This is a genomic window from Streptomyces sp. NPDC046349 (genome assembly GCF_055587885.1).
Genome location: NZ_JBVJFK010000017.1, coordinates 1 through 55,309, shown reverse-complemented (window position 1 = coordinate 55,309; position 55,309 = coordinate 1). Strand labels below are relative to the sequence as shown.

The 55,309-nt window shown below is 72.1% G+C and carries 54 protein-coding genes, 2 pseudogenes and 1 riboswitch; of the genes and pseudogenes, 19 read left to right on the top strand and 37 right to left on the bottom strand.

The features are described from left to right. Positions 1–34 precede the first annotated feature (34 nt). From ACZ6JS_RS32295 to ACZ6JS_RS32285, 3 genes are all read right to left on the bottom strand, one after another. A complete protein-coding gene (locus ACZ6JS_RS32295) occupies positions 35–2,569 on the bottom strand; it encodes a glycoside hydrolase family 3 C-terminal domain-containing protein (RefSeq protein WP_469303257.1) in 2,535 nt (844 codons plus the stop codon). Positions 2,570–2,682: 113 nt separating this feature from the next. Then, a complete protein-coding gene (locus ACZ6JS_RS32290; protein ID WP_469303445.1) occupies positions 2,683–2,883 on the bottom strand; it encodes a type II toxin-antitoxin system VapB family antitoxin in 201 nt (66 codons plus the stop codon). Positions 2,884–2,976: 93 nt separating this feature from the next. Then, positions 2,977–3,429, bottom strand: a complete 453-nt coding sequence (locus ACZ6JS_RS32285; protein WP_173429180.1) for a DUF4442 domain-containing protein — start codon at positions 3,427–3,429, stop codon at positions 2,977–2,979. A gap of 96 nt (positions 3,430–3,525) precedes the next feature. Between ACZ6JS_RS32285 and ACZ6JS_RS32280 the strand changes: the two genes are divergently transcribed. Beyond that, entirely contained in the window at positions 3,526–4,563 is a 1,038-nt protein-coding gene (locus ACZ6JS_RS32280) for a DUF8017 domain-containing protein (protein WP_469303255.1), read from the top strand. Between the two features lie 76 nt (positions 4,564–4,639). Continuing rightward, positions 4,640–5,974: an MFS transporter gene (locus tag ACZ6JS_RS32275; protein WP_469303252.1), complete on the top strand. Its 1,335-nt coding sequence runs from the start codon at positions 4,640–4,642 to the stop codon at positions 5,972–5,974. On the opposite strand, the gene ACZ6JS_RS32270 is transcribed toward ACZ6JS_RS32275, so the two are convergent. From ACZ6JS_RS32270 to ACZ6JS_RS32255, 4 genes are all read right to left on the bottom strand, one after another. Continuing rightward, positions 5,961–6,752, bottom strand: coding sequence for a spermidine synthase (locus tag ACZ6JS_RS32270; RefSeq protein WP_469303443.1), 792 nt, complete (start codon positions 6,750–6,752; stop codon positions 5,961–5,963). The two genes, ACZ6JS_RS32275 and ACZ6JS_RS32270, sit on opposite strands and share 14 nt — an antisense overlap. Before the next feature lie 123 nt (positions 6,753–6,875). After that, positions 6,876–7,760 carry a patatin-like phospholipase family protein gene (locus tag ACZ6JS_RS32265; RefSeq protein WP_469303251.1) on the bottom strand — a complete coding sequence of 295 codons (885 nt, stop codon included), beginning with the start codon at positions 7,758–7,760 and terminating at the stop codon, positions 6,876–6,878. A gap of 67 nt (positions 7,761–7,827) precedes the next feature. Then, a complete protein-coding gene (tuf, locus tag ACZ6JS_RS32260) occupies positions 7,828–9,009 on the bottom strand; it encodes an elongation factor Tu (protein WP_469303249.1) in 1,182 nt (393 codons plus the stop codon). Between the two features lie 264 nt (positions 9,010–9,273). Further along, a complete protein-coding gene (locus ACZ6JS_RS32255) occupies positions 9,274–9,990 on the bottom strand; it encodes a DNA alkylation repair protein (RefSeq protein ID WP_469303248.1) in 717 nt (238 codons plus the stop codon). Between the two features lie 49 nt (positions 9,991–10,039). Between ACZ6JS_RS32255 and ACZ6JS_RS32250 the strand changes: the two genes are divergently transcribed. From ACZ6JS_RS32250 to lnt, 5 genes are all read left to right on the top strand, one after another. After that, positions 10,040–10,768: a TVP38/TMEM64 family protein gene (locus tag ACZ6JS_RS32250; RefSeq protein ID WP_469303246.1), complete on the top strand. Its 729-nt coding sequence runs from the start codon at positions 10,040–10,042 to the stop codon at positions 10,766–10,768. A gap of 48 nt (positions 10,769–10,816) precedes the next feature. Then, positions 10,817–11,695: an undecaprenyl-diphosphate phosphatase gene (locus ACZ6JS_RS32245; RefSeq protein ID WP_469303244.1), complete on the top strand. Its 879-nt coding sequence runs from the start codon at positions 10,817–10,819 to the stop codon at positions 11,693–11,695. Positions 11,696–11,807: 112 nt separating this feature from the next. Continuing rightward, positions 11,808–11,984, top strand: coding sequence for a hypothetical protein (locus ACZ6JS_RS32240; protein ID WP_106967693.1), 177 nt, complete (start codon positions 11,808–11,810; stop codon positions 11,982–11,984). A gap of 69 nt (positions 11,985–12,053) precedes the next feature. Beyond that, positions 12,054–12,521 (top strand): nuclear transport factor 2 family protein, encoded by a 468-nt coding sequence (locus ACZ6JS_RS32235; RefSeq protein WP_469303243.1) that lies wholly within the window; start codon positions 12,054–12,056, stop codon positions 12,519–12,521. An 80-nt stretch (positions 12,522–12,601) separates the two neighbouring features. After that, positions 12,602–14,176 (top strand): apolipoprotein N-acyltransferase, encoded by a 1,575-nt coding sequence (gene lnt / locus ACZ6JS_RS32230; RefSeq protein WP_469303240.1) that lies wholly within the window; start codon positions 12,602–12,604, stop codon positions 14,174–14,176. Here the strand turns inward: lnt and ACZ6JS_RS32225 are convergent. Beyond that, complete coding sequence (locus tag ACZ6JS_RS32225; RefSeq protein WP_469303442.1) at positions 14,112–15,026, bottom strand: Gfo/Idh/MocA family protein; 915 nt, start codon at positions 15,024–15,026, stop codon at positions 14,112–14,114. The genes lnt and ACZ6JS_RS32225 overlap by 65 nt on opposite strands. Before the next feature lie 83 nt (positions 15,027–15,109). Between ACZ6JS_RS32225 and ACZ6JS_RS32220 the strand changes: the two genes are divergently transcribed. Both ACZ6JS_RS32220 and ACZ6JS_RS32215 read left to right on the top strand, forming a co-directional pair. Then, entirely contained in the window at positions 15,110–15,634 is a 525-nt protein-coding gene (locus ACZ6JS_RS32220) for a DinB family protein (protein ID WP_469303238.1), read from the top strand. A gap of 119 nt (positions 15,635–15,753) precedes the next feature. Further along, a complete protein-coding gene (locus ACZ6JS_RS32215; RefSeq protein WP_469303236.1) occupies positions 15,754–16,293 on the top strand; it encodes a hypothetical protein in 540 nt (179 codons plus the stop codon). Positions 16,294–16,560: 267 nt separating this feature from the next. On the opposite strand, the gene ACZ6JS_RS32210 is transcribed toward ACZ6JS_RS32215, so the two are convergent. From ACZ6JS_RS32210 to ACZ6JS_RS32175, 8 genes and pseudogenes are all read right to left on the bottom strand, one after another. Further along, on the bottom strand, positions 16,561–17,097 hold the full coding sequence (locus tag ACZ6JS_RS32210) for a hypothetical protein (RefSeq protein WP_469303440.1): 537 nt from the start codon (positions 17,095–17,097) through the stop codon (positions 16,561–16,563). A gap of 95 nt (positions 17,098–17,192) precedes the next feature. Next, positions 17,193–17,861, bottom strand: coding sequence for a uracil-DNA glycosylase (locus tag ACZ6JS_RS32205; RefSeq protein WP_469303439.1), 669 nt, complete (start codon positions 17,859–17,861; stop codon positions 17,193–17,195). 111 nt (positions 17,862–17,972) lie between these two features. After that, positions 17,973–19,556: an ABC transporter substrate-binding protein gene (locus tag ACZ6JS_RS32200; protein ID WP_469303235.1), complete on the bottom strand. Its 1,584-nt coding sequence runs from the start codon at positions 19,554–19,556 to the stop codon at positions 17,973–17,975. Positions 19,557–19,708: 152 nt separating this feature from the next. Continuing rightward, positions 19,709–20,470 carry an SDR family oxidoreductase gene (locus ACZ6JS_RS32195; RefSeq protein ID WP_469303233.1) on the bottom strand — a complete coding sequence of 254 codons (762 nt, stop codon included), beginning with the start codon at positions 20,468–20,470 and terminating at the stop codon, positions 19,709–19,711. Positions 20,471–20,499: 29 nt separating this feature from the next. Beyond that, positions 20,500–21,261 (bottom strand): 3-oxoacyl-ACP reductase FabG, encoded by a 762-nt coding sequence (gene fabG, locus ACZ6JS_RS32190; protein ID WP_364851945.1) that lies wholly within the window; start codon positions 21,259–21,261, stop codon positions 20,500–20,502. A 133-nt stretch (positions 21,262–21,394) separates the two neighbouring features. Further along, positions 21,395–21,778 carry a DUF3037 domain-containing protein gene (locus ACZ6JS_RS32185; protein ID WP_030658325.1) on the bottom strand — a complete coding sequence of 128 codons (384 nt, stop codon included), beginning with the start codon at positions 21,776–21,778 and terminating at the stop codon, positions 21,395–21,397. Beyond that, a complete protein-coding gene (locus ACZ6JS_RS32180) occupies positions 21,775–22,623 on the bottom strand; it encodes a HipA family kinase (RefSeq protein ID WP_469303232.1) in 849 nt (282 codons plus the stop codon). The genes ACZ6JS_RS32185 and ACZ6JS_RS32180 overlap by 4 nt, the downstream gene beginning before the upstream one ends. 104 nt (positions 22,624–22,727) lie before the next feature. Next, a pseudogene (locus tag ACZ6JS_RS32175) lies at positions 22,728–23,597 on the bottom strand (MFS transporter); the annotation flags it as partial. Between the two features lie 651 nt (positions 23,598–24,248). Here ACZ6JS_RS32175 and ACZ6JS_RS32170 point away from each other — a divergent pair. Both ACZ6JS_RS32170 and ACZ6JS_RS32165 read left to right on the top strand, forming a co-directional pair. Continuing rightward, the gene (locus ACZ6JS_RS32170) at positions 24,249–24,587 is read left to right on the top strand and encodes a carboxymuconolactone decarboxylase family protein (RefSeq protein ID WP_469303230.1); all 339 of its coding nucleotides are present in this window, start codon (positions 24,249–24,251) and stop codon (positions 24,585–24,587) included. Between the two features lie 202 nt (positions 24,588–24,789). After that, positions 24,790–26,220 (top strand): DUF2252 domain-containing protein, encoded by a 1,431-nt coding sequence (locus ACZ6JS_RS32165; protein ID WP_469303227.1) that lies wholly within the window; start codon positions 24,790–24,792, stop codon positions 26,218–26,220. Positions 26,221–26,275: 55 nt separating this feature from the next. Here the strand turns inward: ACZ6JS_RS32165 and ACZ6JS_RS32160 are convergent, their stop codons facing one another. Both ACZ6JS_RS32160 and ACZ6JS_RS32155 read right to left on the bottom strand, forming a co-directional pair. Beyond that, positions 26,276–26,704 (bottom strand): subtilase-type protease inhibitor, encoded by a 429-nt coding sequence (locus ACZ6JS_RS32160; protein WP_469303225.1) that lies wholly within the window; start codon positions 26,702–26,704, stop codon positions 26,276–26,278. Between the two features lie 327 nt (positions 26,705–27,031). Further along, the gene (locus ACZ6JS_RS32155; RefSeq protein WP_469303223.1) at positions 27,032–27,646 is read right to left on the bottom strand and encodes a cysteine hydrolase family protein; all 615 of its coding nucleotides are present in this window, start codon (positions 27,644–27,646) and stop codon (positions 27,032–27,034) included. Between the two features lie 76 nt (positions 27,647–27,722). Here ACZ6JS_RS32155 and ACZ6JS_RS32150 point away from each other — a divergent pair, with 76 nt between their 5' ends. Beyond that, positions 27,723–28,181 carry a pyridoxamine 5'-phosphate oxidase family protein gene (locus tag ACZ6JS_RS32150; RefSeq protein WP_469303221.1) on the top strand — a complete coding sequence of 153 codons (459 nt, stop codon included), beginning with the start codon at positions 27,723–27,725 and terminating at the stop codon, positions 28,179–28,181. A 23-nt stretch (positions 28,182–28,204) separates the two neighbouring features. Here ACZ6JS_RS32150 and ACZ6JS_RS32145 read toward each other — a convergent pair whose 3' ends face one another. Beyond that, a complete protein-coding gene (locus ACZ6JS_RS32145) occupies positions 28,205–29,113 on the bottom strand; it encodes a LysR substrate-binding domain-containing protein (protein ID WP_469303219.1) in 909 nt (302 codons plus the stop codon). A gap of 74 nt (positions 29,114–29,187) precedes the next feature. Here ACZ6JS_RS32145 and ACZ6JS_RS32140 point away from each other — a divergent pair, with 74 nt between their 5' ends. Next, entirely contained in the window at positions 29,188–30,162 is a 975-nt protein-coding gene (locus tag ACZ6JS_RS32140; protein WP_469303217.1) for a DMT family transporter, read from the top strand. A 196-nt stretch (positions 30,163–30,358) separates the two neighbouring features. On the opposite strand, the gene ACZ6JS_RS32135 is transcribed toward ACZ6JS_RS32140, so the two are convergent. Then, positions 30,359–31,693 (bottom strand): aminotransferase class I/II-fold pyridoxal phosphate-dependent enzyme, encoded by a 1,335-nt coding sequence (locus ACZ6JS_RS32135; RefSeq protein WP_469303215.1) that lies wholly within the window; start codon positions 31,691–31,693, stop codon positions 30,359–30,361. A 37-nt stretch (positions 31,694–31,730) separates the two neighbouring features. Here ACZ6JS_RS32135 and ACZ6JS_RS32130 point away from each other — a divergent pair, with 37 nt between their 5' ends. Continuing rightward, positions 31,731–32,429 carry a pyridoxamine 5'-phosphate oxidase family protein gene (locus ACZ6JS_RS32130; RefSeq protein ID WP_469303214.1) on the top strand — a complete coding sequence of 233 codons (699 nt, stop codon included), beginning with the start codon at positions 31,731–31,733 and terminating at the stop codon, positions 32,427–32,429. On the opposite strand, the gene ACZ6JS_RS32125 is transcribed toward ACZ6JS_RS32130, so the two are convergent. Further along, complete coding sequence (locus ACZ6JS_RS32125) at positions 32,411–33,427, bottom strand: DMT family transporter (protein ID WP_469303212.1); 1,017 nt, start codon at positions 33,425–33,427, stop codon at positions 32,411–32,413. The two genes, ACZ6JS_RS32130 and ACZ6JS_RS32125, sit on opposite strands and share 19 nt — an antisense overlap. 160 nt (positions 33,428–33,587) lie before the next feature. Next, positions 33,588–34,550 carry an EamA family transporter gene (locus tag ACZ6JS_RS32120; protein WP_469303211.1) on the bottom strand — a complete coding sequence of 321 codons (963 nt, stop codon included), beginning with the start codon at positions 34,548–34,550 and terminating at the stop codon, positions 33,588–33,590. A gap of 170 nt (positions 34,551–34,720) precedes the next feature. Here ACZ6JS_RS32120 and ACZ6JS_RS32115 point away from each other — a divergent pair, with 170 nt between their 5' ends. Next, positions 34,721–35,149 carry a type II toxin-antitoxin system Rv0910 family toxin gene (locus ACZ6JS_RS32115; protein WP_469303209.1) on the top strand — a complete coding sequence of 143 codons (429 nt, stop codon included), beginning with the start codon at positions 34,721–34,723 and terminating at the stop codon, positions 35,147–35,149. Positions 35,150–35,240: 91 nt separating this feature from the next. Here ACZ6JS_RS32115 and ACZ6JS_RS32110 read toward each other — a convergent pair. Then, positions 35,241–35,608: pseudogene (locus ACZ6JS_RS32110) on the bottom strand (PadR family transcriptional regulator); the annotation flags it as partial. A 22-nt stretch (positions 35,609–35,630) separates the two neighbouring features. Between ACZ6JS_RS32110 and ACZ6JS_RS32105 the strand changes: the two are divergent. After that, positions 35,631–36,452 (top strand): PhzF family phenazine biosynthesis protein, encoded by an 822-nt coding sequence (locus tag ACZ6JS_RS32105; RefSeq protein WP_469303208.1) that lies wholly within the window; start codon positions 35,631–35,633, stop codon positions 36,450–36,452. Between the two features lie 111 nt (positions 36,453–36,563). On the opposite strand, the gene ACZ6JS_RS32100 is transcribed toward ACZ6JS_RS32105, so the two are convergent. The 3 genes from ACZ6JS_RS32100 to ACZ6JS_RS32090 form a co-directional block, all read right to left on the bottom strand. Beyond that, positions 36,564–37,268, bottom strand: coding sequence for a hypothetical protein (locus ACZ6JS_RS32100; protein WP_469303206.1), 705 nt, complete (start codon positions 37,266–37,268; stop codon positions 36,564–36,566). 86 nt (positions 37,269–37,354) lie between these two features. After that, positions 37,355–38,176 (bottom strand): CPBP family intramembrane glutamic endopeptidase, encoded by an 822-nt coding sequence (locus ACZ6JS_RS32095; RefSeq protein ID WP_078658784.1) that lies wholly within the window; start codon positions 38,174–38,176, stop codon positions 37,355–37,357. A 91-nt stretch (positions 38,177–38,267) separates the two neighbouring features. Continuing rightward, complete coding sequence (locus ACZ6JS_RS32090) at positions 38,268–39,800, bottom strand: glutamate-cysteine ligase family protein (RefSeq protein WP_469303204.1); 1,533 nt, start codon at positions 39,798–39,800, stop codon at positions 38,268–38,270. Between the two features lie 494 nt (positions 39,801–40,294). On the opposite strand from ACZ6JS_RS32090, the gene ACZ6JS_RS32085 reads away from it, so the two are divergent. Together ACZ6JS_RS32085 and ACZ6JS_RS32080 are read left to right on the top strand one after the other, a co-directional pair. Then, a complete protein-coding gene (locus ACZ6JS_RS32085) occupies positions 40,295–40,915 on the top strand; it encodes a hypothetical protein (protein ID WP_469303203.1) in 621 nt (206 codons plus the stop codon). Positions 40,916–41,176: 261 nt separating this feature from the next. Beyond that, a complete protein-coding gene (locus ACZ6JS_RS32080) occupies positions 41,177–41,365 on the top strand; it encodes a DUF5999 family protein (protein ID WP_030009772.1) in 189 nt (62 codons plus the stop codon). A 93-nt stretch (positions 41,366–41,458) separates the two neighbouring features. On the opposite strand, the gene gcvP is transcribed toward ACZ6JS_RS32080, so the two are convergent. Further along, the gene (gene gcvP / locus ACZ6JS_RS32075; RefSeq protein ID WP_469303201.1) at positions 41,459–44,344 is read right to left on the bottom strand and encodes an aminomethyl-transferring glycine dehydrogenase; all 2,886 of its coding nucleotides are present in this window, start codon (positions 44,342–44,344) and stop codon (positions 41,459–41,461) included. A gap of 195 nt (positions 44,345–44,539) precedes the next feature. Next, positions 44,540–44,638, bottom strand: a riboswitch (glycine riboswitch). Positions 44,639–44,759: 121 nt separating this feature from the next. Here gcvP and ACZ6JS_RS32070 point away from each other — a divergent pair. Then, positions 44,760–45,125, top strand: coding sequence for a PRC-barrel domain-containing protein (locus ACZ6JS_RS32070; protein ID WP_030658278.1), 366 nt, complete (start codon positions 44,760–44,762; stop codon positions 45,123–45,125). A 13-nt stretch (positions 45,126–45,138) separates the two neighbouring features. Here the strand turns inward: ACZ6JS_RS32070 and ACZ6JS_RS32065 are convergent, their stop codons facing one another. The 10 genes from ACZ6JS_RS32065 to ACZ6JS_RS32020 form a co-directional block, all read right to left on the bottom strand. Continuing rightward, positions 45,139–46,548 (bottom strand): DNA polymerase IV, encoded by a 1,410-nt coding sequence (locus ACZ6JS_RS32065; protein ID WP_469303199.1) that lies wholly within the window; start codon positions 46,546–46,548, stop codon positions 45,139–45,141. 53 nt (positions 46,549–46,601) lie between these two features. Then, a complete protein-coding gene (locus ACZ6JS_RS32060) occupies positions 46,602–47,240 on the bottom strand; it encodes a MerR family transcriptional regulator (protein ID WP_469303198.1) in 639 nt (212 codons plus the stop codon). A 181-nt stretch (positions 47,241–47,421) separates the two neighbouring features. Next, on the bottom strand, positions 47,422–47,895 hold the full coding sequence (locus ACZ6JS_RS32055; RefSeq protein WP_007262890.1) for a bifunctional nuclease family protein: 474 nt from the start codon (positions 47,893–47,895) through the stop codon (positions 47,422–47,424). Between the two features lie 63 nt (positions 47,896–47,958). Further along, a complete protein-coding gene (gene ftsR, locus ACZ6JS_RS32050) occupies positions 47,959–48,717 on the bottom strand; it encodes a transcriptional regulator FtsR (RefSeq protein ID WP_469303196.1) in 759 nt (252 codons plus the stop codon). A gap of 43 nt (positions 48,718–48,760) precedes the next feature. Then, positions 48,761–49,699, bottom strand: coding sequence for an FHA domain-containing protein (locus tag ACZ6JS_RS32045; RefSeq protein ID WP_469303437.1), 939 nt, complete (start codon positions 49,697–49,699; stop codon positions 48,761–48,763). 88 nt (positions 49,700–49,787) lie between these two features. After that, positions 49,788–50,597 carry a DUF881 domain-containing protein gene (locus ACZ6JS_RS32040; RefSeq protein WP_469303195.1) on the bottom strand — a complete coding sequence of 270 codons (810 nt, stop codon included), beginning with the start codon at positions 50,595–50,597 and terminating at the stop codon, positions 49,788–49,790. Positions 50,598–50,602: 5 nt separating this feature from the next. Then, complete coding sequence (locus ACZ6JS_RS32035) at positions 50,603–50,935, bottom strand: small basic family protein (protein ID WP_007262894.1); 333 nt, start codon at positions 50,933–50,935, stop codon at positions 50,603–50,605. Further along, positions 50,932–51,840, bottom strand: coding sequence for a DUF881 domain-containing protein (locus tag ACZ6JS_RS32030; RefSeq protein WP_469303193.1), 909 nt, complete (start codon positions 51,838–51,840; stop codon positions 50,932–50,934). Before ACZ6JS_RS32030 ends, ACZ6JS_RS32035 begins: the two co-directional genes overlap by 4 nt. Positions 51,841–51,950: 110 nt before the next feature. Beyond that, the gene (locus ACZ6JS_RS32025) at positions 51,951–54,446 is read right to left on the bottom strand and encodes a sugar phosphate nucleotidyltransferase (protein WP_469303192.1); all 2,496 of its coding nucleotides are present in this window, start codon (positions 54,444–54,446) and stop codon (positions 51,951–51,953) included. 100 nt (positions 54,447–54,546) lie between these two features. Further along, positions 54,547–55,137, bottom strand: coding sequence for a CDP-alcohol phosphatidyltransferase family protein (locus ACZ6JS_RS32020; protein ID WP_469303190.1), 591 nt, complete (start codon positions 55,135–55,137; stop codon positions 54,547–54,549). Positions 55,138–55,309: the final 172 nt, after the last annotated feature.

The following is a 55,309-nucleotide window of genomic DNA, read 5'->3' as shown; positions in this document are numbered from 1 at the left end:
CGGCGCGCCCCCTGTGACACGCCGAAGCGGCAGCCTATCGGCTCTCCAGGACGACCTTCGACCTCAGAGGGAGTTCCCGCGAGGAACGTCCCGCGAGCACCTCGCGGCGGCCGGGGCCGAGCACCCAGGCGCGCTTCTCCGGGTCCCACGACGACAGCGTCCGGGCGTCGATGTCGACGGTGACGCGCTGCGCCGCGCCCGGCGCGAGGGTGATCCTCCGGTAGCCGGCGAGCGCGCGTACCGGCTGGTTGAGCCGCAGCTCATCGGACGGGCCCACGTACACCTGGGCCACGTCCGTGCCCTTGCGCCGGCCGGTGTTGCGGACGGTGAACTCCACGCGCAGCCCGCCGCGCTGCGGCCGGACCGTGAGCTTCTCGTAGTGCCAGGTCGTGTAGGACAGGCCGTGTCCGAACGGGAAGAGGGGGGTCACCCGCTCGGCGTCGTACCAGCGGTGGCCCACGTGGATGCCCTCCGCGTACTGCTGCCGGCCGGCCACCCCCGGGTAGCGCGACGGGTCCGAGCCGACCGGGGTCTTCCGCCCGTCCGCCGGGAAGGTCTGGGTGAGGCGCCCCCCGGGGTCCACGTCGCCGAAGAGGACGTCGGCGGTGGCTCCGGCGCCTTCCTGCCCCGGGTAGTACATCTGGAGGACCGCTCCGGTACGGGGGAGCCACGGCATGGTGGTGGCGGACGAGGTGTTGAGCACGACCGTCGTACGGGGGTTCGCGGCGGCCACCGCCTCGATCAGCCCCTCCTGTCCGCCGGGGAGCGCCAATGAGGTGCGGTCCCTGCCCTCGGTGGAGTCCTCGTGGGCGAACAGGACCACGCTCCGGGCCGCCTTGGCGGTCCGCACGGCCTCGGCGACGTCCGCGGCGCGGATCGCCCCCGTGATGTGCCGCAGGCGCAGCCGCTGGCCCTTGTCCCCGCCGGCGGCGGTCACGGCGAGCCGGTGGGTGCCCGCCTTGAGCGCGAGGGTGCGGCGGCGCACGGCCATCCCGTCGGGTGCGGAGCCGAGCAGCGCGCCCGCGTAGTGTTCGGCAACGCCCTGCCGGACGGGGAACAGCTCCTCCCCGTCGAGGTGTACGCCGGGCCGCTTCCCCGTGTAGTGGACCAGCAGCGTCCACTCGTCGTCCGCCGCGAGTCGGAACTCCCCCTCGTACGTCCACACGCGCCCGGCTGCGACCTCGCGGGCCTCCAGGTCCGCGGCCGGAGTCAGCAGCTTCGCCGGGAGCGGCCGGCCGTACAGGTCCTCGCCGAGGGCGTGGTGCACGGCCCCGCCGTTCCCGGCCCGTCTGCGGATGGCGGTGAGCGGGGCGGCCGCGCCGTCGGGGACGACGTGCGAGCTGCCCCCGCCGCCGGTGAAGGGCACCAGGGCGGTGGGCCCGATCACCGCGATCGAGCGGGCCGCGGCCCCGGTCAGCGGCAGGGTGCCGTGCTCGTTGCGCAGCAGCACGGCACCGGCGGTGGCCACCTTGCGGGCGACCCGGGCCCCGGCCGCGGCGTCGCGCGGCGGCCGGGCGGACTGCCGGGCCGCGAGCAGCCCGAAGCGGTCCATGGTGGTGAGGATCCGGTGGACGGCCCGGTCCACGGCGGCCTCCGGCACGGAGCCGCCGCGCACCGCCTGGCGCAGCGGCTCGCCGAAGTGGGTGCCGCCGGGCATCTCCATGTCGAGGCCGGCGCGGATGGCGGCGACGGTGCTGTGGGCGGCGCCCCAGTCGGAGAGCACCCAGCCGTCGAACCCCCAGGCTCCCCGCAGCAGCTCGTCGAGCAGGGGCCTGCTCTCGCAGGCGTGGACGCCGTTGACCTTGTTGCAGGCGCCCATCACGGCGCCCGCGCCGGCGGCCACGGCGGCCTCGAAGCCCCGTAGCTCGGTCTCGCGCAGGGTCTGCTCGCCGACGGTCACGTCGACGGTGTCGCGGCCCTGCTCCTGGTTGTTGAGGGCGAAGTGCTTGACGGTGGCGATGAGTCCCTCGTCCTGGATCCCGCGGACCAGCTCGCCGACCAGGTCGGCGGTCAGGCGCGGGTCCTCGGAGAGGGTCTCGAAGTTCCGGCCGGCGTAGGGGGTGCGGATGAGGTTGGCCATGGGGGCCAGTACGACGTCCTGCCCGAGGGCCCGGCCCTCGCGGCCGATGACGCGTCCGTACTCGCGGGCCAGTGCCGGGTCGAACGCGGAGGCGAGCATCACCGGCGCGGGCAGTGCGGTGGAGGGCCGGTCGACCCGTACCCCGGCGGGCCCGTCGGCCAGCCGCAGGGCAGGGATGCCGAGCCGCGGCACGCCGGGCACGTATCCGGCCTGGCCCCGGGGGGCGGGGTCGGGGGCCCCGTGCAGCAGGGCGGTCTTCTCCTCGAGGGTGAGCCGCTCCAGCAGGGCGTCGATCCGGGCGGCACCACCGGTACCGGTGCCGGTCCCGCTCCCCGCGGCGGGTGCACCCGGTGCGCCGCTCGCGGGCCCCCGAGGGACGGCGCCGGGCGGCACGGCGGGAGCGCAGCCGCCGGCTCCGAGGCAGGCACCGACCGCGCCCGCCGCCGCGATGAGCCGCATCGCCGAACGTCTGGACACGTCCTCGCTCATCGGTGCTCCCTGCGTGGGCCGCCGGGAGCGGCCCGCGCCGGACCGCTCCCCGTGCCACTGTGCGGGGCGGGCGCGCGGGCCCGGCCGAGACGCGCCACCATGGGCGCCCAGGTTCAGCCCTCCGGCAGGGGCGGCAGGCTGTCGGCGGTGCGCCGGGGCTCGTCCTGGCGCTGGGTGCGCGCCTCGGTGCGGTGCCCTCGGGCGATGTAGTCCCGTACGACGGCCTCCACGGCGTCCTGCGGGGAGCCGACTCCGGCGAGCACCATCACCTCCACCACGAGCTCGGCGTCGAGGCTGATGTTGACCTTGGCCACGGGTACCCCCTCCATCGTCGTGGCAGGACTCTAGCGCCGGGAGGAGAACGTGACCGCCGCCCCTGGGGCGGCGGGCACGGACCGGACCGGAGGTTACGCGTTCGGGCGCAGGGTCCAGACGACCGTCATCTCGCCGGTCACGGCCTCGTCCTCGCGCTGGATGGCGATGGTGACCGGGAACTCGGGGCGGCCGCCCGCGTCGAGTTCGGCCACGACCTCGGCGGCCGGGCGGCCGAGGGTGGCGGTGGCGGTGACGACGCCCTTGGCGAGCTTCTTGTAGCCGATCTCGGCCTTCACCGCGAGGGGCACGGCCCGGGAGAGCTGGTCGCCGAAGGCGGCGAGGACGATGGCTCCGCTCGCGGACTCGGCGAGGGTGAACATGGCGCCGGCGTGCGGGCCGCCGACGTGGTTGTGGTAGTCGGGCTGGTCCGGGAGGCGGACGACCGCACGCTCGGGGGTGGTCTCCAGGAACTCGAGGTTCAGGGTCCGGGCCATCGGCACGGTCGCGGCGAGCAGTTCGCCCACGTTCATCTGATCTGCGCTCATGGAACGCGATGTTACCCGCGAGTAGACAGGATTGGCCAGAGCTCTTCGGGGGGCGGCCGTGGCTCCCGGGGACCGCTCCCACTATCGTTACCGGCCATGTGGCCAGGACAGCAGCAGCCGCCCGGGGGCGAACAGAACCCCCAGGACGCGCATCAGAACCCGTACGCGCAGCCGCCGGGACAGCCGGCTCAGCCGAACCCGTACCAGCAGCAGCCGGGTTACGGATACCCGCAGCAGCCCGGCTACCCGCAGCAACCGGGCTTCCAGCAGCCCCCGACCGTGCCGGGCCAGGCCTGGGGCCAGCCCCAGGCACCCCAGCAGCCCCGGCCGTCCGGCGGGAGCCCGTACTCGACGAAGACCGTCGCCATCGTCGCGGCCGCCGCGGTGGTCGTGGCGGCCGCCGCGACCGGCGCGTACGTCCTGACCCGGGACGACAAGAACACCGAGGCCAACGACAAGCCGGCCCCGAGCTCCTCCGCACCCGTCGAGGCGCCCGCCCCGGCCGGCAGCAGCGCCAACCCGCGGGCCGGCGGCGCCATGCAGCCCGTCATCCCGGGTTGGAAGGTCGTCACCAACACGAAGTACAACGTCGCCTACGACGTACCCCCGGAGTGGAACGTCAACGACCCCGGCGTCTCCCTCTTCTACGACGACGAGGTCAAGAACGACGGCAAGCCGGTCATCACCATGTCCGGAACGGCCACCCTCAAGCGGGAGTGGTGCACGGTCGACAAGGACGCCGACGGCAACCTCGAGAAGTTCTCGATCGCGGACGCCGGCGTCAAGGGGGCCCAGGGCGCCAAGGACACCGCCCAGGCCGCGACCGACAACACCGGGACGTGGGTGTGGGCGGGCTTCGCCCAGAAGGAGCCCAAGGGAACGGTCAAGGTGACCGACCCCAAGGAGTTCACGACCTCCTCCGGGATCAAGGGCCACATGGTCGTCGCGACCGCGCCGAACGTGAAGAAGGAGCACAAGTGCTCCACCGACGGCAAGGCGGTCGGCTTCGCCTTCAAGAACGCCGCCGGCGACTTCGCCAGCTTCGCCCTGGTCACCGCGGCCGGTGTGAAGGAAGAGGTCCCCACCGAGATCTCCGACAAGATCCTCAGCTCCATCCGCCTCTCCACCGGATGATCTCCGGCTGAACCCGCCCCGGACCGGACCGGTAATCCATTTGGATTTCTCGGCCCGGCGCGGGGATAGTCCGGGGGTGAGCTCTCCCCCCGACGCACCGCACCGCACCCCCGCGCCCCGCCCCCGCCGCCGCGGCCCGGAGTGGGCCGGCCGCAACTACACCCTGCTCACGGGTGCGGCGGTGGTCACGAACCTCGGCAGCCACGGGGCGCTCATCGCCTCCGCGTTCGCCGTCCTGGAAGCCGGCGGCTCGGGCGGCGACGTGGGCCTGGTCGCGGCCGCCCGCACCCTGCCGCTCGTCCTCTTCCTGCTCGTCGGCGGCGCCGTGGCCGACCGGCTGCCGCGCCACCGCGTGATGGTCGCCGCCAACGCCCTGAACTGCCTCTCTCAAGGCCTCTTCGCGCTGCTCGTCCTCACCGGCGACCCGCAGCTGTGGCAGATGATGCTGCTGACGGCCCTGTGCGGCACCGGTACGGCCTTCTTCAACCCGGCGGCCGAGGGCATGCTGCTCTCCACGGTCTCCGGCGAACACGCCAACCGCGCCTTCGCCCTCTTCCGCATGGCCATGAACGGCGCCGGCATCGGCGGAGCGGCCCTCGGCGGGGCGATGATCGCCGCGATGGGCCCGGGCTGGGTGCTGGCCGTGGACGCCGCGGCCTTCGCGATCGCCGGGGCACTGCGCGCCTTCCTCGACGTCAGCCATACGCCCGACCGGGCCCCCGGCGGCGGTCTGCTGGCCGACCTGCGGGAGGGCTGGGTGGAGTTCCGCACCCGTCCCTGGCTGTGGAGCATCGTGCTCCAGTTCTCCGTGGTCGTCGCCGTCGTCGGCGCCGCCGAGGCGGTATACGGCCCGCTGGTCGCCCGGGACCGGCTGGGCGGGCCGGCGCCCTGGGGCCTGGCGCTGGCGCTGTTCGGCGTCGGCACCATCGCCGGAGCCGTCCTGATGGTCGCGTGGAAGCCTCGACGGCTGCTGCTGGTCGGGACGCTGTGCGTGTTCCCGCTGGCGCTGCCGTCGGCCGGGCTGGCCGTGCCGCTGCCCGTGTGGGGGCTGTGCGCGGTGATGTTCGTCAGCGGAGCCGCGATCGAGGTCTTCGGCGTGAACTGGATGACGACGATGCACCAGGAGATCCCGGAGGAGAAGTTCTCCCGGGTCTCCGCGTACGACTGGTTCGGCTCGGTGTCGATGCTCCCGCTGGCCACGGCCCTGGCCGGGCCCGTCGAATCGGCCTTCGGCCGCACCGAGGCCCTGTGGGGCTGCGCGACCCTGGTCGTCCTGGTGACCGCACTGGTCCTGCTGGTCCCGGACGTGCGCCGCATGACGCGCAAGCCGTCCGTCCACAAGAGCGGGGGGCCCGTCGCCGCCGACCCCGCCGCTTCCGCGCCGCCTTCGTCCAGCCTCACCCCAGGCTGAAGGCGCCCTCCGGGGGAGCCGGCGACGGGGCCGCGTCCGCGTCGGACACGGGGACCGCTCCCCTGACGAAGCGGGCCAGGCCTTCGCCGTACTCGACCCGGGCGGGAAAGGCGTCCGACGCGCACCGCCGGGCGAGCGCCCCCGTGTCCAGCGGGGCGTCGGAGGCCAGCAGCACGGCGTTCCCGAAGCGCCGGCCCCTCAGCACGGACGGCTCGGCGACGAGGGCGACCTCCGCGAAGGCGGCGGCGAAGTTGGCCAGTTGCGTCCGCAGGAAGTCGAACGGCGCCCCGTCCGCCAGGTTCGCCGCGTACAGCCCGCCGGGCCGCAGCACCCGGGCGGCCTCTCGCGCGTACTCCAGGGAGGTCAGCTGCGCCGGCACCCGAGAGCCGCCGAACACGTCGGCCACCACCACGTCCGCGCTGCCCGCGGGCGCCGCCTCCAGCCACACCCGGGCGTCGGCGGTGTGCACGGTGATCCCGGCCCCCTCCGGCAGCGGGAGGTGTTCGGCGACCAGCTCGACGAGGCCCGCGTCGAACTCCACCACCGACTGCCGGGATCCGGCCCGGGTGGCCGCGGCGTAGCGGGGCAGGGTGAGCGCGCCGCCGCCCAGGTGCAGGAGGTCCAGCGGGAGCTCGGGCTCGGCCGCACAGTCCAGGACATGCGCGAGGCGGCGTACGTACTCGAATTCCAGGTGCTGCGGATCGTCCAGGTCCACATAGGACTGCGGGGCTCCGTCGACGGTAAGCAGCCAGGCCCGTTCCCCGTCGACGTCCGGCATCAGCTTGGCGGTGCCCTGGCCCACGTCCCGTATCACCGGGATCCGTTCGTCGTTCACCGCTCCATTGTCCGGCAGGCCCCGGGACACCGGAGCGGGGGCCTCAGCCCGCGCGGCCCCGCGGCCTCAGCCCCTTCCGCCCGACCAGACGGCAGCCGCCTCGGCGGCGTGCTCCGCGGCCTGCGCCAGCCCTGCGCGGGCCGCCGGGGCCCGCCGGGCGGGATCCAGGACGTTGCGCCCGAAAGCCTTGCGGGCGGTGGCCGACGGAGTGATGAGCAGGACCTCAGCCCCGGCTTCGCGCAATCGGGCCGCCTGCGCGGCCGGTGCGGGGACGAGCCCGGAACCGAGTGAGATGGGGGCGACGATCACCACGCGCGCGTGGTCCGCGGCCAGATCGGCGTTGGCGGCGGAGCGGATGCCTCCGTCGATGAAGCGGCGTTCGCCCACCGTCACCGGGGGCCACACCCCGGGCACCGCGCAGCTCGCCGCCACCGCGTCGACGAGCCCGCTGCCGCTGTCCCGGTCGAAGGCCTCGAGCTCGCCGGTGAGCGCGTCCACCGCGGTGACGACCAGCCGCCGCTCGGGCCACTCGTGCGAGACCAACCGGGCCGCCAGCACCTTGCGGCGCTCGGCCTCGGGGCCGGTGTCCGCGGCCAGGGCCATCGCCCCCACCCGCCGGCGATAGGCGGCCGCGTCGTTGCGCGAGCGCGCCATCGCCAGCGCGTACCGGGCGAAGACGCCCGCTCCCAGTTTCGCGACGGCCTCCCCCGCGGCGTCGCCGAGCTGGCGCTCGTACAGGTCCTGCGCGCTGAGCCGCCCGGAGGTGAGCTGGGCGGCGACCACCGAGCCGGCCGAGGTGCCGACGACCAGGTCCGCGGTGGTGAGGTCCACGCCCGCGCGGGCGAGCCCGTAGAGGATTCCGCATTCCCAGCCGATGCCGGTCAGTCCGCCGCCGCCGAGCACCAGTGCCGTCTCGCCGCCCATCCCGCCCGCCCCCTTCTTCGTGCGCATGCCTGTGGTGACGGCAGTCTGGCGCAGCCTTCCTGCCGCCACCACAGCGGGGTACCGGTCGGGCGGGTCAGCCCAGGACGGCCGTCACGGTCCCCGCGCCGACGGTCCGGCCGCCCTCACGGATCGCGAAGCCGAGCCCCGCCTCCAGCGGGACGTCCCGTCCGAGCTCGACGGTCATGGTGACCGTCTCGCCGGGCCGGGCGACACCCGCGAGGCCGAGATCCACGTCCCCCACCACGTCGGCGGTGCGGATGTAGAACTGCGGCCGGTAGCCGCTGGCGACCGGTGTCGTACGGCCGCCCTCGCGCCCGGAGAGCACGTACACCCGTGCGCTGAAGCGCCGCTTCGGCGCCACGCTGCCGGGGGCTGCCACCACGTGCCCGCGGCGCACGCCGTCGCGCGGCACCCCCCGCAGCAGCAGCGCGACGTTGTCCCCGGCCTCCGCGGACTCCATCGGCTTCCCGAAGGTCTCCAGGCCGGTGACGACCGTCTCCAGCGGCTCGCCGTCGCCGCCGAGGAGGGCGACGCGGTCGCCGAGGCGTACGCCGCCCCGCTCGACGGCACCGGTGACGACCGTCCCGCGCCCGGTGATGGTCAGCACGTTCTCCACGGGCAGCAGGAACGGCGCGTCCGTGTACCGCACGGGCGTCGGCACGTATGTGTCCACAGCATCCAGCAGCGCCTCGATCGCCCCCGTCCACCGGGGGTCGCCTTCCAGCGCCCCGAGCCCGGAGACCCGTACGACGGGTGCGCCGTCACCGCCGTACCCGTGCGCGGTGAGCAGTTCGCGGACCTCCAGCTCGACCAGGTCGGTCAGCTCGGGGTCCCCGGCGTCGGCCTTGTTGAGCGCGACGACGATGTGGTCGACGCCGACTTGGCGGGCGAGGAGAACGTGCTCGGCGGTCTGTGGCATGACCCCGTCCAGCGCGGAGACGACGAGGATCGCGCCGTCGAGCTGCGCCGCTCCCGTGACCATGTTCTTGATGTAGTCCGCGTGACCGGGCATGTCGACGTGGGCGTAGTGGCGCGTGTCGGTCTCGTACTCGACGTGCGTGAGGTTGATGGTGATGCCCCGCCGGGCCTCCTCGGGGGCCCGGTCGATGCGGTCGAAGGGCACGAAGGACGCGCCCCCGCGCTCGGCGAGGACCTTGGTGATGGCTGCGGTGAGGGTGGTCTTGCCGTGGTCGACGTGCCCCATGGTGCCGATGTTGAGGTGCGGCTTGGTCCGCACGAAGGCCGTCTTGGCCATGATCTCTTCCCGTTGCTCGAAGCGTGGACGGGACCCCTGAACCGAGCCGACCCTCCCCCTGCGGGGTCCGCCGGACGATCCGGGAAGGGTCAGCTTCGTGCGCCGTCGAATGCGGCGAAGACGGGTGCGCCCGCGAATGCGGCAGCCTTCGGCGCGTCCGCGACTGCGGACGGCGCTGCGGGGAAGGCGTACCGGGACATGTCCCCGAGCCTGCCGGACCGGCCCACGTCCGTCGAATGATTTACGGGGCGAACCGGCGGGCCCTCAGAGGTTCTTGAGTGCTTCGCGCACGGACAGCGGGGACAGGGCGGCGCGTTCGGCGTCCACGAAGGCGCGCACCGCGTCGGGGTCCGTCTTCGCGTACTCGCGCAGGGCCCAGCCGATGGCCTTGCGGAGGAAGAAGTCCGGGTTTCCGGCCTGGCGGCGGCAGTGGGAGAAGAGCCGGCCGGTGTCGGTGGCGTCCTTGCGGCGCAGTTGGTGGAGGAGGGCGGCGCGGGCGAGCCACTTGTCCTCGCTCGCGCACCATTCGTCCATCACGGGCGCGAGGTCGCGGTCCGCGGCCACCAGCGGGCCGACCGTGTGCGCGGCGAGCAGGTCGACGGTGTCCCACCAGGGGACGGTGGTGATCAGGTGCCTGACGACCGGAAGGAGCCCGGAGGAGCACGTGTCGACGTGGCGGCGCAGGTAGTCCACCGCGAAGTAGTGGTACTCCCGCTCGGGGAGCCGCCAGCAGCGCAGCGCGAGCGCCGCGACGTCGTCCTCCGAAGGCCGTGGAGTGTTCTTCGTCACTGTCTTCGACAGTTCCCGGCGCAGCGGTGTGGGGATCCCGAGGAAGGGGGCGACGTGCTTCATGTACGCGGTCATGGCCGCGGCCCGCGCGGGGTCGGCCGCGGGCGCGTACGCCCCGGTCAGCCGCTCCAGCAGGGTGTCCGCGAGGGTGCTGCGGGGAACCCCCGGGGGCCGCCCGTCGTTCGACAGCATGAGGCCCAGATTACGGCGCGGTGCCGCATAGCTGGGCTAGTCTCCCGGGATGTCCCTCCTCCTCGCGCCGTGGACCCGGCTGGCGCTGCTCGTCGTGCTGCTCGCGGCGGCCGGCGGGTGCGTGCTGGTCTACGAGCCCCAGCGGATCCTCTCGGAGGGCTGGCCTCCGGGGCTCCCGGTGGGCGCGGCCGTCCTGTTGTTCGCAGCCGTGTACGGCGTGTGCTCGGCGGCGTTCGTGCCGCGTCCCCTGCTCAACCTGGCCGCGGGAGCCGTCTTCGGCACGCAGTTCGGGCTCGTCGCGGCAGTCGGGGGCACCGTGCTGGGTGCCGGGATCGCCTTCGGGCTCGGCCGGGTGATGGGCCAGGAGGCTTTGCGTCCGTACCTGCGCGGGCGCTGGCTGGAGGCGGCCGACGGGCAGCTCAGCCGACACGGGTTCCGCTCGATGCTGGCGGTGCGGCTCTTCCCCGGGGTGCCGTTCGTGGTGGCCAACTACTGTGCGGCGGTGTCCCGCTGCGGCTGGGCTCCGTTCCTGCTCGCGACGGCGCTCGGAGTGGTCCCGAACACCACGGCGTATGTGATCGCGGGGGCCAGCGCGTCCTCCCCCGGATCCCCCGCGTTCCTGATCTCGTTCGGCTTCATCGTGGTCTCCGTGGTGGCCGCGGGGGTCGTCGGCTGGCGCAAAAGGCACCGCCTCGCACCGCCTCGGACCGGGGGTCCGGCCTATGAACTGACCTCCCGGCACCCCCCAGTGGTCAGCGGCGCTTCGCACGGGCCCTAGCATCGGACCCGAACTGCCCGACGATCACAAGGACGAGCGCACCCCGACATGAGCTGGTTCGAATCCCTAATCCTCGGTCTCGTCCAGGGGCTTACGGAGTTCCTCCCGATCTCCTCCAGCGCCCACCTGCGGCTGACCGCGGCATTCGCCGGCTGGCACGACCCAGGAGCGGCCTTCACGGCCATCACGCAGATCGGCACCGAGGCCGCCGTTCTGATCTACTTCCGCAAGGACATCGCGCGGATCGTATCCACCTGGTTCCGGTCCCTGTACACGAAGGCCCTGCGCTCCGAACAGGACGCCAAGATGGGCTGGCTGGTGATCGTCGGCTCGCTCCCGATCGGCATCCTCGGCCTCGTCTTCAAGGACGCGATCGTCGGTCCGGCCCGCGACCTGCGGCTGACGGCCACGACCCTGATCGTGATGGGCATCGTGCTGGGCGTCGCCGACCGGCTGGCCGCGCGTGACGAGGAGGGCGGTCGGCACCGGGCGATCCGCGAGCGCAAGACGCTCCAGCAGCTGGGCGTCAAGGACGGTCTGATCTTCGGTTTCTGCCAGGCGATGGCCCTGATCCCGGGTGTCTCCCGCTCCGGTGCGACGATCTCCGGCGGTCTGCTGCTGGGCTTCACCCGCGAGGCCGCCGCCCGGTACTCCTTCCTCCTCGCCATCCCGGCCGTGCTGGCCTCGGGGGCCTTCGAGATCAAGGACGTGATCGAGGAACCGGGCCACATCTCCTGGGGTCCGACGGTCTTCGCGACGGTCATCGCCTTCTTCGTGGGCTACGCCGTGATCGCGTGGTTCATGAAGTTCATCACCACCAAGAGCTTCATGCCCTTCGTGATCTACCGGATCCTGCTCGGCATCCTGCTGTTCGTGCTGATCGGCACGGACGTGCTGAGCCCGCACGCCGGCGAGTCGGGCTCGTAGCGACGCCGGTTTCCACCATCGCGTGAATCTTCAGGCCGCCCGGGAACGTTCCCGGGCGGCCTCGTCGTCGTTGTTCACGAAGAGAGCGGAAGCAAGCAGCAGGGGGTGTCCCATGGGTCGAGTGGTACTGGAGCGTTTTCCGGCCGGAAGTCCGCGGGGGAGCTGGCCCGCCGAGGAGTACGCGGCGCAGCGGATGCGCGAGGGCGTACCGGCCGAGGTCGTCATGGATCTCGCCAGCGACGCGTTCCTCGTCGTGGTCCGGCAGCGGGAGGCCCGTTCCGGTCATTGACGGGCCGCGCGGAGCTCCGGTCGGCGCACGCCCCTTGGCCTCGCGCCCGCGCAGCCCCAGACTGACCCGATGACGCAGCGTGTGGATCTCGCGACGGTAATGGACCGGCTGGCGATCGACGACGTGGTCACGGGGTACGCGGTGGCCGTCGACGATGGCGACTGGGCCGCCTACCGGGCCCTGTTCACCGCCGACGCGCGGGCCGACTACAGCTCGGCGGGCGGGATCGAGGGTCCGGTGGCGCAGGTCGCGGAGTGGCTCGCGCAGACCATGCGGCTCTTCCCCGTGCGTCAGCACCTGATCGTCAACAGGCTGATCCGCCTGGAGGACGTGGCCGGCTCGCCCGGTGACAGCGCCGAGGTCCGGGCCGACTTCCTCAACCCGATGCGGCTGGAGGGGCCGGAGGCCGACGGCTCGGTCACCTCCCCCAATTTCGTCGCCGCCGGCCGCTACACCTTCGCCCTGGCCCGCACCCGGGACGGCTGGCGGCTCACCCGCGTCACCGTGCACGAGAAGTGGCGGCACATGACCGCGTGAGCGCGCCCTCCGGGGCACCGCAAGCGCGGCCCGGAGGGCGGTTGGGCCCTGCACTGCCACACTGGAAGCGGAGGCGCGCCATGATCCCGAAGCACGACGGGTGGTCCCGCCGCTGGCGCGCGCCCGCCGCGGTCGCCGCCGGGGCGCTGCCCGCCCTCGCGTTCCCCGCTCCCGCGCTGTGGTGGTTCGCCTACGTGGCCCTCGTGCCCTGGATGCTGCTGCTGAGGTCCGCCCCCGCCGGGCGGCGGGCGGCCCTGGAGGGCTGGCTCGGCGGCGCCGGGTTCATCCTGGCCGTGCACCACTGGTTGCTGCCGAGCCTGCACGTGTTCCTGATCCCGGTGGCCGCTCTGCTGGGGGTGCTGTGGATCCCCTGGGCGCTGCTGGTGCGCGAGCTGCTCGGCGGCCGCCCGCCCGCGGGTCGGGCGGCCTGCGCGATGGTCCTCGTACCGGCGGGGTGGCTGCTGTCCGAGCTGGTCCGCTCCTGGCAGGGGCTGGGCGGGCCGTGGGGGCTGCTGGGGGCCAGTCAGTGGCAGGTCCCGCCGGCGCTCCGGCTGGCGTCGGTGGGCGGGGTGTGGCTGATCAGCCTGCTGCTGGTGGCGGTGAACTGCGCCTTGGTGCTGCTGGTCGCCGTGCCCGGGGCACGGGTCCCGGCGGTGGCCGGGCTCACGGGATGTGCGCTGCTGACCGGCGTGGTGTGGGTGTGGGCGGCGCGGCCCGCGGAGTCGGGCGGGTTGCGGGTGGCCGTCGTACAGCCGGGGCCGGTGCCCGACGGCCCGGACAGTGTGGAACGGCGGTTCGCGGCCGGCGAGCGGCTGACGCGGCCACTCGCCGGGCAGCGGGTCGACCTGGTGGTGTGGGGCGAGAGCAGCGTGGGCGAGGACCTGTCGGCCCGCCCGGACCTGGCCCGCCGGCTGGCCGCGCTGTCCGCGGAGGTGGGGGCTCCGCTGCTGGTGAACGTGGACGCGCGGCGGGCGGACCGTCCGGGGATCTACAAGAGCGCGGTGCTCGTCGGCCCGGGCGGCCCGACGGGCGACCGCTACGACAAGATGCGGCTGGTCCCCTTCGGGGAGTACGTGCCGGCGCGGGCGTTGCTGGGCTGGGCGACCTCGGTCGGCAGGGCGGCCGGCGAGGACCGGATGCAGGGGGACGCCCCGGTGGTCATGGACCTGCCGGGACGACGCGACGGGGTCGAGGCCGTCCGTCTCGGCCCGCTGGTCTGCTTCGAGTCCGCGTTCCCCGACATGAGTCGGCGCCTCACCCGCGACGGGGCCTCCCTGTTGATCGCCCAGTCGGCGACCTCCACCTTCCAGGACAGCTGGGCACCGGCCCAGCACGCCTCCCTGGCGGCCCTGCGTGCGGCGGAGAACGGCCGCCCGATGGTCCACGCGACCCTCACCGGGGTCAGCGTCGTGAACGGCCCGTCGGGCGAGCGCGTCGGCCCGGTGCTGCCCACGTCGGCGCGGACCGCGGAGGTGTACGAGGTGCCGCTCGCCCGGGGCTCGACCCTCTACGTCCGCTTCGGGGACTGGCCGGTGATCGCGGCCCTCGGCGCCCTGGCCTTCGCCTGCGGTGCGGTCGGCGCCCGTTCGCTCAGGAGGCCTTCGCCGCCTGCTCCAGAGCCGAGTTCACCACCAGCTCGCACAGCTCGTGGGTGAGCAGCGCGTCACGTGCGCTGAGCGTCCGGCCCGCCGCGACCGCCTGCAGGAAGTGGTCCACCACCTGCTCGATGCCGCGCTGGCGGGCGACGGGCACCCAGTCCCCGCGCCGGCGCACGGTGGGCTGGCCCTTGTGGTCGATGACCTCGGCGAGGTTGACGACCTGCCGCTTGGTGTCCGTGCCGGAGACCTCGAGGACCTCCTCGTTGGATCCGGACAGGCGGTTCATGATGCCGAGCGCGCTGAAGCCGGCGCCCGAGAGGTGCAGCACCACCTGGCACATCAGTCCGTCGCGCATCACCGCCCGTACATCGGTGTGCTCGACCTCGCCGGGCAGCAGGAAGCGCAGGGTGTCGACGACGTGGATGAAGTCGTCGAGCACCAGGGTGCGCGGGTCCTCGGGCAGGCCGACCCGGTTCTTCTGCATGACGATCAGGTCGCGCGGGTGGTCGGCGCACTGCGCGTACCCGGGCGCGAAGCGGCGGTTGAAGCCGACGGCGAGAGCGACCCCGCGCTCCTCGGCCAGCTCCACCAGGCGCCGCGACGCCGCCAACTCGTAGGCGAGCGGCTTGTCGACGTACGTGGGCACTCCGGCCTCCAGCAGCCGGGAGACGATCTCCGGGTGGGCACCGGTCGGTGCGTGCACGAACGCCGCGTCGAGCCCTTCGGCGAGCAGGGCGTCGAGATCGGTGTGCCGGTGCGCGGCGGGGACCCGGTGGATCGCGCCGACGCGTTCCAGTGTCTCGGGGGTTCGGGTCTGCAGGTGCAGTTCGATGTCCGCGCGGGTGGTGAGGACGGGCAGGTACGCCTTCTGCGCGATGTCGCCGAGTCCGATGCAGCCGACCTTCACCGGGGCCTCCAAGTTCGGTCCTTGTGGGATCTCGGCAGCTTAATCCCTGGTGACCGGGGCCCGGTTCACCCAGGATGGGCCCCATGACCACCACTTCAGGATCACACCGCACCGAACCCTCCACCACCGCCGACGAGCGGGGGATGCTCGACGGCTGGCTCGACTACCACCGTGCCACCCTCCTGTGGAAGTGCGGGGGGCTGGAGGACGAAGAGCTGCGCAGGACCCCGCTCGCGCCTTCCGAGTTGAGCCTCCTGGGCCTCGTACGGCACATGGCGGAGGTTGAGCGGTACTGGTTCCGCGAGATCATGCTGGGCGAGGACCTGCCCGAGCTGTACGTCACGGACGAGGACCGGGACGGCGACTTCCACTTCACCGAGGCGGCCACCTGGGCCGAGGCCGAGCAGGTGTGGCGGACGGAGGTCGAACTGGCTCGGCAGGCCGCCGCGGGCCGGTCGCTGGACCTGGTGTCGAAGGCCGAGAGCCACCACCGCGGCGAGGTGTTCAGCCTGCGCTGGGTCTACACCCACATGATCGAGGAGTACGCGCGCCACAACGGCCACGCGGACCTGCTGCGCGAGCAGATAGACGGCGCCACCGGCGAGTGAGCCGACGGGCGGCGGGGTGGCCGGCGATCCGCCGGTCACCCCGCCGCCCGTCACCCGTGCGGGGTGAATATGGGCTCCCGGTTTCCACAACGGGGTCCTCGCACAGCAGAGTTGCGCGGGTGCATCCAACGCGAACCACGACAAAGCTGCTGCTCGGAGTCGCCTGTGCCGTCTCGGCCGTCTCCGGCTGTGTCCATGTGAGCCCCGGACCCGCGCAGCCTGCGGCGGCCCCCGCCGCCGGGGTCCCGCCCCGGCACGAGCCGCGCGGCGGGCCGGGGGCCGCGACCGTGGCCGTCCGGGCGCCCGCCCTGGAGGCGCTGGAGGCGGTCGGGGCGGCCCCGGAGCGGCCCGCGCAGCCGACGGCCGACGCCCCCGCCGTACGGACCCCCGAGCGCTCCGCCCAGGACGGCCCCGGCAGGCCCGTGGCGGACGCTCCGCCGGTCCCCGACATCCCGGAGCCCCGCCGGGCTGCCGAGCCCGCCCAGGGGCGCCCGGACGGCCCCCGGCGGCGTGCACGGCCCGACGCCGACGCGGAACGGGAGCTGGTGCGGAAGCTGCCGGTGCGGCCGGCCGACGTCTGCGCGCTGGGCCGGCGCCACGGCCGCTGGCACCCCGACAGCCCGGAGGCCCGGATCTGCGCGGGCGTCCACGGCGGCTGAGGAGCGGCCAGTGGCGCCTTGGATGATCGGGCCGGATCAGGCACCGCACACCGGCGAGCCGGTCTGAGCGGCTCAGACACCGGCGAGCCGGTCTGAGAGCGGCACGCTGCCCCAAGGGCGTCCCGTGATCCCCCGTGGATCGGCGCGCGGCGTCGGATGCGGTGCACCGCACGGAGCGTGCTCGTACCGGGCGGACCCGGGCGCTCCGACAACGCAGCGAGGCGTGGTGCTGTCGTCGTGCGCCCGCCGGGTATTGCGGGACAGCCCTCAGGACTGTTCGGGGAAGGGCCGCGGGCGCCCGGCGCCCGGCTCCGCGGCGAGACGGCGCTCCAGCCGGGCGATGGCCGCCCGCACGCCGTTGCCGTAGCCGTCGTCGGACAGGGCCCCTGCGGCCGCGCGGGCCCGCGCCAGGTGGATGCGCGCGGCCTCCGGCCGCTGGAGCTTCAGGTAGTCGGCGGCCAGGCTCAGGTGCAGGGACGGGTAGAAGACGCGCATCGCGGGACGCGGTTCCCGCTGCGCCGGGCGCCCGTCCCCGGACCCGTTCCCGGGCCGGTCGCGCAGGGCGTCGGCGGCGGTGAGGGCCCTCAGGTCCCAGGCCAGCTCGTCGGCCGGATCGTCCTGGGCATCGGCCATGTAGTGGGCGAGGGTGCACCGGTGCAGGGAGTCTCCCTCCTCGCCGATCTCCTGCCAGATCTCGCCGAGCCGGTTGCGGGCCTCCTCCCGGTCCCCGGCGTGCAGCAGGATGACCGCCTGGCCGATCCTCGTCATGACGGCGTCCTCCGACGCCTCCTGCTGCTCGGTCACGGCGGCCTCCGGCTTGCTCTGCCGGACCTGCTCCGGTCCGGTCGTCAAGAAGCTAGCCGGAGGCACCGGCTGTGGCGCCGAGGCGCGGTGACAGGTCAGCCGAGGTCCGGGATCCGCCAGTCGATCGGCTCATGCCCCTGGGCGGCGATGGCCTCGTTGATCTGCGTGAAGGGCCGGGAGCCGAAGAACTTCTTGGCCGACAGGGGGGAGGGGTGCGCACCCTTGACGATCACGTGCCGCTCCTCGTCGATGAGCGGGATCTTCTTCTGGGCGTAGGCGCCCCACAGGACGAACACGGCCGGGTCGGGCCGCTCGGACACCGCTCGGATCACGGCATCGGTGAACTTCTCCCAGCCCTTGCCCTTGTGGGAGTTCGGCTCGGCCTCCCGGACGGTGAGCACCGCGTTGAGCAGCAGGACGCCCTGCTGGGCCCACGGCATCAGGTACCCGTTGTCCGGGACGGGAAGGCCGAGCTCCTCCTTCATCTCCTTGTAGATGTTGCGCAGCGAGGGCGGGGTCCTCACGCCGGGCTGCACGGAGAAGCACAGGCCGTGGCCCTGGCCGGCGCCGTGGTAGGGGTCCTGGCCGAGGACGAGCACCTTCACCTGCTCGAAGGGCGTCGCGTCCAGGGCCGCGAACACCTGCTCGCGGGGCGGGTAGACCGGCCCGTTCGCCCGCTCCTTCTCGACGAACTCGGTGAGCTCTTTGAAGTAGGGCTGGTCCAGCTCCCCGCCGAGGACGGGGAGCCAGGACTCGGGCAGCATCTGGGTCACGGCGACAACCTCCGGTACATGTTCGTGCAACTGCTCCAGAACCTACCGGGGGCCACTGACAACGCGTCGACCGCCCGGGGGATCTCCCGGGCGGGACCGCGGCTACCAGCTCGTCTTGCGGTACAGCTCCCACATCTGCATGGCGGTCTGCGGGTCGAGGGCCCGCTCGGCGCCCGCGATGTCCTCGCGTGCGGCGACGTACAGCTTGCCCTGCCACAGGGGCAGCAGCCGGACGTCCTCCGCGAAGATCTGCTGGGCCTTCTCGAACTGCTGGACCCCGGAGGAGCGGTCGCTGTCGCGACGGGACTTGGGCAGCAGTTCGGTCAGGATCTCGTTCTGCTCGTACGGGGTGCCGACCGCGTTCTCCTTGCCGACGAACGGCGCGATGAAGTTGTCGGGGTCCGGGAAGTCGGGGAACCAGCCTCGGCCGAAGACCGGGTACTCCTGGCCCTTGTAGCCCTCCTGGAAGGACTTCCAGGGCTGGCTGCGCAGGGTGATACGGAAGAGGTCGCTCTCGTCGAGCTGCCGCTTGATCTCGGTGAACTCCTCGGCGGTCGAGGAGCCGTACCGGTCGGTCGTGTACCAGAAGGTCAGGTCGACCGGCTGGTTGATCCCGGCATCCTTGAGGATCTTCTTGGCCTTGCCGACGTCCGCGGCGCCGTACTTGTCGTAGAACGGCGTCTTGTGGCCGACGACGCCCTTGGGGACCATCGAGTACAGCGGCTCGGCGGTGCCCTGGTAGACCTTGGAGACGAGGGTGCCGCGGTCGATGATCTGGGCGATGGCCTGGCGGACCGCGAGCTTGTTGACCGCCGGGTCCTTCGGGTTGAAGACCAGGTAGCGGATCTCGGCGCCGACGTTCTCGACGACCTGGACGCCCAGCGTGTGCGCGGCGGGGCTCTGGAGGTCGGTGACCTGCGAGGCCGACAGGCCTCGGTAGGTGGCGTCCAGCTCCTTGGCCTTCAGGTCCGCCACCATCTTCTGGGAGTCCGCGTAGTAGCGGATGGTCACGGCCTTGTTCTGGCGGTTCGCGAAGCCGGCGTAGCCCTTGTTCTCGGACAGGACGGCTTCGCCGCCCTCCTTGTACGAGTCCAGCAGGTAGGGGCCCGAGCCGGTGATCTTGCCGTCCTCCCGCACCTTGTCGGCGGGGTAGTCCTTAGGGGCGACCAGCGAGGCCGCGGGCGAGCCGAGGACGTACGGGAAGGTGGCGTCCGAGGTCTTCAGGTGGAAGACGACGGTCAGCGCGTCGGGGGTCTCGATCTTGTCGAGGCTGCCGAAGAGGTCCTTCGGGCCGACCTTGGATCCGATCGTCCTGATCCGGTCGAGGGAGTGCTTGACGGCCTTGGAGTCGAGGGGCTCGCCGTTGGAGAACTTCAGGCCCTTGCGCAGGGTGCACCGGTAGGCCTGGCTCGCGCCGTCCGTGAACTCGCAGTTCTGGGCGGCGTCCGGCTGGGGCTTGGTGGAGCCCGTGGGGAACGCCAGCAGGGTCTGGTAGACGTTCCGGTAGAGCTCCCAGGAGCCGTCCCACGCCGCGGCGGGGTCGAGGGTGCTCGGCGCGCTCGTGGTCCCGACGACGATCCGCTTCGCTTCGTCGCCGTCGTCATCCGACAGCAGGCCGCAACCGGCGAGCAGGGATATGGACGCAAGGGCTGCAGTGATCTGCAGGCATCTGGTCCGGTTGAACACGTGCACGCTCCTCGATCAGCCAGGGGTGCGGCAGACCCTACCGCAGTGCCCCACGAATCCAATGGGTTGGTTTCGTGAGGCACTTGACCGGTTCCGTGCCTATTCGGTACACATTTACCTCCCTTTCGGAGGCAAATACGTCCGATTATCGGTCAGTGCACCCCGGCATTGAGGAACATCCCACCGTCGACGACCAGAGTTTGCCCCGTGATCCATTCCGCTTGTGCAGATGTAAGAAACGCCGCGGCCCCTCCGATGTCCTCCGGGAGCCCCAGCCGGCCGAGCGGATAGGCCGCCGCGGCCTCCTGCTCGCGGCCCTCGTAGAGCGCCTGGGCGAACTTCGTCCGGACCACCGCGGGGGCGATCGCGTTCACCCGGACCCCCGGCGCCATCTCGTGGGCCAGCTGGAGGGTGAGGTTGACCATGGCGGCCTTGCTCATCCCGTACGCGCCGATGAAGGGCGAGGCGGAGACGCCGGCGATCGACGCGATGTTCACGATCGCGCCGCCGTTGTCCTTCTGCCAGGCGTGCCAGGTCCGCTGGGCGAAGCCGAGCGCCGAGATGACGTTGGTCTCGAAGACCTTCCGCGCGACCCCGAGGTCCAGGTCCGCGATCGGCCCGAAGACCGGGTTGGTGCCCGCGTTGTTCACCAGGAAGTCGACCCGGCCGAAGGCCTCCATCGTGCGCTCGACGGCGTGGGCCTGGTGGGCCTCGTCGTGCGCCTTCCCGGCCACCCCGATCACCCGGTCCGCTCCGAGGCGCTCCACGGCCTCCTTGAGGGCCTCCTCGTTGCGCCCTGTGATGCACAGCCGGTCGCCCCGGGCGACCAGTGCCTCGGCGATGCCGTAGCCGATGCCCCGGCTCGCCCCGGTGATCAGCGCGACCTTGCCGCTGTCGGTTCCGCTGTAGGTCATGACGTACGCCCTGCCTCTCTTCGGTCGCGTCAGTTGAGGGGGCCGCCGGCCACGTACATGACCTGGCCGGAGACGAAGCCGGCGGCGTCGCCGGTGAAGAAGGCGATGGCGTTGGCGATGTCGTCCGGGCGGCCGACGCGCTGGACGGGGATCTGGGTGGCCGCGGCCGCCTGGAAGTCCTCGAATCCCATGCCGACGCGGGCGGCCGTCTGAGCGGTCATCTCGGTGACGATGAAGCCGGGGGCGACGGCGTTGGCGGTGACGCCGAACTTGCCGAGCTCGATGGCCAGGGTCTTGGTGAAGCCCTGCAGACCCGCTTTGGCGGCCGAGTAGTTGACCTGGCCGCGGTTGCCGAGCGCCGAGCTGCTGGAGAGGTTCACGATGCGGCCGAACTTGGCTTCCACCATGTACTTCTGACAGGCCTTCGACATCAGGAAGGCACCGCGCAGGTGCACGTTCATGACGGTGTCCCAGTCGGTCTCGCTCATCTTGAAGAGCAGATTGTCGCGCAGCACACCCGCGTTGTTGACCAGGATGGTGGGGGCACCGAGTTCGGCGGCGACGCGCTCGACGGCCGCCTCCACCTGGGCGCCGTCCGAGACGTCGCAGCCGACCGCCAGGGCCCGGCCGCCGGCCGCCGTGATGGCCTCCACGGTGTCCTTGCAGGCCGCTTCGTCGAGATCGAGTACGGCGACCGCCCGGCCCTCGGCGGCCAGGCGCACGGCGGTGGCCGCGCCGATGCCCCGGGCCGCCCCGGTCACGATCGCGACACGCTGCTCGGTGGTGGACATGCTGGTTCTCCTCGCCGTTGAGAAGCGGCCGCCCAGAGGTGAGCAACCGCTTAGTAGCTTCAGCTGAGGAGACGCTAGGAGTCATGGCACCCCGTGTCAACGGCCACCGGTTCGACACCGGCCGCGCCACCCGCTAGCGGACGAGGAGGTCCAAGAGCCGCTCCACCTCCGCCGCGGGGTCGGCCGTCAGACCGGTGTGCACCGGCCCCGGCTGCACCACGGTGCTGCGCGGGGCGATCAGCCAGCGGAACCGGCGTCCCGCGTCGTCACCCGCCGCCTGGCCCGCCGCCTCGCCGCCGCCGCACACACCCTCGACCCCGCGCAGCGCGGCCCGCACTCCGGCCACGTCGGCCGCCGGGTCCAGCGCGAGGAGCTTCGCCTCGTCGAGGTGGGTGCGCGCGGCGACGTACGAATGCGCCCGGCAGTAGACGATCACGCCCGCGTTGAAACACTCTCCGCGTTCCATCCGGGGCACCACGCGCACCAGCGCGTACTCGAACACGTCCCGCTTGGTCACTCGTCGCCGCTCTTCTTCTTGTGGGTCTTGTGGGGCCATTCCGGCAGGTGGTCGGTGAGCCAGCCGGGAGGTCCGGCCGGCGCCTTCACCTCGGCCTCCAGCGAGATCCTCTCGTGAATCGTGGCCGCGCGCGGCAGCAGCGCCTCCACGTAGGCACGGCGCAGCGCGTCCGTGGAGTCGAATCCCGGCTCGTCGACCAGCCACTCGTCCGGCACCTCGGCGGTGACCTCGGTGAGCAGTTCCTCGGTGACCAGCGGCGCGAGCGCGGCGGCGGCGGCCCCGATGTCCGGGCCCACGGGGGCCAGTACGTGGTCGGAGGCGTTGTAGGGCTTCGCGGCGGCCGCCTGGGCCGTTGGCCAGTTGTGGTGCCAGATCATGGTGGCACCGTGGTCGATGAGCCACAGGTCCCCGTGCCAGACCAGCATGTTCGGGTTGCGCCACGACCGGTCGACGTTGTTGATCAGGGCGTCGAACCAGATCACGCGCCCCGCCTCGGCCGCATCCACCCGGTACGCGAGCGGGTCGAAGCCGATGGAGCCCGGCAGGTAGTCCATGCCGAGGTTGAGGCCGCCGCTGGCCTTGAGCAGCTCCTGGACCTCCTGGTCGGGCTCGGCGAGCCCGATCACGGGATCGAGCTGCATCTGTACCAGCGTGGGGACCCGAAGGCCCAGCCGCTGGGCCAGGCGGCCGCAGATGACCTCGGCGACGAGGGTCTTGCGGCCCTGGCCGGCTCCGGTGAACTTCATGACGTAGGTACCGAGGTCGTCGGCCTCGACGATCCCGGGGAGCGAGCCGCCCTCACGCAGGGGCGTCACATAGCGGGTCGCGATCACTTCTGTGAGCATTTTCCCAGGCTATCGGGTCAACAAGGTGCACGATCAAAGGATTTTCCCGCCATGGGCGGAATTCGGCGGACCCGGCCGGTCCGGCGCTCGGGCGGACGGGGCGCCGGCGCCTGCCCGGAGGGCTGGACCGTCGGAATGCGCCGGGTGAAGAACAGCCCGACGAGCGCGGCGAAGCCCAGGACGGAGAGCGCCGCGCACAGGCCGTCGACCCTGGCCTCCTCGTTCGCCGCGAACGCGGCGTCGGCCACCTCGGAGCTGACGCCCGCTTCGGCGAGCGCGCTGTCCGACTGGGCGTCCGACAGGAAGGGCGCGCCGCTCGCGAGCTGGACCGTCGCCTGGCTCTTGACCGAGCTCGGGAGGGCCGGGTTCTCGGTGACGCCGGTCAGGAAGGAGGACGTGAGCGTCGCGATCATGATGGATCCGGCGAGGGCCGTACCGATGGACGAGCCGAGGTTGGTGACGGCGTTCTGGACGCCCCCGACCCCCGCGGACTGCGCCTGCGACAGCCCCAGCAGCATCAGCCACACGGTCGGCGACACCCCGAACCACGCGGGCCCGCCCTCCTTCGGCCTGAACCATCCCCACTCGTCCGACCGCAGCACTCCGTAGACGAACGTCCCGAGCCCCAACCCCGACAGGACGACGCCGACGAGGTCGATGCGCGGACGTTCCTCGCTCACGGCGTCCACGATGGGGCGGGCGAGCACGAGGATGCCGGCCACCACCAGCACCTCGCCGGCGAAGACCCACCGCCCGGAGAAGTAGGTCGTGGCGATCCCGCCGATGAGGGGCCCGAGCGCGAGGGCGATGGCTCCGGCCGCCGCGACGAGGCCGTAGGCGGCGGGACGGTGTTCGGCGGGGAAGGCCCCGGCGACGAGGGCCACGATCGCGGGCAGGATGAGCGCAGCCCCGACTCCCTCCAGGAACCGCGCGCACCCTGCCGTGGGCGTCGACGAGGCCGTCCGCCGCCCGCACCGCCTCACGGAAGCGCGCGACGGAGGTTCCGACGCATGCGATGGCTCGGTGGTGGCCTCGTCCCGGGTACGCGGGTAGCGGGGGTCGTGGCGCGGCGCCAGGTGGTCGGCGTTGTCGCAGTGCAGGGGGCCGAGGTCGAAGTACGGGTGCTTGTCGTTGGCATTGACCGCCCCGTCGCGGGCGTCGGCATCTCCGCGAGCGTGGCGGGCTGCCGGGACAGGGCACTCCGGGTGACCGCCTCGTGGTGGTCGCCGGTGAACGCGTGGGCCGGGCCCGGCAGGGTGACGAAGGTGGTGAGAGCGGCCGTCAGGAGGGCCGCGGGGGCGCGGGCCGGCGGGGCGGGGCTCGGTCTCTTCATCGGGAGGCTCCCGGCGCGGGGTCGTCGGACGGGTGGTTCCATGCTGCGCACCGCCGTCGGTCCCCGCGCCCCCGGCCGCGCAGCGCCCGCCGGCGGCCCGGACGCCGTCCGGAGGTGTCCCTGCGTGCCGCGCCCACGCCGTACGGTGACCGCTCGCTCCGCGCCCTCGCGCGCCCGGCGGTCGGCAGACCTAGAGTTGAGGACGAGGCGGCGTGCCGGGACTCGGGGCGGCCCCGCTCCTCGGCCCCAGCCCCGCGCCCGGCGCGACGACACCCCCAGGAGGGCATGCGACATGTCCACTGCATCCGACACACCGGTTCTGGACACCCTCGCCGCCATGACGGGCGATTCGCTCGAGCGCTGCGGGATGGACCCGGGCACGCTGCTCCTCGTCCGGATCGCGGCACTCGCCGCGTCGGACGCTCCCCCGATCTCCTACCTCGCGCACATCGATCCCGCCCTCAAGGCCGGGCTGACGGTGGAGCAGTTGCAGGACGTACTGGTCGCCATCGCCCCGATCGTCGGCACCGCCCGCGTGATGACGGCGGCGGGCAACATCACCCGGGCGCTCGGCGTGGCCATAGCCGTCGCCGAGGCGGAGGCCGAGGCGCAGATGGAGGCCCAGGGCTGAGGCAGAGCGACCGCTCGCAGCGCACCCCGGGGACCCGGCCCGGCCGCCGTAACCGGGGTGCGGGCGGCGTGCGGACTCAGGACGCGCATGACCGCGGACGTCGGGCGACCACGAGGTCGGGCGGTCAGCGGCACAGGCAGCCGGCCATCACACGGGCCGGCAGGCAGGGCAACCAGTCCGGCCGGGCAGTCAGGAGGACGCCATGCCCCGGAGCGCGATCACCGCGATGCGCGCGGTGCCAGGTGCCACGCCCGAGGAGCGCGTGGCGATGGGCAGGGAGGCCCGGCGCCGCTGCCCCCGGTCGGGGCACGCCGTGTACCAGCCGTCTCCCGACCGGCCGGACCCCTTGGCGATCCTCGAGGCGCAGTCCGCGACGCGGGTGCCCGAGCTGGTCCCGATCCGCTACGCCCGGATGACGGAGTCGCCGTTCCGCTTCTACCGTGGTGCCGCCGCGATCATGGCGTCCGACCTGGCGGGCAGCCCGGACTCGGGCATCGCGGTTCAGCTCTGCGGGGACGCACACCTGCTGAACTTCCGGCTGCTGGCCTCGCCGGAGCGGCGGCTCGTGTTCGACATCAACGACTTCGACGAGACGCTGCCCGGCCCCTGGGAATGGGACGTCAAGCGGTTGTCCGCGAGCCTGGTCATCGCCGCCCGGGCGAACGGCTTCGACGAAGCCGAGCGCGCCCGCATCGTGAACTCCGCGGTGCGCTCGTACCGCGAGGCGATGTCCGGCTTCGCCGGGATGGGCAACCTCGACGTCTGGTACGCGAAGACCGACGCGGAGGGCCTGGAGGCCCTCGTCACCGAGCAGCTCGACAAGCACGGCCGCAAGAAGCTGGCCACGGCGATGGCCAAGGCCCGGTCCCGGGACAGTCTGCAGGTCTTCGACAAGCTCACCGAGGTGGTCGACGGCCGGCCGAGGATCGCGGCGGACCCGCCGCTGCTGGTCCCGCTCGCCGACCTGCTCCCGGATTCCGAGCGCGACGAACTCGTGGACCGGCTGGGCGCGCTGGTCGGCCACTACGGCCGCACGCTGGAGAGCAACCGGCGGGCGCTGCTGGAGGACTACCGCCTGGTGGACGTCGCCCGCAAGGTGGTCGGCGTCGGCAGTGTCGGCACCCGGTGCTGGATCCTGCTCCTGCTCGGCCGGGACGGCCGCGACCCGCTCTTCCTCCAGGCCAAGGAGGCCGACACCTCGGTGCTCGCCGAGCACGTCGGCGCCAGCCTCTACGGGAACCAGGGTGAACGCGTGGTCTCGGGACAGCGGTTGATGCAGGCGGCGAGCGACATCTTCCTCGGCTGGGAGCGGGTGGACGGCATCGACGGCAGGAAGCGGGACTTCTACGTCCGCCAACTGCGCGACTGGAAGGGCATCGCGATGCCGGAGACGATGTCGCCGGCGCAGCTGGAGACGTTCGGCAACGCCTGCGGGATGACCCTGGCCCGCGCGCACGCGCGGTCCGGCGACCGGGTGGCGATCGCCGCGTACCTCGGCCAAGGCGACGTCTTCGACCGGGCGCTCGCCGAGTTCGCCGAGGCGTACGCCGACCAGAACGAACGCGATCACCAGGCCCTGGTCGACGCGGTGCGGGCGGGGCGGCTGCCCGCGCAGGAGCTTCCGGCGGCGTGAGAGCCGCGGCCGGCCGGCGCCCCCGCCCGCGGCGCCGCCCGGCCGGCGCTCCGGATCAGAACGCGAAGACGGCGTTGCCGTTCAGGGTCGCCCCCATGGTGCAGGAGTTGGAGAAGGTGTGGTCCCAGGCCACGCGGCGGCCCTCCCACACGCCGACCGCGGACACGGTGACGGGCGCGTAGTGCATCGGGCACGCCCGGTCCGGGTTCGGCGCGGCCAGCAGCCGGTCGAACGTGCCGCCGGTGGCCTTGAGGGCCGCGCACGCGGCCTCGGGGTCGGGGTGCGTCCCCTGGGCGCCGGGCGCGCAGCTGAGCGTGGTGGCGCGCAGGACGGTGGGAGCGGTCACGTCGTCCCCCTGGGCGACGCTGAAGACCATGGCCGAGGGTGCGTACAGGCTCTCGGGCTGCGCCTGAGCGATGCCGGTGGCACCGGCCAGACAGAGGAGCGCGGCGGCGGAGACGGCGGCGATACGACGGTGACGCACGGGAAGACTCACTTTCGATTCAATGGTTGAACACGATCGCTACTTTCGGTATCGCGTTCCGTTGCGCCAAATCCTCGCGGAGTCCAAGGGGCATTGCACATCGACGGCCGATTTACGGACACCTGATCCGCATAGCGGAGATCGAATGGCCATTCGAGCAGTTCAGACAGGGTGCGACCGACCCATCACTGCGTGCGACCGCGACAGCTCCCGGACGGTGACGTGCGACGTTGCGGACGCGGCACCGCTCCCGGGGGCCCCGGGTTCACCCGACAGTCATCCGGCTTGTCCGGAAGTGTGCGCTCCGGGCCTTGGCCCCACGGCGGGTCAGCCCCCGAGGGACCACTCGCCGATCAGCGCCTCGGCGGTGGTGATGGCCGCCACCAGCGCGAGCGAGTTGCGGATCACCTCGGCGGTGCAGGAGGCGGGCACTCCCGCGATGGCGTCGGCCGGAACCACGACCTGGTAGCCGAGGTTGACGGCATCGAAGACGGTGTTCGGGACGGCGATGTTGGAGGACACCCCGGTGACGACGAGCGTGCGGATGCCGAGATTGCGCAGGATTGCGTCCAGGTCGGTGCCCGACATGGGCGACAGGCCGTGCAGCCGGCGCACGACGAGGTCCCGCTCGGCCACCGTGATGGGCGCCGCCACCTCCACCGCACGACTCCCGGCCAGCTGCCTCACGGGCAGTTTGCCCGCCGCCCGGAAGAGCCGCGCGTTGGTGTTGGCCCCGAGTCCGTCAGGCCGCCGCTCGGCGACCGCGTGCAGCACCTGTACGCCGGCCCCGCGCGCGGCGTCGACCAGCGCCGCGACCCGTCCCAGCATCCCCGAATCCCGGGCTTCCTTGGCGAGTTCGGGCAGCGCGCTCTCCTCGCCCACGACGCCGTTCTGGCACTCGACGGTGAGCAGCGCGGTCGTGGCGGGATCGGGATCCGGCATGACTCCCCCTGGCGTGGCGTCGGAAGAGCCCTCATGATTCCTGACACATAGTCAGATGTGAAGGGGCGCGGGACCGATGGACGAGACTCAGCGGCGGGGCCGCCGCATCATGATGAGCGAGGCGGAAGTGGACGCGTTCCTGCGGGAGCAGCGGACCTGCCGGGTGGCGACGGTCTCGCCCGACGGGCGCCCGCACGTGGGTGCCCTGTGGTTCGCGTGGGACGGCAGCTCGCTGTGGCTGTACTCGATCACCCGCAGCCGACGCTGGGCGGACCTGCGCCAGGACCCGCGGATCTCGGTGGTCGTGGACGCGGGCGAGTCCTACGACGAGCTGCGCGGCGTGGAGCTGTCCGGCAGCGCGGTCTTCGTGGGAGAGGCCCCGCGCACGGGCGAGCCGTGCCCCGAACTGGCGGCGGCGGAGCGGATCTTCCCGGTCAAGAACTTCGGGATCGAGGAGATGCCGCACGACGGCCGGCACGCGTGGATCCGCCTCACCCCGGACGCGGTCGTCTCCTGGGACTTCCGCAAGATCTGACGGCCTGCGGGATCCGACGGCGCCTACGCATGCTGAAGCTCGGCGGCCGTCGCCCGCAGGGCGCCGACCGCGGCCCGGATGGAGGGCCGGCGGTCGGCGTCCGCGCGCCAGACGGCGTACACGTGGCGGCGAACGGAGTCGCAGACGGGCAGCAGCCGCACCCCCGGCGGCACAGGTCCTCGGCCCAGCTTCGGCGCGACGCACACCCCGAGCCCGGACTCGACGAAGGCCAGCTGGGTGTGGTGTTCCTCGGCGATGTGCGCGATGCGCGGCTCGATCCCCGTACCGCGCAGGGTGAAGACCAGCCACTCGTGGCAGAACTGGCCCTCGTTCCAGGAGATCCACTCGTCGTCCGCGAACTCGGCGAGGGAGATCGCGGCGCGGTCCGCCAGCCGGTGGCCGGCCGGGACCGCGATGTCGACGGAGTCGTCCAGCAGGTGAGTCCGGGTGAGCTCCGCGGGCACCGGCATCCGCTTGTTGTGCCAATCGATCGCGAGGGCCATGTCGAGGTCTCCGCGGACGACGGCCGCCATGCTCTCCTCGGGCTCCTGCTCGCGCACCCGGACCCGCAGCTCCGGGTGGCCGGTGCGCAGGGCGGTCAGGGCCTGGGGCAGCAGGCCGCGCATGGCGGTCGGGAAGGCGCCGATGCGCAGTTCGCCGACTGCGCACCCGCGCTGCGCCTCGACGTCGGCCTGGGCCTGCTCCACCTGGGAGATGATCCGGGCGGCATGGTCGGCGAGGAGCCGTCCGGCGTCGGTGAGGCGGACCCCGCGGCCGTTCTTCGCCAGCAGCGGCTGGCCGACCTCGCGTTCCAGCTTGGCCATCTGCTGGGACACGGCGGAGGTGGTGACGTGGAGCCCGTCGGCCGCGCCGCTGACCGAGCCGTGGCGGGCGAGGGCGTCGAGGGTGCGCAGGCGCTCCAGATTCAACATGTAAGCGATGCTACGCCGTCACTGTGAGAAACTCTCGCTTGTCCTACGAAGTTGATACGAGCACAGTAAGGGCCATGAGCGCACCCGCAGCCCCTCGGCCGACCCTCGGGCCCCCATCCGCCGCCCCCGCCGCGGCCGCCGCCACCGCGCCCCGTCGGCGCGGCCTCCTCGACTGGCGCGTGCGGTTCGCGATCCTCTCGGTGGTCTGGGGCTTCAGCTTCCTGCTGATCAAGGTCGGCACCGAGGCGTACGCGCCCTTCCAGGTGGCCCTGGGCCGGGTCCTGTTCGGTGCGCTCGCCCTCCTGGCCGTGCTGCTGGTCCGACGCGAGAGGCTCCCCCGGGGCCCGCGCACCTGGGGCCACCTCACCGTTGCGGCGCTCCTGCTCAACACCGCGCCGTTCTCGCTCTTCGCGTACGCGGAGCTGAGCATCCCCTCCAGCCTGGCCGGCATCTGCAACGCCACGTCCCCGCTGTGGGGCATGGCGCTCTCACTGGTCGCCCTGTCCGAGGACCGCCCGACGCGCCGCCGCTTCGCCGGCCTGGGTCTCGGCTTCCTCGGCGTGCTGACCGTGCTCGGCGCCTGGCACGGCTTCTCCGGGGTCGACGCCAAGGGCACCGCGTTCGCCCTGCTGGCATCGCTCTGCTACCCCATCGGCTGGATCTACGTCCGGCGCACGCTGGCCGGCACCCCCGGCTCCCCGGTGGCCCTGACCGGCGGGCAGCTCATGGTCTCCACCCTCCAGCTCACGCTGGTCAGCGCCCTGTTCACCTCGGCCCCGGCCTCGTTCCCGCTCTGGCCGACCCTGTCGGTGATCGCGCTGGGGGCCCTCGGCACCGGCATGGCCCTGCAGATGCAGTACGGCCTGGTGACGGAGGTAGGCCCGACCACCGCCCAGATGGTCACCTACTTCATCCCCGTCATCGCCACGACGGCCGGCGTGCTGGTCCTCGGCGAGCAGCTGCACTGGAACACCCCGGTCGGGGCCGCGATCGTCCTGGCGGGTGCCGCCCTCACCCAGACCCGCCCGGGCCCCCGCGAGCAGGCCTGACCGGCGCCCGCCGGTCACGATCCACGGCCTCCGGACCTCCGGCCTCGGGGCGCTCTCTTCGCACCGCCCGGGGGCACCTCTTGGGCGGCCTGCTCGAAGCTCCGACCCGCGCGCCGCGGTGGTCCTGTCGGCAGGACCACCGGAGCGCGCACGGGCACGGGTCGCGGGCGCACCCCGCCCCCCGCCGGAGCCGCGTTCAGTCGTTGCGCCCGCCCGGCATGCCGGGCCGGACCGCAGCTGCCACGGCGTCGGCCAGCACCGGTACCTCCGCCACCTCCAGCTGGGACACCGTCAGCCGCACCCCCGGGCCCGCCTCGACGCGGAAGATGGCCCCGGGGGCCACCGCCCAGCCCGCGGCGAGAAGCCTCGTCACCACCACCGTCTCGTCGGCCACCGGCACCCACACGTTCAGCCCGCTCCGCCCGTGGGCCCGCACCCCCCGCTCGCGCAGGGCCTGGACCAGCGCGTCCCTCCGTTCGCCGTAGGCGCGCGCGACCGTCTCCCGGTCCACGGCGTGCGAGGTCCACAGCTCCGCCACCGCGTGCTGGAGCAGCCGGCTCACCCACCCCGGGCCCAGCCGCTGGCGTCCCCGCACCCGGTCCAGGGTCACGGCGTCGCCCGTCAGCACGGCGAGCCGCAGATCGGGCCCGTACGCCTTGGCCGTGGAGCGGATCATCACCCAGTGGCGGGTCACGCCGCCCAGCGGGTGCACCGGCAGTTCGACGATGCCGTGCCCGTGGTCGTCCTCGATCAGCAGCACCCCTGGATGGCGGCCCAGCAGCTCCCGCAGCTCCCCCGCCCGTTCCGCTGTCACCGCCGCACCGGTCGGGTTCTGCGCTCGGGAGGTCACCACCAGCGCCCGCGCCCCGGCCGTGAGAGCCCGGGCCACCGCGTCGGCCCGGGGCCCGTCGTCGTCCACCACGACCGGCAGCACCCGCAGCCCCAGGGCGGGAACCAGGTCGAGCGAGCCTCCCCAGCCCGGGTCCTCGACCGCCACCGCGTCCCCGGGCCTCAGGTGGGCGGCCAGGACCCGTTCGATGGCGTCCAGCGCACCCGAGGTCACCGCGACCGGCCCGGGCGGCACCCCGTCCTCGTCGAAGTCGGCGCGGGCGATCCGCGCCAGGTCGGGCGCGACCGGGTCCGCGCCGTAGAGGGTCGGCGTCCGCCCGTGGCGGCGGGCGGCGGCGGCCAGCGCCCCGTCCAGCGCGGGGAGCAGCGAGACGTCCGGATTGCCCTCCGCGACGTCGCGCACGCCCGGCGGCACCACCATCCGCAGGGCGTCCCTCGGAGTGCTCGACGGGCGGGAGCGAACGCGGCTCCCGCGCCGCCCGTCGGTTTCGATGACCCCGCGCTCGCGCAGGGTCCTGTAAGCGGCCGCCACGGTGTTGGGATTGACGCCCAGCGCACCCGCCAGCTCCCGCATGGGCGGCAGCAGCGATCCGGGCGGCAGCTCGCCCGACGCCACACCCGCCTCGACACTGGCCGCGATTTCGGATGTGCGACGCCCTGTGATCCGATACTCTCCTAGCACAAAGCATATTATGCACTAGTGCAATGGAGTTCGCACCATGACCGCCACGCCTGCCACGGAGACGACGGACAGCACCGGGACGACCGGTGCGTACGAGCCCACCGATCGCACGGTCCCCACCCGCTCCCGCGACCGGGCGCGCTATGACCGCGAGACGGTGCACTCGATACTCGACGAGGCCTACATCTGCCACCTCGGCTACGTCCGCGACGGCGCGCCGGTGGTCCTGCCGACGCTGTTCGCCCGGGTCGGGGAATCGCTCTACATGCACGGCTCCACCGGATCCCGCCCCCTGCTCGCGGCGGGCCGCACCGACCCGGGCCTGCCCGTCTGCGTCACCGTCACCCACGTCGACGGCCTGGTGCTGGCGCGCTCGGCCTTCCACCACTCGCTCAACTACCGCTCGGTGGTCGTCCACGGCACCGCCTACCAGGTGACCGGCGAGGAGGAGCGGCGGACCGCCCTGGACGCCATGATCGACGCCGTCGCCCCGGGCCGCTCCGGCGACGTGCGGCCGGCCGACGCCAAGGAGCTCGCCGCCACCGCGGTGATCCGGGTGGACCTGGAGGAGGTGTCCGCGAAGCTCCGCACGGGCCCGTCGAACGACGACGCCGAGGACCTGGGCCTGCCGCACTGGGCAGGTGTGGTCCCGGTCCGCACGGCGTACGGGACCCCCGTGCCCGCGGCGGACCTGGACCCCGGCATCGCCCTCCCGGACTACCTCGCCGCGCTCTGAGGAGCCGGCCGCACGGTGACGGACGCGGCAGGTTCGGCCGGCTCGGCGGGTCCGCCCGCCGGACGGCGGGACTCCGCGACGATCAGCGCACCGACCGCCGTCAGCAGCAGTACGGTGCCCAGCACCACAGCGCCGGTGAGCCGCTCGCCGAGGACGAGGACGGCGATCGCCGCCGCGCTCACCGGCTCGATCAGCATGATCACCGAGACGGTCGCGGCGCGCACGGCCGCGGCGCCCGTGAAGTAGAGCGCGTACGCCAGCGCCGTCGGCACGGTGGCGACGTAGAGCAGCAGCCAGAGCACCCGCCCCAGGTCCTCGGTGTGCGGCAGCAGCCCCTCGGCCGCGGCGAGCGGCAGCAGGCACACCGCGCCCACCGCCACGGACCAGGCGGTGGTCACCAGCGGGTCCCCGGCCGCCCCGCGTTGCCCGAGGCGGCGTGCCCGCAGGGTCATCCCGGCGTACCCGGCCGCCGACAGCAGCGCCCAGCCGACGCCGAGCGGACGCACCTCGGCGCCGCCGCTGCCCAGCACCATGACGGCGAGTCCGGCGAGCGCCCCCGCGACGGCGACCGCACCCCCGCGGCCGAGGCGTTCGCCCATCCACGAGCGCGCGCCGAGTGCGATGAGGACGGGTCCGGCGCCGAGGGTGACCACGGTGCCCACGGCCAGCCCCGTCTCGCGCACGGCGGCGAAGTAGGCGGCCTGGAAGAGGGTGAACAGCAGCCCGGTGACGATCAGCGAGCCCGCCGAGGGCGCACCCGCAGCAGGCCGGGCCCGTCCGCGCCGGGCGTGTGCGCGCCGGGCGTGTGCGCGCCGTGCGGCGAGCACCCCCAGCAGCACGACGAGCCCGCCCGCGCACCGCCAGAACGACAGGGCGAGCGGGCCGAGGTCACTGGCCAGGAAGAGCAGGGAGGCGGCCGCACCGGCGGTGCCCCAGGCGGCTCCGGCGACGACGAGGTACAGCAGACTGCGCCCGGCAGCGGGCGAGTGGTTCGACACGTGTGTTCTCCGCGCGTGCGTGAAGGATGAGTGGTTCGGGTCATCGCTTCGCGGGCAGCGCCGACCCGCCCGGGTGATCCCCGGGCCGGGCCGTCATCGTGGGGTCGCCGCCCGCTAGGACGCGGGAGGCGGAAGCACGGTCGAATGCATGCTCGCCACCCTACAGCGGGGCTTTCGTGGGTTCGCGGTCCACCGGGACGGGTTCGGCCGCGGGCTGCGGGGCCGGCCGGGAGGACTGCGCGATGAAGGCACCGCCCAGCACCAGGGCTCCGCCGACGATCTGCCAGGTCGAGAGGTACTCGCCGAGCAGGATCCAGGCCAGCACGGTGGCCACGACGGCCTCCAGGAAGGCCACCACGCCCGCGACCTGGGGCGAGAGCCTGCGCACCGAGACCACCCCGGTCACATACGCGAAGACGGTCGCGACGAGCACGACCCAGCCGAGCAGCGCCGGCGCGGGCACCATCGTGCCGCCGACGGAGGCCTCCCCGCCCAGCACCTGCCAGTCGATCTCCCACGGCCGGGCGATGACCGTCATCACCAGCGCGCCGACGAGCATCCCGTAGGCGATCACCCCGAGGGGGTCGGGGGCGTCCTCGCCGTCGGCGCCCTGGTCGGCGAAGACGAAGTAGAAGGCCTGGCAGCAGGCCGCGGCGAGACCGAAGAGCACACCGAGCAGGTCCAGGGTCAGCCCGGCCCAGACCTCGACCACACAGGCCAGACCTACGACGGCCACGGCCGCACCTGCGGCGGCCCCGCGGGTCACGGGCTTGCGCTGCACGAAGCGGATGTAGCCGAGCAGCAGCGCGGGGCCCAGGTACTCGAGCAGCAGGGCCACGCCGACGGGGATCCGGGACAGGGAGGCGAAGTAGAAGGCCTGCACGCCCGCGACGGCCACCAGACCGAAGCCGGCCAGCAGCGCGGGCCGGCGCAGGAGGAGGTCGCGGTGGCGCCAGGCCAGCGGGGACAGCACGAGTGCCGCGCCGGCCACCCTGAGCCAGACCATGTGGAGGGGATCCAGACCCGCCTCGATCAGCGGCTTCGCAGCCACTCCGGAACCACCGAACGCGAACGCCGAGACGAGGGCGAGACCCAGTCCGGCGTTTTTCCCTGACGCTTGCATCCGGACATCATGACAGGGCAAGTCAGGAGCGTCACTGCGATGACACCTGTTGAGACAGACCTGAGATCACGTCCGCCGACCCCCACCTGATCTGACGGGTCGTCAGTATTGAATGTTTCCGCCGCCGGGGCTACCTTCCGCGCACGTACCCGACGAGAAGGGGTGGCCGCATGGCTGAAGTCACCGCGGAATCACGCATCGAGGCGTCCGCCGCGCAGCTCTGGTCCCAGCTGACGGACTGGGACGCGTACGGGCAGTGGAGCATGACCCACACGAACTTCCCGCAGGGCGGTCCGCAGACCCTGGCGGTCGGATCGACCTTCGCCGAGAACATGAAGATGATGGGCTTCCCGGCCGAGGTCGTCTGGACCGTCTCGGAGCTGGAGGACGAACGCCTCTTCACCATCACCGGCAAGGGACCGATGGGCGTCGCCGTCCTCACCCGCTACACCCTGACGCCGGACGGCGGGGCCACCACCGTCCGCATCGACGGCGAGTTCACCGGGGCAGCCGTCTCCCTGATGGCCGGCAAACTGAAGGACTCGGCCACCGCCGCCCTGAACGAATCGCTGCGCAAGCTCGCCGGCCTGGTCGCCTGACCCGGTCCGCGGCGACCGGCGCACGAAGGGCGGCGCGCCCCGCGACATCCCGTCGGGGACGCGCCGCCGTACACACGGGCCGTCCGGGCCAGTGCTCGTCGGCCAGGATCAGGCAGAGCTTCTTGCGAGCGTCGCCCAGCACCGCGAGCGCCTTCTCCCGCTGCTCGGGCGAGCCGGTCCTGAAGACCTGCCCGAAGACCTCCATCAAGCCGGCGCCGGCCTGCCGGCCTCGTGCATCGCCTCGAAGTCGAAGCCCCGCCCGGCGTCCTCCCAGGGAGCGTCCGGCCCGGACTCGGCCTCGGTGCGGCCGGCCTCGGTGAGCGTGAACAGCTTCTTGCCGCCCTCGCTCTCACTGCTGATGAGCCCCTCGTCCTCCAGCAGGCTCAAGGTCGGGCAGACCGAGCCCGGGCTCTCTCGAGGGAGGCCAGTCACCCCGGATTGGCCTTTGTCGACGATCAAGGAACCGTCCTAACGTCGGTCCATGCGCATCCGAATCGTCGACGCCTTCACCGACCGCCCCTTCCACGGCAACCCCGCGGGAGTCCTGCTCCTGGAAGGCGGGTTCCCCCCGGACACCTGGCTCCAGCAGGTGGCGTCCGAGGTGAACCTCTCCGAGACCGCCTTCGCCCACCCCCTGCCGCCCGGCGCGGACGCCGACTGGGCGCTGCGCTGGTTCACCCCGGCCGCCGAGGTCGACATGTGCGGCCACGCCACCCTTGCCACGGCGCACGTGCTGGCCGCCTCCGGACTCGCTGAAGGGCTGATCCGCTTCTCCGCCCGCTGCGGTGTCCTCACGGCCGAGACCGCCGCGGACGGCACGATCACGATGGACTTCCCGACGTCGTCGCTGACCCCGGTCCCGGCACCGCCCGCCGTGGACCACGCGCTGGGCGGCGCGCCGATCCTGTCCGTCCACGACACCGCTGCGCACATCGGCGACCTCCTCATCGAACTCGCCGACGAGAAGACCGTCCGCGAGCTGGAGCCGGACCACGCCGCCCTGCGCGCCTTCGCCAAGCGCGGGGTGATCGTCACCGCGGCCGCCGAGGACCCCTCCCGCGGGTACGACTTCGTCTCCAGGGGCTTCTTCCCGGCTTTCGGGATCGACGAGGACCCGGTCACGGGCAGCGCCCACACCGCGCTCGCCCCGTTCTGGGCGCAGCGCCTGGGCCGCGCCGAACTGACCGGCCTCCAGGGCGGCACCCGGCGGGGGCTGGTACGGGTGACCCTGGCGGGCGAGCGCACGCTGTTGACCGGCCACGCCGTCACGGTCGTCGACGGGGAGCTCCTCACCGCACCGTGACCGGACGGTACGGGTGAGCAGGGCCTGCCCGGGGGGCGGGGTGTGCGGGGAGGCTCGGGCGCGGGAAGCGAGGGGGCGGACGCGGGAGGGCGGACCCGGGAGGGCGCCGGGTCAGCCCGCCGACCCGCCCCGCTCCCCGCGGGGCGCCCTCGTCTCCGCCTTCGCGCGCGCCGCATCACGCCGTTGGCGCTCGTTCTCTGCCCAGGCGTCCGAGTCGATGCGCTTGCGGTAGACCTGTTCCGGCTCTGCCGCTCCGAGATGGACCGTCCACCACCACAGGACGGCGGAGATCACGAAGAAGGTGACCGCCGCCCCCAGGTAGGAGCCGATCTCCTCGGACTCCGGGACGCCCTCCTCGTGCATGAAGCCGGGCACCCCGGAGACGAGCGCGTTCGCCCACCACGCCAGCGCGAGGTTGAACAGGGCGAGGGAGATCCAGTACGCGACCCGCATGCTCTTCGCCGGACCCACCGGCTCACCCAGCAGCAGCAGGCGCCGCAACGACACGGGCCCCGTCCGCTGGTGGCCGCCGGCGTCGTCCTGGGCCCTGCGCACCGACGCGTAGCACTCGTCCAGCCAGCGCCCCGGCTCCGGGGAGGGGGCAGGGCCGTCGGTGGGGGCCAGTTCCTTGGCCTGGATCCAGCCGGTGATGAACTGGATCTCCAGCTGGGCCTTCTCCAGCCGCCTGCGGTACTTGTGGTCGGCGCTGCGTGCCTCGCGGCGGTCCCGGATGAGGAGGCTGGCTCCGCCCACCAGCCCGCTGATCACGGGCACGAAGAACGGGGCGAACGACACCAGGGAGTCCATGACAGCCACCGCGCGCGCCTCCTCACTCCCCACAGCGTCGCACCGCGGCGGCCCGCGGCCCTGCCCTGCGGGGCCGATCGGGTGCGCCGTCGCGTCTACGGCGTCGGCAGCCAGCCCACCTTGCCGGCGAGCAGGGCGTACCCGCCGAAGGCCACGATGTCGAGCAGCGCGTGCGCGGCGACGAGCGGCCCGACGCGTCCCCAGCGGCGGTAGGCCAGCACGAACACGACGCCCATCACCACGTTGCCGATGAAGCCGCCGATGCCCTGGTAGAGGTGGTAGGAGCCGCGCAGCAGCGAGCTGGCGGCCAGCGCCGCCATCGGCGACCAACCGAGCTGGCCGAGCCGGCGCAGCAGGTAGGCCAGCACGATCACCTCTTCCACCACCGCGTTCTGGATGGCGGAGAGGATCAGCACGGGGAACTTCCACCACACGTCGGGCAGGGCCTCCGGCACCACCGTGAGGTTGAAGCCGGCGGCCCGCGCCCCCAGGTAGAAGGCCAGTCCCGCGCTGCCGATCCCCGCCGCGACGAGGGCGCCGCGGCCCAGGTCCCACAGCGGCCGGGTCCGGTCGAAGCCCAGCACCCGCAGTCCGGGGGCACCCTCGCGGGTGAGCAGGTGCGCCACCAGCAGTACGGGGACCAGCGCGCTCGCGATGCCGAACAGCTGCCACGCCAGGTCCAGCCACGGCCGGCCGGGGGCATAGGAACCGTTGAGCGTGGCGGCCTGGTCCTTCAGACCGCCGGGCTTGGTCAGCGAGCCGATGAAGCTGATCAGCGCCGAGACCCCGCTCGCGCCCAGCGACAACGCCAGGACGAGCAGGGTCTCGGTGCGCAGGAGGTCCCGCCGCCCGTCCTCGCCCAGCTCCACGAACACCGGCTCCGGCTCAGCCCGCACGCCCGACTCCCGTCCTGCCATCCCGTTGCGACCACCCCATACTGCCTCGTCGGCCGGGCGGGGGGACCACCGAGGGAGGGCTCGCAAGAGGTGGCAGGGGCTGCGTGCCGGCTCAGCGCGCGACGGGCACCGCCGCGTCCACCTCCTCCGTCAGCCCCACGGGCCAGGTGTGCACGGGGTCGCCCTTGTGCATGAGCTCGCTGTAGCGCCGTGTGGTCGCGGCCAGCGCCTCGTCCCGCTCCAGCCCCGCCGCGAGGGCCCGGTGGTAGGTGTCCACCTGCCACGTCGCACCGTTCACGCGCCGCCGGCAGCGCTCCTCGATGATGCCGAGGTAGTGGTCCCGGTCCGCGGGCTCGATGCCCCAGGCGTCCAGGCCGGCCGCCGCCATCGGCAGCAGCTCGTCCAGGACCAGCCGTACCGCCGGCACCCTGACCAGGCCGCCGGCCCGGCCCCGGCGCGGCCATCGCAGCCGGGCGTCGATCCCGTACCGGCAGGCCGCGTCGAAGTTGGCCTCGGCCTCGGCGAAGGGCAGCCGGGTCCACACCGGGCGCGGTTCGTCCGCGAGGGTGCGTACGAGCCCGTAGTAGAACGCGGCGTTGGCGACCACGTCGGTGACGGTCGGCCCGGCCGGCAGCACCCGGTTCTCCACCCGCAGGTGCGGCACCCCGTCCGCCACGCCGTACACGGGCCGGTTCCAGCGGTAGACGGTGCCGTTGTGCAGCACCAGCTCCTGCAGACTCGGCACCCCGCCCTCGGCCAGCACCCGCAGGGGCTCCTCCTCGTCGCAGATCGGCAGCAGGGAGGGGAAGTAGCGGACGTTCTCGGCGAAGAGCTCGTACGCCGTGTCCACCCAGCGCTCGCCGAACCAGGTGCGCGGCCGCACGCCCTGGGCCTGGAGCTCCGGCGGCCGGGTGTCGGTGGCCTGCGTGAACAGCGGCGGCCGCGACTCCCGCCACAGCTCCCGCCCGAACAGGAAGGGCGAGTTGGCGCCGACGGCTATCTGCGCCGCGGTCACCGCCTGCGCCGCGTTCCACACGGCCGAGAACCGGGCCGGCGTCACCTGCAGGTGCAGTTGTACGGAGGTGCAGGCGGCCTCGGGCACGATCGACCCGGAGGTCCAGATGAGCCGCTCGACGCCGTCGATGTCGAGGGTGAAGTCCTCCCCGCGCATCATCAGGATCTGCTCGTTCAGCAGGGAGTAGCGGTCCACCGCCGAGAGGTTGCCCGGGACCAGGTCGGCGCGGGAGAGCGTCGGCAGGATGCCGATCATCACCACTCCGGCGTCGATCTCCGCGGCCTGCCGATGGGCGTAGCCGAGGCCCGCACTGAGTTCCTCGGCGAGCCGGTCGAATACCCGGCCGCCGAGCCGGTGCGGCAGAACGTTCACCTCCAGATTGAACATTCCCAGTTCGGTCTGGAAATCAGGACTGGCAATCCGCTCCAGCACCTGGGCATTCACCATTCGCGGCAACCCGTCGGTTCCCGCGAGATTCAGCTCGATCTCCAGCCCCATCATGTTCTTCGGGCGATCGAACCTCTTCTCCGCCAGAAGTCGCTCCAGTCCCTCCAGACACTCGTGGAGTTTCCTTCGATACCGCTGCCGATCGGACAGGTCGAATCCGCCCGCCACGACCTTCTCCCCCATCGAAGCGTCCCTCCTCGAGTGGGCCTGGCCCGGGGCACCCAGGCTCGCGTTACGGTCGATGATGCCCCGGCATCGTGATCCATAACGCGGAGGGGGCGCGCGTGGCGAGGAGCGCGCGCCGGGTTGGCCGAAGGGTGCTTCGGCACATTCGCCTGGCAAGTCGCCTCATGCAAATTCATCTTGACATTTGCCCGCTCCCGAAAACAGGCGCTTTCCAGCCGAGCCCCCTTCCGGTAACCTCCGAGGTCGGCGCGGCACGTTCGCGCGCATCCGGCATGAATGCCATGTCAGCGGGACCGGTAAGCGTCTTGTAGGCAATAGCCGGGACAGCTAGCCGAAACACTGCGTGAACACATGTCGTATAAACTCCGCAAACGAGGCAGAGAGTTGGCGCGCGGCCATTGCCCCTCGGCCCCCCTCTGGCCCCAGAATGCGACAGCGCCGTCCCGCACCTCCCCCCTTCCACAGGTCTCCCAAGTGAGAGGCGACCCACCATGCCGCTGCATGTCCCCCCGGCTCCCGCACCCGCCCTGCGCAGCGTCCTCGCGGCACTCGGTTCCCCCACCGCCGTCCACGAGGCGCACACTCCGGCCCTGCGCGCCATCCAGGGGCCGCTGACCGCCGAACTCCCCCTTCCGGTCCACGTCCTGGACCGGCTGAACCTGTCGGATCTCGCGTCCGCCGGCCGGCCGCCCCGTACGCGCCTCGTCGGCTGGCGGTTCCTGATCCGCAGCGGGGACCGCCACGTAGCGGCGGCCGACACCCGGCTGACGCCCGACGGATGGGCCTTCTCCCACTTCTTCGAGGGCCCCTACGTCGCGGCCACCGAGCGCGCCCTGGGCCAGGCCGAACTGATCGCCACCGGCTACCAGCCCCGGTTGCTCTCCGTACCGGAGCTCTACATGCTGACGCTGTGGCTGCACGGGGCGGTGGGCGCGGACGCCGCCGCCGGGTTGCCCGCCGGCGAGGACCTGCTGGTGCCGCTGGCCCCGGCCCCGCCCGGCATCGCCGCGTACCGGCCGCATCCGGTCTCGGAGCTCCTGCCCGTGCTGACCCACCGGCTCACGCCCGCGGCGGCGCCGGTCCCGCCGTCGCTGGCCGCGCCCGCCGCCTGACCCGATTCGCCCATTCGGCCTAGTCCGCCCGGGCCACCCGCGAACCATCCGAAATGACAGGGGAGTTGGCCTGAACCGCCCGCACGAGTGATGCGTCATCAATCCATGAGGACAGCTGCCGGGAAATCCCTGCGAAGCGGCTGTCGGGGGGGAACACTGATGGCAAGCGCCCCGCGGCTGCGGGGATGACCCAGGGGGACGGCCATGAACCAGGTATCGAGCCGTAGCACACAGACCACACCGCAGCGAAAGAACGCATCCATGTGCCAGCACCAGCCAGCCTGCCCGTCTGCCGAATCCGCCGACCGGGAGGCCGCTCGCCCGGTGGCCAACCACCCGGAACAGGGCTGGAGCCTGCTGTGCAACGGCGTCCTGCTCTTCGAGGACACCGGTGAGCTGCTGCCGGACGGGCAGATCATCGCCCCGCACCGCCCGCTCGCGGCGGCGTAGCCGCGGCCTCGTACGACGAAGGGGCCGGCCCGGGAGAGTCTCCCGGGCCGGCCCCTTCGTCATGTCATGCGACGGCCGTCAGAGGCGGGCGTCTCAGTTGTCGTACTCGTCCAGCGGCGGGCAGGAGCACACCAGGTTCCGGTCGCCGAACGCTCCGTCGATACGGCGCACCGGCGGCCAGTACTTCTCGGAGGCCGTGACGCCGCCGGGGAAGACCGCCTCGTCCCGGGTGTACGGGTGGTTCCACTCACCGCCCAGCGAAGCCGCCGTGTGCGGGGCGTTGGCCAGGGGGTTGTCGCCCGCCGGCCACTCGCCGCCCGCGACCCGCTCGATCTCGCCGCGGATGGCGATCATCGCGTCGCAGAAGCGGTCGATCTCGGCGAGGTCCTCGGACTCCGTCGGCTCGATCATGAGCGTGCCGGCGACCGGGAAGGACATCGTCGGCGCGTGGAAGCCGTAGTCGATCAGGCGCTTGGCGATGTCGTCCACGCTGACGCCCGTGGACTTCGACAGCGGACGCAGGTCGATGATGCACTCGTGCGCGACCAGGTTGCCCGGGCCGGTGTAGAGCACCGGGTAGTGCGGCTCCAGGCGCTTGGCGATGTAGTTGGCTCCGAGCACCGCCACCTGGGTGGCGCGCTTGAGGCCCTCGCCGCCCATGAGGCGCACGTACGACCAGGAGATCGGCAGGATGCCGGCCGAGCCCCACGGCGCGGCCGAGATCGGGCCGACACCCGTCTCGGGGCCGGCCGTCGGCTGCAGCGGGTGGTTCGGCAGGTACGGGGCCAGGTGCGCACGGACGCCGACCGGGCCGACACCCGGACCGCCGCCGCCGTGCGGGATGCAGAAGGTCTTGTGCAGGTTCAGGTGCGAGACGTCACCGCCGAAGTGACCCGGCTTGGCCAGGCCCACCAGGGCGTTCAGGTTGGCGCCGTCGACGTAGACCTGGCCGCCGGCCTCGTGCACCTGGGCGCAGATGTCGGCGACGTGCTCCTCGAACACACCGTGCGTGGAGGGGTACGTGATCATCAGAACGGCGAGCTCGTCGCGGTACTGCTCGATCTTGGCGCGCAGGTCGTCCGCGTCCACCTCGCCGTCGTCGGCGGTCTTGACGACGACGACCTTCATGCCGGCCATCACGGCGCTCGCGGCGTTGGTGCCGTGCGCGGAGGACGGGATGAGGCAGATGGTGCGCTGCTCGTCACCGTTCGCGCGGTGGTACGCGCGCACGGCCAGCAGCCCGGCGAGCTCACCCTGGGAGCCGGCGTTCGGCTGGATGGAGACCTTGTCGTAGCCGGTGACCTCGCAGAGACGTTCCTCCAGCTCGTTGATGAGCGTGAGGTAGCCCTCGGCCTGCTCCACCGGCGCGAAGGGGTGCAGCTGGCCGAACTCGGGCCAGGTCACCGGCTCCATCTCGGTGGTCGCGTTGAGCTTCATGGTGCAGGAGCCCAGCGGGATCATGCCGCGGTCCAGCGCGTAGTCCTTGTCCGAGAGCTTGCGCAGGTAGCGCAGCATCGCGGTCTCGGAGCGGTGCTGGTGGAAGACCGGGTGCGTCAGGTAGGCGTCCGAGCGCAGCAGGGCCTCGGGCAGCGTGTCGGCCGTGGCCCGGTCGAGCGCCTCGATGTCCGCGGTGACGCCGAAGGCGGCCCAGACTGCCTCGATGTCGGCGCGCAGCGTGGTCTCGTCGCAGCTGATGGAGACGAGGTCGGCGTCGACCCGGTGCAGGTTGACCCCGCCCTCGCGGGCGGCGGCGACGACCTCGGCCGCACGGCCGGGAACGCGGACCGTGATCGTGTCGAAGTAGGAGCCGTGCACGGTCTCGACCCCGTCGGCCTGCAGGCCTGCGGCGAGCAGCGTCGCGTAGCGGTGGGTGCGGCGGGCGATCGTCCGCAGGCCGTCCGGGCCGTGGTAGACGGCATACATGCCGGCCATGACGGCGAGCAGCACCTGCGCGGTGCAGATGTTGCTGGTGGCCTTCTCGCGGCGGATGTGCTGCTCGCGGGTCTGCAGGGCCAGGCGGTACGCCTTGTTGCCGTCCGCGTCCACCGAGACGCCGACGAGGCGGCCGGGCAGCGAGCGGGCGTGCTTGTCCTGGACGGCCATGTAGCCGGCGTGCGGTCCACCGAAGCCCATCGGGACGCCGAAGCGCTGGGTGGTACCGACCGCGATGTCCGCGCCGAGGGCGCCCGGGGACTTCAGCAGGGTCAGGGCTAGCAGGTCGGCCGAGACGGTGACGATGGCACCGAGCTCGTGCGCCTGGTCGATGACCGGCTTGATGTCCCGGACGGCGCCCGAGGCACCGGGGTACTGGATCAGGACGCCGTAGACGCCGCGCTCGGCGATCTCGGCGGGGATGCCGTCGGAGAGGTCGGCGACGACGACCTCGATGCCGATCGGCTCGGCGCGGGTCTCGATGACGGCGACGGTCTGCGGCAGGGCGTCGGCGTCGACCAGGAAGACGTTGCCCTTGACCTTGCCCACGCGGCGGGCCAGGGTCATGGCCTCGGCGGCGGCGGTGCCCTCGTCGAGCAGCGAGGCGCCCGAGGTCGGCAGGCCGGTGAGGTCGGCGACGACGGTCTGGAAGTTCAGGAGGGCCTCGAGGCGGCCCTGCGAGATCTCCGGCTGGTAGGGCGTGTACGCGGTGTACCAGGCCGGGTTCTCCATGACGTTGCGGAGGATCACCGGCGGGGTGAAGGTCCCGTAGTAGCCGAGGCCGATCATGGAGGTGAGGACCTGGTTGCGGTCGGCGAGCGAGCGCAGCTCGGCGAGCACCTCGGCCTCGGTCCGCGCCTCGGGCAGGGCGAGCGCGTCGGCGGTCTTGATCACATCCGGGACCGCGGCGGCGGTCAGTTCGTCCAGGGAGCCGTAGCCCACGTGGGCGAGCATCTTCGCCTGCGCCTCGGCATCCGGGCCGATGTGGCGCTGTTCGAAGGGGATGCCTCGCTCCAGCTGGGAGAGCGGAATGCGGTTGGCGGTCATGTACGGAGGCCTCCTGGTCATATGACCTGCGAGGGGCACCACGGCGCTGGCACCCGGACGGCCTCCCCCTCTGTCATCTGCACCTGAGAGTTTCACCGGAGTCACGGGGGTCTCCCGTGAGATCCGGCTTTCACCGTCGGTGAGGAGGGGGACCGGCACTGCGCGCCCGGTACCCGCCCTGCTTTCCAGAGTGGCCTCGTCCGTGCGGTACGTATGCCTGAGAGATTCCGGGGAGGATTTGCTCCTTCGGCGCCTCCGTCTTGCTCATTCGGAGGACTCTCCCGCACAGGGTCGACAGCCGTCACCCAGACTACCAGCGGGGTTCAAGGGGCTCCCCGAGTGGCCTCTTCTGCGGAAATGCACTTCTGTAGTCACTACGGAGCAGTTGCGACAGTTGCGACCATTTGGAGGGACCGTGCAGACCGACATCGATCCGCGCAGCCTGATCGGCCGCAAGGCGTTCGACCGCAACGGTGCCAAGATCGGCACCATCGACGAGGTCTACCTCGACGATGCCACGGGTGTCCCGGAGTGGGCCGCAGTCCGCACCGGTCTGTTCAGCCGGGACGCGTTCGTCCCGCTGGAGCCGAGCGAGATGGTCGGCGAGACCCTGCGCGTGCCCTTCGAACGCTCCCTCATCAAGGACGCACCGGACTTCGGCGTCGGCCGCCACCTCTCTCCCGAGCAGGAACTGCAGCTCTACCACCACTACGGCCTGGACACGACCCTTCCGTCCGACTTCCACCGCGACTTCGGGCGCCTGGCGGGCGACGAGGGCTGACCCCGCACTGTTCCTAGACCGTCTCCCCCACCAGCGGCAGCGGGTCGGACGGCTCCAGGTCGGGGTCGTCCACCCGGAAGGTCCGCACCCGGCCGGGCTCCGATCCCGGCCGCTCGAACCGCACGGTCACCCGCCCGACCCCGCTGCCCTGCACCCACCCCGGCCCGTACAGGACGTGCCGTACGTCGCTCCCCGCCGCCCAGCGGCGCTCAGGAGCCTCCTGCGTCTCCCCGGGCGGCTCAGGCCCCTCCTGGGCCCCGGCGCCACCGTCGGCGGCCTCCGGCTCGGCCATATCGCCCGCACCGCCCGTACCGCCCTCCTCGCTCGCAGCCTCCGCCTGCGCCTCGACTGCGAGGGACTGCGCGAAGAGGTCCTCCTGCGTGTAGTCCGCCAGACCGGTCACCCCCACCCCGAGCAGTCGCACGCCGCCGGTGGTGTCCACCGCCTCCAGCAGGCGCGCGGCGGCTTCCCGCACCACCGCCGCGTCGTCCGTGGGCCCGCGCAGCGTCTCGGACCGTGTCAGCGTGGAGAAGTCGTAGCGCCGGACCTTGAGCACGATGGTGCGCCCCGAGTGCCCGGAGCCCCGCAACCGCTGCACGCACCGGTCGGCGAGCCGCTGCACCTCGCCCCGGATCCGCACCCGGTCGTGCAGGTCCACGTCGAAGGTGTCCTCGACCGACACCGACTTCGCGTCCCGCTCCGCGACGACCGGCCGGTCGTCCAGGCCCAGCGCCATCCGGTAGAGCCCGGTGCCGTGGGCCCGCCCGACCATCCGGACCAGCTCGTCCTCCCCGGCCTCCACCAGCTCCCCCACCGTGGTGATCCCGGCGCGGCGCAGGTGCTCGCCGGTGGCCGGCCCCACGCCGGGCAGGGTGCGTACGGACATCGGTGCGAGCAGCTCCCGCTCGGTGCCGGGCTCGATCAACAGCAGCCCGGCGGGCTTGGCCTCTTCGGAGGCCACCTTGGCCAGCATCTTCGACCCGGCGAGACCCACGGACCCGCTGAGTCCGGTGGCTGCCCTGATGTCGGCGCGCAGCCGCTCGCCCGTGGCCCGGGCGGAGCCCGAGTCGAAGGCGACCCCGCCCGCCTCCAGGTCCACGAAGGCCTCGTCCAGGCTGAGCGGTTCCACGAGTGGCGACAGCTCCCGCAGCATGGCCATCACCACGTCGCTGACCTGCCGGTAGAGCGTGAACCGGGGGATCAGGTAGGCGCCGTTCGGGCAGAGCCGCCTCGCCTGCGCCGTGGGCATCGCCGAGTGCACCCCGAACCGCCGGGCCTCGTACGAAGCCGTGGCGACGACCCCGCGCGGGCCGAGGCCGCCGACGATGACTGCCTTGCCGCGCAGGCTCGGCTTCGACGCCTGCTCGACGGAGGCGTAGAAGGCGTCCATGTCCAGGTGCAGGATGGTCGGAGCGGCTCTCACAGCACCGATGCTGCCCTACTCCACTGACATTCCGGCCGTTCGGCCGGCTCCGGTCAGCCGGCGCGGTTGCGGCGGGCGGCCAGCTCGTCCGTCGGGTTGTGCCCGACCAGGGTCTCGCCGGTGTCCACCCGCTCCCCGTGCAGCTGGGACAGGGCGCTCTGCACGTCGCGCCACACCACGCCCACGGCGATGCCGAAGACACCCTGCCCGCCCTGGAGGAGGCTGACGACCTGGTCCGGCGAGGTGCACTCGTACACCGTGGCGCCGTCGCTCATCAGCGTCATCCGCTCGAGGTCCGAGAGGTCGCGGTCGTGCAGGTGCTGCACCGCCGTGCGGATGTTCTGCAGCGCCACACCGGTGTCCAGGAAGCGCTTGACGATCTTGAGGACGACGACATCGCGGAAGCTGTAGAGGCGCTGCGTCCCGGACCCGTACGCGGGCCGCACGCTGGGCTCCACCAGCCCGGTGCGCGCCCAGTAGTCGAGCTGCCGGTAGGTGATGCCGGCCGCGGCGCACGCAGTCGGTCCGCGGTAGCCGATCTGCTCGGGCGCCGGGTCGCCGTCCGCCGGTCCCACCGGCGTCGACTCCGGCTGACGGCGCGCGGATCCGACCGCACCACCGTGCAGCGGGTACGGCCCAGTGTCACTCCGTACGGGGGTGCCCCCGGTCGTACCGTCGCCCGTGATCCTCACGCCGACCCTCCGTCCTTGACCTGCCCACCTCGAAGGTAGGCAGTCACCAGGGGTGCGTCAACGATCGCCACACTCGGCACGCCGAGTGATAATCACCCTGAGAGTGGTTTCCCGTATCCCTTTGCGGGGAAAGGCTACTCGAATGGGCTGGCGCCACACCGTGGACGACGCGGCCGACGCCTCACTGCGGGCCGGTGCCGAAGTCCTCGGGTGAGATCTGGTCGAGGAACTCGCGGAACTTCTCCACCTCGTCCTCCTGCTCGTCCGGGATGGCGATTCCGGCGTCGTCCAGGACGCCGTCACTGCCGTAGATCGGCGTCCCCGTCCGCAGGGCGAGGGCTATGGCGTCGGAAGGCCGCGCACTCACCTCGACCCCGCTGGCGAAGACGAGCTCCGCGTAGAAGACGCCCTCCCGCAGATCCGTGATCCGGACCTCGGTGAGCTCCTCACCGACCGCCTCCAGCACGTCCTTGAAGAGGTCGTGCGTCAGCGGCCGGGCAGGGGCCATCCCCTGCTGGGCGAAGGCAATGGCCGTAGCCTCCCCCGGACCGATCCAGATGGGGAGGTACCGATCGCCTCCCACTTCACGCAGGAGCACGATCGGTTGGTTGGAGGGCATTTCCACCCGGACACCCACAACGTCGAGCTCGTTCACACAGCAACCCTAGGACCTGCTCGGCAGGTTTGGGTAGTCGGGGCTCCACGCCGACCGGCGAGGTCAGCGCAACCGGACGCCGAGAGCGGTCTGCACCAAGGCCTCGTGCAGCCGTACGGACAGGCCCGCGAGCTCCTTCATCGTGGCCTCCGCGTGGGTCCTGGTCTGCGGGTTGCGGTGTCGGCGCAGCGGTGCCACGACCTGTTCCACCAGTCCCGCCTCCCGGTCGGCGGCCGCCTTCATGGCACGCAGGTGTCGCGGCTCCAGGCCGAAACGCCCCAGGTCGGCCACGAGCCGGGCCACTGTGACCGCGTCGGCGTCGAACCCTCCGCCGGGCGCCTCGGACAGCAGCCCGTACGACTCCCACTCGACGAGCTGGCCCTCGTCCACGCCGACGGCCTCGAGGAGCTCCTGCCGCCCCACACGGGCCGCGGGCGGCCGCTCCTGCCCCGCCTCGCCGTAGACGGCGGGGTCGGACGGGTCGCCGGATTCGCCGTGCGACGTGGGCGCCGGGATGCGGATCTGTTCGCCGCGTGCGAGCGCGTCGAGCTGCTCGCGGATGACCTTCAGCGGCAGGTAGTGATCACGCTGCAGGCGCAGGATGCGGGCGAGGCGCTCCACGTCCTCCGTGCTGAACTTGCGGTATCCGGAAGGTGTGCGCCGGGGCTCTACCAGCCCCTCCGCCTCCAGAAAACGGATCTTCGAGATCGTGACTTCGGGGAACTCGTCACGCAGCGTGGTGAGCACCGTGCCGATGCTCACCAGCCGCCCGGCCGAGCCGGCGGTGCCGTTTCCGGCGCCGCCTGTCGGATTGCGCAGCATGGGACCTTCCCTCGGGTGCCCCCGGACCGGGTCCGGGGGAGGGTCAGACGCCCCGCAGGCTCGCGTAGAAGACCAACCGGTACTTGCCGATCTGCACCTCGTCGCCGTTGTGCAGGGCGACGGAGTCGATCGGTTCACGGTTGACGTACGTGCCGTTGAGGCTGCCTACATCGGCCACGGTGAAGCCGCCGTCCGGGCTCCTGCGGAATTCGACATGGCGCCGGGAGACGGTGACGTCGTCCAGGAAGATGTCGCTCTGCGGGTGCCGGCCGGCCGTGGTCAGTTCGCCGTCCAGCAGGAAGCGGCTGCCGGAGTTGGGTCCGCGCCGCACGATGAGCAGGGCGGAGCCGGGCGGCAGTGCCTCCACCGCGGCCTGGGCCTCGGCGGACAGCGAGGACGACACGTGCGTCTGTCCCGTCACCTCGGCCTCGTAGGCCTCGAGGCCCGAGATCGAGATGGTGGACGTGGTCTCCGAGGCGCGCTCCGGCGTCAGACCCGCCCGCAGCGGCGCACCACAGTTGGAGCAGAACCGGCTGGCCGCATCGCTGCGGTGTCCGCACCTGCTGCAAACCTGCTCTGCCGACATGGACGGCTCCTCGCGCCGCGGCTGCCCCGCGGAGGCATTGGTGGCGTACGGGTCGGGGGCAAACCCTCCACCCGCAGTTGAGGTTGATGGTTCACCGAAACCTATGCGGCCGGTACCGGCAGGGTCAACAGACGACGCGCCGGGAGCACCCGGAACCTCGCCCGCACCGGCGACCTCGTCACGGAACAGCGGCCGGTCACCCTGGCCCTCCGCGCCCCCGGCGCGGTGCCTCGCCGCGCCGCTCTCCTCGCGGTTCTTCTTGCCGAACAACTTCTCAAACAACTTCACGGGCGATTCCCCTTGACTGAAACAGACCCGCCCGTGGGGCAGGACGAACTCCGAATGCAGACACCTGCCGACCCGGACATTCTCACAACGTCCGTAACCACCAGACAGTTTCCACCACGCACCGCGACTTCGGTGCGGCGACCCCCCGCAGGCATCAGCCCGCGTGAGCCGCTCCACCCTCCACTCCGCTCCCTCTTCACCCCGATGACGACCGAGCGTAGTCAGGCTGCTTCGCAGCCCGCAAGGCATCCACAACGATCTTCGCCGACCGTGTGACGGCGACCGTGGCCTGCTCCTTCTCCAGCGTCTGGACCACGCCGCCCGGGATGTTGAGCGCGGGCTCCAGATCCTGGGGTTTGCCGATCACCTTGAACTCATAGGGTTGTGTGATCTTCTTGCCGTCGATCCCGACCCCGCCGTTCTCGTCCGAGAAGTACGAGCCTGCCACGATGCGCACCCCATTGATCTGGATCGCCTCGGCCCCGGCGGCCCGCAGTTCCTGGAGCGTGTCCAGCAGCTGGTCGGACTGCACCTGGCCGGTGGGGTCAGTGATCTTGAGCGTGATGCCCGGTCCCTGCGCTGCCACCGTACCGGCCAGGATGCCGAGTTGACGCTCCTTCTCCACGGTCTGCTTGCGGGCCTCCTCGGCCTGGTTCGAGCTGCTCTCCAGTTCGCGACGCTGGTCCTCCAGCCGCTGCTTCTCGTCCTCCAGCCGTTTCGTCCGCCCGTCGAGCTCGTCGAGGATCCGGACGAGGTCCTCCTGGCGTGCCCCGCGCAGCGCGCTGGAGTCGCTGTTCGATCGGACCTGGATGGCGAGGCCCAGGCCCAGGACGAACAGCAGCAGCGCGACGATCAGTTGGGCCCGGCTGACCCTCGGGGGCCACAGTCCCGCCGCCAGCCGCTGCCGGCCGGTCTCCTCGGCAACAGGCCCCGCATGTGTCTCTCCCTTTTCAAGAGGCTGTTCCGGGACGTTCGGTTCCTCGGGAGAGGTGTCGTTCGCGCTCATGTCCATCACGCCCGGAACACGTGCCGGCGGATGGCCGCGGCGTTGGAGAAGATGCGGATGCCGAGGACGACCACCACGCCGGTGGACAGCTGCGAGCCGACGCCCAGCTTGTCGCCGAGGAAGACGATCAGCGCGGCCACCACGACGTTCGACAGGAACGACACCACGAAGACCTTGTCGACGAAGATGCCGTCCAGCATGGCGCGCAGACCGCCGAACACCGCGTCCAGCGCCGCCACCACGGCGATGGGCAGATAAGGCTCCACCACGGCCGGTACCTCGGGCCGGACCAGAAGTCCGACCACCACTCCGGCCAAGAGGCCCAGTACCGCGATCACGATGCACCCTTCTGCTGCTCTACTGCTGTGGCTGTACGTACGATCAGGCTCGAAGCGGCCGGAAGCCGCAGCTCGTCGGCCGCGGACAGCGTGTAGCGGATCCCGTAGCTCTCCTGCAGCACGTGCAGGTACTGGCCGTCCGCCGAATCCTGGAAGGCCGGGCCGAGCTTCTTCTTGTCCCCCACCGCCAGCACTTCGTACGGCGGCACCAGCGGCCGGTTGTCGACCAGTATCGCGTCGCCCGCCGCCCTGATCGCCGACAGCTCCGTCAGCCGCTGCCCGTTGATGGAGATCGCCTCCGCGCCGGACTGCCACAGTCCGTTGACGATCTTCTGCATGTCGCGGTCGCGGAGTCGGCCGGTGTCCGAGAAGCCACTGCTCTCGCGCGGTCCTCCGCCGTCACCCGTGGAGGAGCCCTTCGCGTCGTCCACCACCAGCTTGATCCCCGGCCCGCGGACCTCGGTGGCGCCGGCCAGCTGGGAGACGAGCTCACCCTGGCTCCCGCCGGGCTGTTTGAGGGCCGCGCGCTGACGTGCGGCGACGTCGGTCCGCAGCCGGTCGATGTTCTGCTCCAGGGCGTCCGCGCGTTCGTCGGCCCGCTGCACCCGGTCGATCAGTTCCTGGCGTTCCTTGGCGAGCACCGGCGCGTCCACCCGGGCCTCGGCCGCGCCGAGCGTGACGACCATCGCGGCGACCACGAGGCCGGCGGCGAGCCCCAGCTTGGCCTTGAGGGTGCGGGGCAGGCCGGCCGTGCCGTCCGCCCGGCGCCGGGCCGTCGCCTCGGCGTAGCCCTCGTCGAGGCTGTGGTCCATCACGTGCGTCAGCAGCGACATGGAGGCGTCCGGCCGCGCTGGCACAGAAGACGCCGGAGTCCGGTTGTGGGGCGGCTGCGACATGCCGCACATCGTCGCATGTCGGCGCCGCACACACCCAATGCGTCCATCCGGTGGGCCGGGGCCGGACTCTCCGCCCCGGCCCGCCGGACTTCTGCCCTATGTCAGGGGCCGCCCGGGCCTCAGTGTCCGGCGCCGTCCACCACGCCCGCCCACTCCTCGAGCAGCGCCTGCGCGGAGGCGTCGTCGGGGCCTTCGGCCCACAGGTGCGTCACGGCTTCCGCCGGGTCCGGCAGGACCAGGGCCCACCGTCCGTCGGCCTCGACCACCCGCACCCCGTCGGTGGTGTCCACCTGCCGGTCTCCGGCCGCTTCCACGACCCGCCGCATGACGAGCCCCTTCACCGCCCACGGTGTCGGTACGTCGCGCTTGAGTACGTGCGCCCGCGGGATCCGGGCGTCGATCTGGCTCAGGGTGAGCTGGGTGCGCGCCACCAGGCCGAGCAGCTGCACGAAGGCCGCCGAGCCGTCGAAGACGCTGCTGAACTCCGGAACGATGAAACCGCCCCGGCCGTCTCCGCCGAAGATCGTGTTCTCGGCCCGCCCGACCCGGGTCAGGTCGTCGGGGGAGGTCGTCGTCCACTCCACCTGTGTGCCGTGGTAGGCCGCCACCTGTTCGGCGACGCGCGTCGTGGTCACCGGCAGCGCGACCTTGCCGCTGCGCTTCTCGGCGGCGACCAGGTCGAGCATGACCAGCAGCGCCCGGTCGTCCTCGATGATCCGCCCGCGCTCGTCGACCAGGGAGATGCGCTCGCCCACCGGGTCGAAGCGCACGCCGAACGCCGCCCGCGCCGAGGCGACGATCTCGCCCAGCCGCACCAGGCCGGCCCGCCGGGACTCGGCGCTCTCCGTCGGCCTGGACTCGTCGAGCCCGGGGTTGATCGTCAGGGCGTCCACTCCGAGCCGTCCCAGAAGGCTCGGCATGACGAGCCCGGCGCTGCCGTTGGTGGCGTCGACGACCACCTTGAGCCCGGCGTCGGCGATTCCCGTGGTGTCCACCCGCCGCAGCAGCGAGCCGGTGTACGCGTCGAAGACGCTGCCGGGGAACTGCAGGTCGCCGATCTCGCCGGGGAACGCGCGCCGGTACTCCTGACGGGCGTACACGCGGTCGAGCTTGCGCTGCTGCTGGAGCGAGAGGTCCGCGCCCCGTTCGTCGAGGAACATGATGTCGACGGAGTCCGGCACCCCCGGCGAGGTGCGTAGGACGATCCCGCCTGCGCTGCCTCTCGCGGTCTGCTGCCGCGCCACCGGCAGCGGCACGTTCTCCAGGTCGCGGACGTTGATCGCGCTGGCCTGCAGCGCGGAGATCACGGCCCGCTTGAGCGCTCGGGCGCCGCGGGAGTGGTCGCGGGCCGTGGTGACGATCGCACCCTTCTTCAGGGTGGTGGCGTACGCGCCGGCGAGCCGGACCACCAGCTCGGGGGTGATCTCGACGTTCAGGATTCCGGAGACTCCCCGCGCGCCGAAGAGGTGGGCCTGTCCGCGGGACTCCCAGATCACGGACGTGTTGACGAAGGCACCGGCCTCGATCGTCTTGAAGGGGTAGACGCGTACGTTCCCCTGCACGATCGATTCCTCACCGACGAGGCACTCGTCGCCGATGACGGCTCCGTCCTCGATCCGGGCCGCGCGCATGATGTCGGTGTTCTTGCCGATGACGCAGCCACGGAGGTTGCTGTGGGGGCCGATGTACACGTTGTCGTGGACGACCGCCCGGTGCAGGAAGGCCCCGCTCTTGACGACGACGTTCGATCCGATGACGGTGTGCTCGCGGATCTCCACGCCGGCTTCGATCTTGGCGTAGTCGCCGATGTAGAGCGGCCCGCGCAGCACGGCGTCCGGGCTGACCTCGGCTCCTTCGGCGACCCACACGCCGGGTGAGATCTCGAAGCCGTCCATCTCGACCTCGACCTTGCCTTCGAGCACGTCGGCCTGAGCCTTGACGTAGCTCTCGTGCGTGCCCACGTCTTCCCAGTAGCCCTCGGCCACGTAGCCGTAGATCGGCCGGCCTTCCTTCATCAGCTGGGGGAAGACGTCGCTGGACCAGTCGACCGAGACGTCGGGATCGACGTAGTCGAAGACTTCGGGCTCCATGACGTAGATGCCGGTGTTGACGGTGTCCGAGAAGACCTGCCCCCAGGTCGGCTTCTCCAGGAAGCGCTCGACCTTGCCTTCTTCGTCCACGATGGTGATGCCGAATTCCAGCGGGTTCGGTACCCGGGTCAGGCATACCGTGACGAGTGCGCCCTTCTCCTTGTGGAAGCGGATCAGGTCGGTGAGGTCGAAGTCGGTCAGCGCATCGCCGGAAATGACGACGAAGGCGTCATCCTTCAAGGCCTCCTCGGCATTCTTCACGCTGCCGGCGGTCCCGAGTGGCTTTTCCTCGTTGGCATAGGTGAGCTCCATCCCGAGCTCTTCGCCGTCCCCGAAGTAGTTCTTGACGAGCGACGCCAGGAACTGCACGGTTACCACGGTCTCGCTGAGCCCGTGGCGCTTGAGCAGCCTGAGTACGTGCTCCATGATCGGGCGGTTCGCCACCGGCAGGAGCGGCTTGGGCATGCTCGAGGTCATGGGGCGAAGGCGTGTGCCCTCGCCACCGGCCATCACGACGGCCTTCATGTCGGAAGAGTCCTCCTTGAGAGATGACAGTCGTGCCGACTCTCACCCGCCTCGTTCGGTGACTTCGCGACTCCTCCGCGTCATCCGGCGTCGGGCGGGCTCAATCGGCCGTGGCGTCAGCCTTCACCAGGCGGCGGACTTGAACCACGTAAAGGATTCCTGCCCACCAATAGAGGGTTGTACCCCATCCCGCGAACGCCCATCCGAAAACTGCAGCCAACCAGGCCAACCAGCCGCTTCCGTCACTGAGCAGGAGCAACGGGAAGGCGTACATCAGGTTGAAGGTCGCGGCCTTGCCGAGGAAGTTGACCTGGGGCGGCGGATATCCGTGGCGGCGCAGGATCCACACCATGACCAGCAACATCAGCTCGCGTGCGAGGAGAGCTCCGGTGAGCCACAGTGGCAGGATCTCGCGATAGGTCAGGCCGAACAGCGTGGACAGGATGTAGAGGCGGTCGGCGGCGGGGTCCAGCAGCCGGCCGAGCTTGCTGATCTGATTCCAGCGCCGGGCGAGCTTCCCGTCGAGGTAGTCGCTGATCCCGCTGAGCATGAGGACGGCAAGGGCCCATCCGTCGTGCTCGGCGAGGATCAGCCACAGGAACAGGGGCACGCCGGCCAGGCGAGCCATGCTCAGGATGTTGGGAATGGTGAAAATTCGGTCAGTCTGAACCCGAGTCTCCTGGACCTCCACCCGGGGGCCTCCACTGTGACGGTAGAAAACGGTCGTTCGATGCCCCCTGACCCTACAGGAGTCCACGCAGGTGTCCGGAACGCAGAAAAGCCCCGCACCAGAAGGTGCGGGGCTTTCCCACAATGATTGTTCGGCGGCGTCCTACTCTCCCACAGGGTCCCCCCTGCAGTAC

What these genes read in the sequence shown, in the direction of transcription:
- ACZ6JS_RS32155 (WP_469303223.1), bottom strand. Translation starts at nt 27,646, where the DNA reads ATGCCGGATCCCGATCCCGCCACGACCGCGCTGCTCACCGTCGAGTGC.
- ACZ6JS_RS32195 (WP_469303233.1), bottom strand. Translation starts at nt 20,470, where the DNA reads ATGACCTACAGCGGAACCGACAGCGGCAAGGTCGCGCTGATCACCGGG.
- ACZ6JS_RS32265 (WP_469303251.1), bottom strand. Translation starts at nt 7,760, where the DNA reads ATGCGCACGAAGAAGGGGGCGGGCGGGATGGGCGGCGAGACGGCACTG.
- ACZ6JS_RS32250 (WP_469303246.1), top strand. Translation starts at nt 10,040, where the DNA reads ATGTCCCTCCTCCTCGCGCCGTGGACCCGGCTGGCGCTGCTCGTCGTG.
- ACZ6JS_RS32245 (WP_469303244.1), top strand. Translation starts at nt 10,817, where the DNA reads ATGAGCTGGTTCGAATCCCTAATCCTCGGTCTCGTCCAGGGGCTTACG.
- ACZ6JS_RS32025 (WP_469303192.1), bottom strand. Translation starts at nt 54,446, where the DNA reads ATGAAGGCCGTCGTGATGGCCGGTGGCGAGGGCACACGCCTTCGCCCC.
- ACZ6JS_RS32270 (WP_469303443.1), bottom strand. Translation starts at nt 6,752, where the DNA reads ATGCCGGACGTCGACGGGGAACGGGCCTGGCTGCTTACCGTCGACGGA.
- ACZ6JS_RS32170 (WP_469303230.1), top strand. Translation starts at nt 24,249, where the DNA reads ATGTCCACTGCATCCGACACACCGGTTCTGGACACCCTCGCCGCCATG.
- ACZ6JS_RS32030 (WP_469303193.1), bottom strand. Translation starts at nt 51,840, where the DNA reads ATGTGCGGCATGTCGCAGCCGCCCCACAACCGGACTCCGGCGTCTTCT.
- gcvP (WP_469303201.1), bottom strand. Translation starts at nt 44,344, where the DNA reads ATGACCGCCAACCGCATTCCGCTCTCCCAGCTGGAGCGAGGCATCCCC.
- ACZ6JS_RS32235 (WP_469303243.1), top strand. Translation starts at nt 12,054, where the DNA reads ATGACGCAGCGTGTGGATCTCGCGACGGTAATGGACCGGCTGGCGATC.
- ACZ6JS_RS32085 (WP_469303203.1), top strand. Translation starts at nt 40,295, where the DNA reads ATGCCGCTGCATGTCCCCCCGGCTCCCGCACCCGCCCTGCGCAGCGTC.
- ftsR (WP_469303196.1), bottom strand. Translation starts at nt 48,717, where the DNA reads ATGCTGCGCAATCCGACAGGCGGCGCCGGAAACGGCACCGCCGGCTCG.
- fabG (WP_364851945.1), bottom strand. Translation starts at nt 21,261, where the DNA reads ATGTCCACCACCGAGCAGCGTGTCGCGATCGTGACCGGGGCGGCCCGG.
- ACZ6JS_RS32120 (WP_469303211.1), bottom strand. Translation starts at nt 34,550, where the DNA reads ATGCAAGCGTCAGGGAAAAACGCCGGACTGGGTCTCGCCCTCGTCTCG.
- ACZ6JS_RS32285 (WP_173429180.1), bottom strand. Translation starts at nt 3,429, where the DNA reads ATGAGCGCAGATCAGATGAACGTGGGCGAACTGCTCGCCGCGACCGTG.
- ACZ6JS_RS32115 (WP_469303209.1), top strand. Translation starts at nt 34,721, where the DNA reads ATGGCTGAAGTCACCGCGGAATCACGCATCGAGGCGTCCGCCGCGCAG.
- tuf (WP_469303249.1), bottom strand. Translation starts at nt 9,009, where the DNA reads ATGGCCAAGACGGCCTTCGTGCGGACCAAGCCGCACCTCAACATCGGC.
- ACZ6JS_RS32180 (WP_469303232.1), bottom strand. Translation starts at nt 22,623, where the DNA reads ATGCTCACAGAAGTGATCGCGACCCGCTATGTGACGCCCCTGCGTGAG.
- ACZ6JS_RS32090 (WP_469303204.1), bottom strand. Translation starts at nt 39,800, where the DNA reads ATGGGGGAGAAGGTCGTGGCGGGCGGATTCGACCTGTCCGATCGGCAG.
- ACZ6JS_RS32040 (WP_469303195.1), bottom strand. Translation starts at nt 50,597, where the DNA reads ATGAGCGCGAACGACACCTCTCCCGAGGAACCGAACGTCCCGGAACAG.
- ACZ6JS_RS32280 (WP_469303255.1), top strand. Translation starts at nt 3,526, where the DNA reads ATGTGGCCAGGACAGCAGCAGCCGCCCGGGGGCGAACAGAACCCCCAG.
- ACZ6JS_RS32080 (WP_030009772.1), top strand. Translation starts at nt 41,177, where the DNA reads ATGTGCCAGCACCAGCCAGCCTGCCCGTCTGCCGAATCCGCCGACCGG.
- ACZ6JS_RS32150 (WP_469303221.1), top strand. Translation starts at nt 27,723, where the DNA reads ATGGACGAGACTCAGCGGCGGGGCCGCCGCATCATGATGAGCGAGGCG.
- ACZ6JS_RS32140 (WP_469303217.1), top strand. Translation starts at nt 29,188, where the DNA reads ATGAGCGCACCCGCAGCCCCTCGGCCGACCCTCGGGCCCCCATCCGCC.
- ACZ6JS_RS32165 (WP_469303227.1), top strand. Translation starts at nt 24,790, where the DNA reads ATGCCCCGGAGCGCGATCACCGCGATGCGCGCGGTGCCAGGTGCCACG.
- ACZ6JS_RS32095 (WP_078658784.1), bottom strand. Translation starts at nt 38,176, where the DNA reads ATGGCAGGACGGGAGTCGGGCGTGCGGGCTGAGCCGGAGCCGGTGTTC.
- ACZ6JS_RS32240 (WP_106967693.1), top strand. Translation starts at nt 11,808, where the DNA reads ATGGGTCGAGTGGTACTGGAGCGTTTTCCGGCCGGAAGTCCGCGGGGG.
- ACZ6JS_RS32295 (WP_469303257.1), bottom strand. Translation starts at nt 2,569, where the DNA reads ATGAGCGAGGACGTGTCCAGACGTTCGGCGATGCGGCTCATCGCGGCG.
- ACZ6JS_RS32145 (WP_469303219.1), bottom strand. Translation starts at nt 29,113, where the DNA reads ATGTTGAATCTGGAGCGCCTGCGCACCCTCGACGCCCTCGCCCGCCAC.
- ACZ6JS_RS32220 (WP_469303238.1), top strand. Translation starts at nt 15,110, where the DNA reads ATGACCACCACTTCAGGATCACACCGCACCGAACCCTCCACCACCGCC.
- ACZ6JS_RS32130 (WP_469303214.1), top strand. Translation starts at nt 31,731, where the DNA reads ATGACCGCCACGCCTGCCACGGAGACGACGGACAGCACCGGGACGACC.
- lnt (WP_469303240.1), top strand. Translation starts at nt 12,602, where the DNA reads ATGATCCCGAAGCACGACGGGTGGTCCCGCCGCTGGCGCGCGCCCGCC.
- ACZ6JS_RS32205 (WP_469303439.1), bottom strand. Translation starts at nt 17,861, where the DNA reads ATGCTGCCCGAGTCCTGGCTCCCCGTCCTCGGCGGGGAGCTGGACCAG.
- ACZ6JS_RS32105 (WP_469303208.1), top strand. Translation starts at nt 35,631, where the DNA reads ATGCGCATCCGAATCGTCGACGCCTTCACCGACCGCCCCTTCCACGGC.
- ACZ6JS_RS32255 (WP_469303248.1), bottom strand. Translation starts at nt 9,990, where the DNA reads ATGCTGTCGAACGACGGGCGGCCCCCGGGGGTTCCCCGCAGCACCCTC.